Here is a 51,704-nt window from a genome sequence, read left to right on the forward strand (position 1 = left end):
TGATCCTGACCCGCGCCCCGGCGGGCGCCGACGCCGCCGTCTATTCGGTTCGGGCCGCCGGGGGGCTTCCCCTCGTCATGATCTATGTGGGTCCGGCGTCGCAATTCCCCATTTACGACGGCGAGGTGGTGCGGGCCGGAGGGCGCGCCTCGGTCGTGGTCAGCGAAGGCGGGCGACGTCAGGCGCTGGAGCACCTGTTCCAGCGGCCGTCCGCGCCCCAGGAAATCCATATCTGGGTGGCGAGTGTGGACGACGCCGCCCGCGACTTGGCCGAGAGGATTGCGCAGTCGGTGGACGCCCGCTGACGTCCTGGGGTCAGTTTTCCGACCAGACCGCCATCTCCGTCCCGGCAGGATCGGCGAAGTGGAAACGACGACCGCCCGGAAAGGCGTAGATCGGCTTCAGGATCACGCCGCCGGCCGTCTCGACCTTGGCCTGCATGGCCTCCAGGTCGTTCGCGTAGAGAACGGGTAGAGGCGTCCTGGTTCGTTCCTTTTCGTCGGCGTCGAAACCGCCGTCCAGCCCCTGGTCGAAGGCAGCGTAGGTCGGGCCGTAATCGACAAAGGTCCAGCCGAAGGCCTGACTGTAGAAATCCTTGGTCTTGGGCAGGTCTGCGGCGGGCAGTTCGAGGTAGTCCAGCTTTCCGTCTTCACGCACGGTTGATCTCCTAAGGTGCGGCGCCACCGACGAACCCGTCTTGCATACCGCTCAGATGCGCGCAAACCTGCAAACGGTTCGCAGTTGCAGGAGTCGGCGATGATCGTGATGACGACGGGTCTAACCGGCCTGATGGCGCTTATGCGGCAGGACGAGAAACCGAAGGACAGAGCGAACGGCGACGCCGGTCAGCCGTCCAGCCTGCGGCCGAGTACGATCACCTCCTGCCGCTCCAGACCCAGTCGCTGATAAAAGCCCACAGCCGCCTCGTTATCGCTGCGGACCATGAGCTGAAGTTTGGGGGCGCCTCTGACCATCAGCCAGTCTTCCGCCGCCGCCATCAGGCTGCGCCCCAAGCCGCGGCGACGACGCCCGGGGTCAACCGCCAGATAATAGACCCAGCCGCGATGGCCGTCGAAGCCCACCATGATGGTCCCGCCTATTCCCGCGTCGTCCGCCGCGACCAGAACGGCGGAGGTCGCGCCGCCCTTCGCCAGAGTCAGGTCCGCAACCGGGTCGTTCCATGGGCGCGTGAGGCCGCAGGCTGTCCAAAGTGCGATGACCGCCTCGTCTTCCCCTTTGCGGATGGGTCGGATGTCCGTCATCCGACCTGGGCGCGGTGCCGCAGGAGGGCGTCGGCCAGGACGCAAGCGGCCATGGCCTCGACCACCGGCACGGCGCGCAGGGCGACGCACGGGTCGTGCCGGCCCTTGGTGCGCAGGTCGGCCTCCTCGCCGTCACGGGTGATGGTCTGGCGCGGCGTCAGGATCGAGGAGGTGGGTTTGAACGCCACCCGCGCCGTGACCGGCTGTCCTGTGGAGATGCCGCCCAGCACTCCGCCCGCATGGTTCGACAGGAAGACCGGCTGCTTGTTCAGGTCCAGCCTCATCTGGTCGGCGTTGTCCTCTCCCGACAATTCCGCCGCTCCGAAGCCGGCGCCGATCTCCACGCCCTTGGCGGCGTTGATCGACATCAGGGCGGCGGCCAGTTCGGAATCCAGCTTGCCGTAGAGCGGCGCGCCCCAGCCGGCAGGCACGCCGGTCACCTCCAGGGCGACGACGGCGCCGATCGACGAGCCGGCCTTGCGGACCTCGTCCAGATAGGCCTCCCATTCCGCAACGACCGCGCTGGAGGCGGCGAACAGCGGGTTGCCATGCACGGCGTCGAAATCAATGGCTTCCGGTGCGATCCGGTGCGGGCCGATCTGCACCACGCCGGCGCGGATCTTGACGCCGTCGCCCAGCACCTTGCGCGCCACGGCTCCCGCCGCCACCCGGCTGGCCGTCTCGCGCGCCGACGAGCGCCCGCCGCCGCGCGGATCGCGGACGCCGTATTTGGTCTGATAGGTGAAGTCGGCATGGCCGGGACGATAGGCCCGCGCGATCTCGCCATAGTCCTTGGATCTCTGGTCCTCGTTTTGGATCAGGATCGAGATGGGCGTGCCGGTCGTGACCGGGCCCTCGCCGTCGTCGAACACGCCCGACAGAATCTGCGCGGTGTCGCTTTCGCGCCTCTGGGTCACGAAGCGCGAACCGCCGGGCTTTCTCTGGTCAAGCCAAGGCTGAAGATCGGCCTCGGTCAGAGGGATCAGCGGCGGGCAGCCGTCCACGACGCAGCCGATGGCTGGGCCGTGGCTTTCGCCCCAGGTGGTCACGCGGAACAGATGGCCGAAGGTGTTGTGCGACATAGGGCGACGCTTAGAGCATGACGGCGCCCGGCGAAACCATTACGCCGGGTTCGCGAAGCGCTTTGCGGCCTCAGGCCGCCAGCCGTTCCGGCGTCCAGGCCCGGGTGAACTGCGCGAGCAGGTCTTCGGCCGGGGACCGCGTGTCGGACGACGGCGTCAAGGTGACGAACAGATGGCCTGCGGAGCGTGACCCGCGGGCCGGCAGGCCCAGGTTCTTCAGCCGAATGCGGACCGGCGCCGCACGGTCGGGCGTGATCCAGGCGGAGCGTGTCCCGGCGTGGGTGTCGATCTCCACCCGACCGCCTTCCTGCAGCAGGCGCTGAGGCGTCGGCCAACTCATGAACAGATCGTCGCCCAGGACCGACAGGCCGTCCTGGGGGCGGATCAGCACCGCCAGGAGAAGGTCCGCCCCGTCGGCCGCCCCGCCGCGCAGTCGCAGCGTCTCTCCGGTTCGAAGGCCCGGCGGCGCCGCGACCCGGATCGTGCGCGCACCCAGCCGCAGGTCAATCTTGGCGCCCGCCACCGCCTGCAAGGGGCTGAGGCTGAGCACAGGCGGGGCTGCGGGGCGGTCCGGTATCCTCGGCGCGGCGTCGCCGGGCCTGTAGGCCTGGACCAGGCGATAGGCGGCGATGACTCTTCGAAACCGGTCGGCGTCTCCGCCAGGCTGGTCCGGGCGCGCCGCCTTGACCGCCGCGCGGAAAGCCGCCTTCAGCGATTCAGCGTCGGCGGCGTCCTGAAGCCCCAAGGTGGAAAGGGCGTCTCGAACCGCATCGGCGTCTGATCGGAAATGAGAAGGGCTCATTTCGCTACCGTTCGCGCCTTAGGGTCAACGCCGGGTTAACCAGCTTGATCTGGACGGCGAGAAGGCGGGATTTGATCCCGATCATTTTCACCGCCGCCTTCACAGTCTAAATCCAGCGCATGACCGCACCAGTGATCCCGCCCAGTCCGTCGCGAGAGGAATACGCCCGCGACTACGCCGCCGCCCTTGCCGCCAACAGCGACGAGAGCCTGTTCGATCGCACCGAACCGATCGGTCCCTTCATCGAGTGGCTCGCTGAGGCGCGCGCGCATGAGGTCAACGATTCCAACGCCATGACCTTGTCCACCGTTGACGCGGACGGCTTGCCGGATGCCCGGATCGTGCTGTTGAAGGATGTCGATGCGCGCGGCTTCACCTTCTATTCGAACCGCGAAAGCGCCAAGGGCGTCGAATTGGCGACGCGGCCGGTGGCGGCCTTGACCTTTCACTGGAAGTCGCTGCGCCGTCAGGTTCGGGTGCGCGGCGCCGTCGAACCTGTCACGCCCCAGGAGGCGGACGACTATTTCGCCAGCCGGGCCCGCGAGAGCCGCATCGGCGCCTGGGCCTCGGACCAGTCGCGCCCGCTGGACGATCGCCAGAGCCTGGAAGCGGCCGTTGCGCGCGAGACTGCGCGGTTCCAGGACCTGGAGGTGCCGCGTCCTGAGCGGTGGAGCGGCTGGCGGGTGACGCCCCATGTCGTCGAATTCTGGCGCGACCGGCCGTTCCGCCTGCATGACCGGCTGCAGTTCACCCGCGACGGCGGCGCCTGGCTGCGACAGCGCCTTTGGCCCTAGGTCGTCCTGCGGGACTAAATCGGTTCGCACAGGGATATTTGCACGGCCGCGCGCGTTAAGGTCGCTTCGTCACGGCCAAGGTTCTTCATGCGTCTGCTGTCGCTGCTGTTCGCGTCCCTCGTTCTGGCGGCCTGCGCCGTTCATCCGGGCAAGGTCTATCCCATCAGGTTCGCGCCGGACGCCCGTCCGGTTCTGGCCGCCACCGAGGCCGGGACGGTTCGGGGCGTAGAGGGCGCGGGCGCGCGGGCCTTCTTGGGCGTGCCCTTCGCGCGCCCGCCCGTCGGCGAACTGCGCTGGCGGGCGCCTCAGCCCGTCGAAGCCTGGAGCGGGGTGCGCGACGCCACCCGCATAGGGTCCGACTGCACCCAGGCTGTAGGGCGCAAGGCGATATTGGGCGGCGGGGGCGGTCTGGTGGTCGGGTCAGAGGATTGCCTCTACCTCAACATCTACGCCCCGGCCGGCGAACCGCAGCGGAGCCGGCCTGTCATGGTCTATGTTCCGGGCGGCGCCTTCACCGTGGGCTCGGGCGCCAACTACGATCCGTCGCGGTTGGCGGTGGATCAGGAGCGGGTGGTCGTCACTTTGAACTACCGGCTGGGCGCCCTTGGCTGGCTGGCGCATCCTCAGTTTCAGGCCGAGGGTGAGGGGTTCGGCGGCAATTTCGGCCTGATGGATCAGTTGGCGGCGCTGAAATGGGTGAACCGCAACATCGCCGCCTTTGGCGGAGACCCGGCCAATGTCACCCTGTTCACGGAAAGCGCCGGCGCCTGGGCCGCCTGTTATCTGATGACCTCGCCCCAGGCCGAGGGTCTCTATCAGAGGATGATCCTGCAAAGCGGCGGCTGTCTGGAGCCCTCGTCTCTGGTCAGCGCTGAAGAGGCCGCCGCTTCCGGCCCGCTCTTCGCCCGGCGTTTGGGCTGCACCGGCGCCGATCAGATCGCCTGCCTGAAGGCCTTGCCCGCCTGGCGTCTGTCGCGGGCGCCGTCAGTTCGGGCGGGCATCAACGGCCCAGGGTCGTGGGGACCGGTGCACACCGATGCGACCGTGCCTGAAAACCCCGCCCTGGCTATCGACCAAGGGCGGTTCACCCGCGTGCCCGTCATCGTCGGGACCAATCTGGACGAGGGGCGTCTGTTCGCCAATGAAGTCAAGGACATGGACCGCTACCAGAAGGAGACGCTGTGGATGTACGGCGATGTCGGTCCCCGCGTGCTGGACCGCTATCCGGTCGGCCCGGATGGCCCGGCCTATGCCATCGCCGCCAACTTCACCGACCAGAGGTTCGCCTGTCCGTCCCAGGCCCTGCGGCGTCAGCTGTCGCGCTATACGCCGGTCTGGGGATATGAGTTCGGCGATCGCGACGCCCCATTCGTCCTGCCCGACGGGATCGTGGGCCTGGACCTGGGCGCTTATCACGCCAGCGAACTGGCCTATGTCTTCGGGACCAGTTGGATCTTCGCCGACGTCGACCGGTTCACGCCAGAGCAGAAGGCGTTGTCGCTCCGCATGCAGGGCCTGTGGGCCGGATTCGGACAGCAGGATTTCGGCGCTGAATGGCCCCGTGTGGCGGGCGCGGGGCCGGTTCGGGTGTTTACGGCCCAGGGCGATCGACTGGATGACGCCTTCTTCGCTCGTCACAACTGCGACTTCTGGGACGGGACGCCCTTCGGCGCCGTCCACTAGGTCCAGCACCTAGACGAAGCGGACGGTCACGCCCGGCTTGACCTTGTCGGCCAGGGTCCAGGCGTCCCAATTGGTCAGGCGAACGCAGCCGTGCGACGCGGTCTTGCCGACCAGATGTGGATCCGGCGTGCCGTGGATGCCGTAGCTGGGCTTGTTCAGATCGATCCAGACCACGCCCACAGGATTGTTGGGCCCGGGGGCCACGACCACCTTGCGATCCAGATCGCCATAGCTGAGCTTTGACGGGTCATAGACATAGTCGGGATTGCGGGCGACGCCGTTGACCTTGACCGTCCCCGTCGGGGTGGGATTGTCCCGACTGCCGATCGTCGCCGGGAAATAGGCGAGCAGCATCCCGTCCGCGCCATAGGCCCGCACCGCGCCTTGGGCCTTGTCCACCTCAATTCTTTCGACATCCGCAGCCAAGGGCGTCGTATTGATCGCGGGAACCAGCAACTTCTGGCCTGGGCGGTTGAAGTCTGCCGCAGGATTCAGGGCCCTCAGCAGGTCCTCGGTCACATGAAAGCGCTCGGCCAGCGCCTCGACGATATTGGCGTAGCCCATAGACGGCGCCCGGCCCTGGGCCTCCAGCTCGGTCGGGACTATGCCGAGATAGGAAGCCGAAACGTCCTGTTGGGTTATCTCATAGGTAGAGGTCACGGCGCCCTGGCTGGCGGCGCGCAACCGCCCCATGACCTCGGCGTCGAGGCGGCCGTTGACGGGCAGACCCTGGACCTTCTGAAAGGCGGAGACGGCCTGACGCATGTTGGACCCTTCCAAACCGTCGATGGCGCCTGGCGAGAAGCGGGCGCGTTGCAACAGCACTTGGGCGCGGATCAGGGCGGGGTCCGGTTGCGGTCGAGCCGCAGGGCTCGCGCCCTGAGCCTCGGTCGACGGCGGCGAATAGGCGGTGTTCTCGATGGCGTCGCGCGACAAACGGCCCTGCGCACCGACCTGGGCGGTCTGCTCTGCGGGGGCGGCGGACGGACGGTCGTCGTCGGGATTACAGGCGGCGACGCCCAGCCCCGCGACGGTCAGGGCGGCGACGGCTGGCGCCAGGGCGATGAAACGAGGCGGCATGAATGATCCTGGAAGGTCGGGGGACGATGGCTGCGGCGTCAGTTCGCTTCACCTGTCGCCGGGTCCGTCGCCGTCTCTCCTGAATTGCTGGAGCCTTCGGCGCCCTTTGGCTCCGTCGCCGGGCGCGGCGGCTCGCCGTCGGCGTCAGGGCGCAGGTTTTCATTCTCGACTTTGCGGTCATCGGGGCGGGTGTCGGTCATCGGCTTCAGTTCCAAAGGGACGCGGGGCGTCCGAGACAGAGCCAACGCATCCGGAGCGCCACGGCTCCGTGCCATGCGTCAACGGACGTTCACCATGCCGGTGAACCCTAACGAAACAGGAGATTGGTTAGGAGGCGGGATGGAATGGACTTCGCCGGTCGAGGTCGCACGAGGGCGTCATGGCGGAAACGCTGCAGGTCGAGATCATGAAGGCGGAGGCGATGGATCCCGCCGCCGTCGACCTGTGGCGGCGTTGGACCTTAACCAACCCCGCCCTGGCCAGCCCCTATTTCCGGTGGGAATTCACCGAGATCGCCGCCCGCGTCTGCCCGGGCGCCGCCGTCGCCGTGTTTCGGCGGGGCGAGCGGATTGTGGGCTTCTTTCCCCACCAGAAGCGCGGCGGCGCGGTGCAGCCCCTGGGCGCCCCGATGAACGACTACCACGGCGTCATCGCCGCCGAGGACGAGATGCTCAGTCTGGAGGCGGTCGCCGGCGTGCTGAACCCGCGAAGGCTCAATGTGCCGAGCTGGGTGGGCCCCGCCCAAGCGGGGCAGGCGCGAGGAACGGTCCAGGTCGCCATGTCGGAGCCCGGTTACGAGGCCTGGTACGCCGAGCGGCGATCGACCTACGGCAAATATTTCAAGGACAAGGAGCGCGCCCGTCGCAGTCTCGAGGCCGAGCTTGGGCCGATCCGCGTCGAGGCGGGCCTGCGCGACCCGTTTCTCCTGGACCGTCTGATCGCCCTGAAGGCGGCCCAGTACCGCCGATCCGGTCTGCACGACATCTTCGCCTGCGGATGGACACGCGACCTGCTGCACGCCCTGATGCTGGCCCGGCACGAAGACTTCGGCGCCTCGATGGCCGTCATGCACGCCGGCGACAGCCTGGTGGCGCTGGAGTTCTCGCTCCACGCCGGCCGTCATTACCACTTCTGGTTCCCGGCCTATGAGCCGCGGCTGGCGCGGTGTTCGCCCGGCATTCTGTTGAGCATGGACACAATGCGGTTGGCGGCGGCGGACGGCTTCCGCGTCTTCGACTTCGGTTTCGAAGGCGAGGGGTACAAGAAGTATTTCGTCAATGCGCGCCAGACGGTGCGGGAGGCGGTCGTGATCCGGCCCGGCCTGGGCCGGAGCCTAGGCGAGGCGGCCGTGGCCGCCCTGGGCGGAGCCGGAGGACGGGGGCAGGCCCTGCGCAACTCTCTGCGTCGCCGCTGGTCCACCATCGAGGCCTGCGAAGCCTCCTCCCTTGGCCAGTTGCGCGGCGCCGCCTTCGCCCTTGGGTCCGCCGTGAGCAAGGCGGCGGCCAAGCGCAAAGGCCCGGCCCGCGTGGCCCACGTCTAAGCGAAGCCGAGGAAAGCCGATGAACGAACGACGCACCCGCTATCCCGGTCCGATCTCAGAGGCGGCGGACCACCCGCACACCCTGGTCGATCAGGGGTTCGCCGAGGATGCGGTCCTGGCGACGGTGCTGGATCGCTATCCCGCCGAACTGTTCGACATCAACCTGTATGACTATGACGAGGCGGGGCAGGTCAGTCTGCGGACCGGCGCGCGAGGGCGGCTGTCCGGCGAGGCCCTGCTGGAGGCCATCAAACAGGGCCGGCTGTGGGTCAATTTGCGGAGCGTGGAGACCGGCTGGCCAGAGCTTTGGGCCGCCGCCATGGACGAATTTCGCAAGATCCAGGCGACCTACCCCGGTCTTAGAGCCGTTCGGAACGCCGGTCAGCTGATCCTGTCGTCGCCCAAGGCGCGGGTGCCCTATCATTTCGACGCGGCAGGGGTGGTCCTGTTCCACATGCGGGGGCGCAAGCGGATCTACGTCTATCCCGGCGACGAGCGGCGATTGCCGGAACGGAACATGGAACAGGTGGTCGCCCGCCAGACGACCGAGGAACTGCCCTATGACCTGGCCTTCGAGCGAGAGGCGCAGATCATCAACCTGGAGCCGGGCCGGGCGCTGACCTGGCCTCTGTATGCGCCGCACAGGGTGGAGAATCTGGATCGGTTCTGCGTCAGCCTGTCGATGGACTTCCAGACCTGGCCGTCGCGTTTCCGAAACGGAGCCCTGTTCACCAACGCCGTCCTTCGCAGCCGCGGCGGACGCCCGCGGTGCACCGACGCCATGGGGACGCCCGAGCTGGCGGCCCGCTGGGCGGCCTCTCTGGCCCTTAAGCGCGCCGGATTGTTGAAGAGCCGGATCGCCCATTTCGAACGCGACTTCGAACCGCAGATCGGCGCCGCCGACGGAGCGGGAGAGATCCGGGCCTGAGGCGGGGCCAGGTTAATTCGGGTTCATGACCTGAAGTTAAAATGACTTCGGTCGCCCGGGCGATCACCCTTCTCCCATAGTCAGGGAAAGGGAGCTCTCATGAAGACCGTTCTGATCGCCGCCGCCGCATTGACGGCCTGCGCCGCAGCCGCGCCGGCGTCTGCCGCCGAGGTCGAAATCCGCAACGCTGTCGCGCGCGTCGTCGTCATCGTCGAAGACCGCCAGGACGTCGCCGTGGAGGTGACGCAGGGACGCTCCCGGCTGCCCGCGCTCCAGGTGCGTCGTCAGGGACGGGACGTCCGCATCGACGGCGGCCTGCGTCGCACCGGGATGTGGGGCGGCGACATCCGCAACTGCAACGCCGGGCGTGCGGGCGCCGCCCAACCTGGCGAAGGCGCCAGTGTTGAGGTGCGCAACCTGGGCCGCGTCCGTCTGGAAGACGCGCCGCTGATCGTGTTGCGCACCCCGCGTGATGTGGACGTCAGCGCGGAGGGCGCTGTTTTCGGCGCCGTGGGACGCGGCGCACGTTCGGTCGAACTGGACAGCGGCGGGTGCGGCTCTTGGACGGTGGCCAATGTCGACGGCGGCTTGGAACTGAGCGTCGGCGGCTCAGGCTCGATCCGAGCCGGCGCTTCACGCAGCTTGGAAGCCAATGTGGGCGGTTCAGGCTCCGTCGCGGCGGGCGCGACCGGAAATCTGAAGACCAGCGTCGGGGGCGCGGGCCGGGTCGATGTGGCGGCTGTCTCGGGCCAGGGGGATATTTCGATAGGCGGGTCGGGCGGCGTGACCGTGCGCCAGGGCCGTCTGGACAAGCTGTCGGTGTCGATCGGCGGGTCAGGCGAGGTTCACTACGGAGGGACGACCCGCGACCTCAACGTGGCGATAGCGGGGTCCGGCGACGTCTATGTTGCGGCGGCGACCGGCTCGGTCTCCCGGTCAATCGTCGGCTCAGGCTCCGTTCAAATCGGACGCTGACATCCGCTTCTCGCCGCTGGAAGGCTCCGGTCGTGGAACCCCGGATCTTCCGCAATGGGACGGCGGCGATGAAAAAGCCCCGGCGGATCGCTCCGCCGGGGCTTTTTTTAGTCAGCAGGCCGTCAGGCTTAGAAGGCGCCCAGGACGCTGGTGATGGCCGAAACGCCCAGGTTGGCGCCGGCCCGGTCGCGGGCTTGCAGACCGCCGCCGAAGCTGTAGCGCAGGCCGACCGACCAGGTGTCGACGTCGACCGACTCGATGTCGGCGCGGGTGTAGGAAGCGCCGACCGAGAACGGGCTGTTCTCGATTTCGTACTCGGCGCCAACGCCGTAGGTCCAGGCGTCCACGTCGCCGCCGGCGACATCGACGTTGTTGTAGCTGACGCCGGCGTTCAGGCGCAGGTTCGGCATGACGTAGAAGGCGGCGTCGCCGCCGACGGTCCAGATGTCGGCGTCCACGTCGTCGGCCGTGGTGTAGGCGACCAGGCCGGTCAGGGTCGCGTTGGACAGGTACTTCTGGGCCTCGGCGCCGACGGTCCAGACCGGCTCATCGCCCGAGCCGATGCCGTTGGCGGCGACGAAGGCGCCGGCGCGGACGTCCGAGCTCCACATCTTGGTCAGGTGGGCGGCGGCGACGCCGGTGAAGTCTTCTTCACCGAAGGCCTTGGTGTAGTCGACGGCGCCGTTCAGGGTCACGGTCCAGTCAGCGGCCGGCAGGGCGACCGTGCCGTCCACGGTCCAGACGTCGGCGTCGACATCGTTGCCGGCGACTTCGATCGAGGGGTTGGAATAGGTCACGCCGACCGAGCCGACGGCGTCTTGGGCGAAGGCCGGGGCGGCGAACAGGGCGGCGGCGGCCGTGGCGAGGAGGATCGTCTTCATTTTCTTTTGTCCTTAGCAGTCTCGACCCGGATGGGGGTCCGGGGAGGGCGGCTGCTATCAGGCGCGGACGAAGCTGAGCATTAAATCGTCGTTACGTAAGTGTCTTGAAACTGTCGTGTTGCCCATCCGCCACGCCTTGTGGTCGCAATGTGTCAGGGGTGGGCGCATCTGGAGGCAAAGGGTTAAGCTGTGGCAATCGCATAATCGTATAAGCATATCCTTATATGTATTGACGGCCTGCTGATTGTGAGGCCATCCTCAGCCGTCGTGGTCTGCACGTGGTCTTCGGAACACGTGCAGCTAAGAGGGAAGCCGGTGTGAAACCGGCGCTGCCCCCGCAACTGTAAGCGGCGAGTCGAAGGTCCATCTCGTGTCACTGGCGTTCACGCCGGGAAGGCCGGACCCTAGGCGTCGACCCGTGAGCCAGGAGACCTGCCCCGACAGATAACGTCCTCCGGCGGGGTGTCCGGTCAGGCCGCATGCGCGCCGCCGGACCCTGCACGTCCGCGTCGGCGTCCGCGCGACCCTGTCCGAAGCCTGGCCACAACACAGGTTTCGAACGTCATGACCCGCCACACCGTCCAGGTCGCCACCCTCGGCTTTCCCCGCATCGGCCCCAAGAGAGAGCTGAAGACCGCGCTCGAGGCCTATTGGGCCGGCAAGACCGACGCCGAGGCCCTTCTGTCCGCCGCCGCCCAGCTGCGTGGCCTGACCTGGGCGCGCCAGCGTGACCTGGGGGCCGACGTCGTGCCGTCCAACGACTTCTCTCTCTATGACCATGTGCTCGACCTGACCGCCATGGTCGGCGCCGTGCCGCCCGCCTACGGCTGGCGCGGGGATCGTGTCGATCTGGCGACCTACTTCGCCATGGCCCGCGGTTCACGGGGCGACGGCCAGGCGTGCGCACACGGTCACGCCCATGCGAGCGGCGAGGGGACGCCGGCCATGGAGATGACCAAATGGTTCGACACCAACTACCATTATCTCGCGCCTGAATTTACCGCCGACCAGGTGTTCCGTCTCGGCTCGACCAAGGCGCTGGACGAATATCTGGAGGCCAAGGCGCTGGGGATCGAGACCCGGCCGGTGCTGCTGGGGCCTGTCTCTTATCTTCTTCTGGGTAAGACGCGGGGCGAGCCGTTTGACGTTCTCACCCTGCTGCCGCGCCTGCTGCCGATCTATGCCGAGGTGCTGCGGTCCCTGGCGCGCGCCGGCGCCACCTGGGTGCAGATGGACGAGCCCTGCCTGGTCACCGATCTGAGCGATGAGGCGAAGGCGGCGTATGATCACGCCTATCGGGTGCTGGCCGACGTGACGCCGCCGATCAAGCTGATGCTGACCACCTATTTCGGTGGGCTCGGGGATAATCTGGAGGCCGTGCTGCGCCTGCCGGTTCACGGACTGCACATCGACCTGATCCGGGCGCCGGAGCAGTTGGCCCAGGTCGCGTCTGCGGCGCGCGTGGATCAGGTGCTGTCGCTTGGCGTCATCGACGGCCGCAACGTCTGGAAGGCCGACCTCAACGCCGTGCTGGACAAGGTGGAGCCCCTGGTCGCGGCCGGGCGCAGGGTGATGATCGCCCCGTCCTCCTCCTTGCTGCACGCCCCGATCGATCTGGAACGGGAGACCGGGCTCGATCCCGAGATCAAGGACTGGCTGGCCTTCGCCGTGCAGAAGGTGGCCGAGTTGGCCACCCTGGCGCGGGCGTTGAATGAAGGCCGCGGCGCGGTGAAAGCGGCGCTCGACGCCTCGACCTCCTCGGTCGCCTCACGTCGCACTTCACCGCGCATCAACGACCCCAAGGTCCAGGCGCGAGCCGCCGATGCCGACCCCGCCCTGGCGCTCAGAAACTCCTGCTTTGAAATTCGTCGCCAGGTTCAGCGAGGGCGTCTGAATCTGCCCGCCTATCCGACCACCACCATAGGCTCCTTTCCTCAGACGGCTGAGATCCGAAAGGCGCGCGCTGATCACGGGCGAGGCGTCATCGACGATGCGGCCTACGCCCGCTTGCTGCGCGACGAGACCGCGCGAACGGTCAAGTGGCAGGAGGCGCTCGGCCTGGATGTCCTGGTCCACGGCGAGTTCGAGCGCAACGACATGGTCCAGTATTTTGGCGAGCACTTGTCCGGCTTCGTCTTCACAAAGGCCGCCTGGGTGCAGTCCTACGGTTCGCGCTGCGTGCGCCCGCCGATCCTCTACGGCGACGTCGCGCGGCCCAGGCCCATGACAGTCGAATGGTGGCGCTATGCGCAGGGTCTCACCGACAGACCGGTGAAAGGCATGCTGACGGGCCCCGTCACGATTCTGAACTGGTCCTTCGTGCGCGACGACCAGCCGCGCAGCACCACCTGCCGTCAGATCGCCTTCGCCATCCGCGACGAGGTAGTCGATCTCGAAACCGCCGGCGCCGCCGTCATCCAGATCGACGAGGCCGCCCTGCGCGAGGGCCTGCCCCTGCGGCGCGCCGACTGGGACGACTATCTGGAATGGGCGGTCGAAAGCTTCCGCATCACGGCCTCGGGGGTCCGGGACGAAACCCAGATCCACACCCATATGTGCTATTCGGAGTTCAACGACATCATACAGGCCATCGGAGCCATGGACGCCGACGTCATCTCCATCGAGACCTCGCGGTCCAGGATGGAACTGCTCGACGCCTTTTCCGACTACCGCTATCCGGCCGAGATCGGGCCGGGCGTCTATGACATCCACTCGCCGCGCGTCCCCACGGTCGAGGCGATGACCGCCCTGCTGAAGGCGGCGGCGCGCAAACTGCCGCAGGACCGGCTTTGGGTGAATCCGGATTGCGGGTTGAAGACGCGGGCTTGGCCCGAGACTGAGGCGGCGCTCGCCAATATGGTGACGGCGGCGCGGCTCATGAGGGCGGGGGAGACGGCGGCGGCCTGATCATTTGCGGCCAGCGGAGGCGGTGTTCGACCGTCCTCCGACCGGCGCGGAAAATCCTATCGCCGCTCTTGGTTCCGCGCTTGACGAAATCGGAATCGCTAGGCATAAGCCGCCACTCTTGTTGGACCGGCTGTGCATCCCCGGATGCAGACGCGGTTCGCAGGAACGACCTGAGACCCTGTTCTTTGCAGTGACCCAGGACTTTAACGGCCTTCGCAGGCGACTGCGTGGGCCGATCGTTTTTGCGGATTTGCGTACCCTGAGGGCCTAGCGCCCGAAGGCCTTCGGTCTTTGAAATGGTTCACAGGGACGCGGTCCTCCGACCGCATTGGAAGTAAGCACCGATATGGATCAAAGCATCCGCATCAGGCTCAAGGCCTTTGATCACCGCGTCCTCGATTTTTCGACGCGCGAGATCGTCAACACCGCCAAGCGCACCGGCGCCACTGTCCGTGGTCCGATTCCGCTGCCGACCCTGATCGAAAAGTTCACCGTGAACCGCTCTCCGCACGTCGATAAGAAGTCGCGTGAGCAGTTTGAAATCCGCACGCACAAGCGCGTGCTCGACATCGTCGACCCCACCCCGCAGACCGTGGACGCGCTCATGAAGCTCGACCTGTCCGCCGGCGTGGACGTCGAGATCAAGATTTAAGTAGAAAGAGGCGGGATCCGATGCGCACGGGCGTGATCGCCAAGAAGCTGGGCATGACCCGCGTGTTCGCCGATGACGGCGCGCACGTTCCGGTCACTGTGCTGCAGCTCGACGGCTGCCAAGTCGTCGGCCAACGTACCCAGGAGCGTGACGGCTACGTCGCTCTCCAGCTGGGCGCTGGCGCGAAGAAGGCTAAGAACACCAACAAGGCTCAACGCGAGACCTTCGCCAAGGCGGAAGTCGAGCCCAAGGCCTATGTGACCGAGTTCCGCGTCGATGCGGACGGTCTGCTGGACGTGGGCGCCGAACTGTCGGCCGACCACTTTGTGGCGGGCCAGAAGGTCGATATCCAGGGCGAGACCATCGGTAAGGGTTTCGCCGGCGCCATGAAGCGCTGGAATTTCGGCGGTCTGCGCGCCACGCACGGCGTGTCGCTGTCGCACCGTTCGCATGGTTCGACGGGTAACCGTCAGGACCCGGGCCGTACCTTCCCCGGCAAGAAGATGGCCGGCCACTACGGCGCCGAAACCGTCACCACCCAGAACCTGACCGTCGTCCGCGTGGACGCCGAGCGTGGCCTGATCCTGATCAAGGGCGCTGTCCCCGGTCATGACGGCGCCTACGTCAAGGTTCGCGACGCCATCAAGAAGGCCCGTCCGGCCGAGGCTCCGTTCCCCGGCGCCGTGAAGTCGAACAAGGCCGCTCAACCCGCTGAGACGCCCGCTGAAGAAGCGCCGGCCGTCGAAGCGACCGAAGGCGGTGAAGCGTAATGAAACTCTCGGTCATCAAACTCGACGGCAAGGCTGCCGGCGACGTGGAGCTCTCGGACGCCGTCTTCGGCATCTCCGAAATCCGCGGCGACATCCTGGCCCGCACCGTCAGCTGGCAGCTGGCCAAGCGCCGCGCCGGCACGCACAAGGTTCAGACCCGCAACGAGAACTCTCGTACGGGTAAGAAGATGTACAAGCAGAAGGGCACCGGCGGCGCTCGTCACGGTTCGCGCCGTGCGCCGCAGTTCGTCGGCGGCTCGCGCGCCTTCGGTCCGGTCGTTCGCGATCACGGCTTCTCCCTGCCGAAGAAGATCCGCGCCCTGGCCCTGCGTCACGCCCTGTCGTCCAAGGTGAAGTCGGGCGACCTGGTCGTCGTCGACAGCGTCTCGGTCACGGAAGCCAAGACGGCCGCCCTGCGCGAGACGCTGGGCAAGCTGGGCTGGACCAAGGCTCTGATCATCGCGGGTCCGGAAGTCGACGCCAACTTCGGTCTGGCCGCCCGCAACATCCCGCACATCGACGTGCTGCCGAACGCCGGCCTGAACGTCTATGACATCCTGCGGGCCGACAAGCTGGTGCTGACCAAGGCCGCCGTCGAGGCGATCGAAGCCCGCTTCAGCGATAAGGAAGCCGCGTAATGGCCGCTCAACCTACCGCCAAGCACTACGACACCATCCTGGCCCCGGTGATCACCGAAAAGGCCACGATCCTGTCCGAGCAGAACAAGGTCGTCTTCCGCGTCGCCGACACGGCGACCAAGGACGAGATCGCCGCTGCGGTCGAAAGCCTGTTCAAAGTCAACGTCGTCAAGGTCAACACCCTGGTCCAAAAGGGCAAGACCAAGCGCTTCCGGGGCATCCTCGGCCGTCGCGTCGACATCAAAAAAGCGATCGTGACCCTGGCCGACGGCCAGTCGATCGACGTCACCACGGGGCTCTGATCAGATGGCCTTGAAACATTACAATCCGACTTCGCCGGGCCGTCGCGCCCTCGTGCTGGTCGACCGTTCGGAACTCCACAAGGGCCGTCCGGAAAAGTCGCTGACCGAAGGTCTGACCAAGTCGGGCGGTCGCGGGCAGGGCGGTCGCGTCGCGGTCCGCTTCCGCGGCGGCGGCGCCAAGACCCTGTACCGCAAGATCGACTTCAAGCGTCGCAAGTGGGACATGGTCGGCACGGTCGAGCGTCTGGAATACGATCCGAACCGCACGGCCTTCATCGCCCTCGTGACCTATGAGGACGGCGAGAAGACCTACATCATCGCGCCGCAACGCCTGAAGGCGGGCGACACGGTGGTCGCGGGCGAAAAGACCGACGTGAAGCCGGGCAACGCCATGCCGCTTCGTTCGATGCCGGTGGGTACGATCATCCACAACATCGAGATGAAGCCCGGCAAGGGCGCTCAGCTGGCCCGTTCGGCCGGCGCCTATGCCCAGCTGGTGGGTCGCGATCAGGGCTACGCCCAGATCCGTCTCGGCTCGGGCGAGCTGCGCATGGTCCTGGACAGCTGCATGGCCACGGTGGGCGCGGTTTCGAACCCCGACCACATGAACCAGAACCTGGGCAAGGCCGGCCGCAAGCGCCACATGGGCTGGCGTCCGCACGTCCGCGGCGTCGCCATGAACCCGATCGACCACCCGCACGGTGGTGGTGAAGGCCGGACCTCCGGTGGTCGTACCCCCGTAACGCCGTGGGGTAAGGACACCAAGGGCACCCGCACCCGTAAGAACAAGGCTACGGACAAGTTCATCATCCGTACCCGTCACGTGAAGAAGGCTCGCTAAGAATGGCCCGCTCCTCCTGGAAAGGCCCGTTTGTCGACGGGTATCTGCTCAAGAAGGCCGACGCCGTTCAATCGTCGGGCCGCAAGGACGTGATCAAGACCTGGTCGCGCCGCTCCACCATCCTGCCGCAGTTCGTCGGTCTGACGTTCGGCGTCCATAACGGTCAGAAGCACGTTCCCGTGTCGGTCTCGGAAGAGATGGTCGGCATGAAGTTCGGCGAGTTCGCCCCGACTCGGAACTTCCCGGGTCACGCGGCGGACAAGAAGGCCAAAAGGAAGTAACCGATGGCCCAGACCAAGAACATTCGTCGGGTCGGCCCGACCGAGGCCCGCGCCAAGCAGGTCAACATGCGCATCAGCCCTCAGAAGCTGAACCTGGTCGCCGCCTCGATCCGCGGCATGCCGGTTCAGAAGGCGCTGAACGAGCTGGAATTCAGCCGTAAGCGCATCGCCGGCGACGTCCGCAAGGTCCTGTATTCGGCGATCTCGAACGCCGAGAACAACCACAACCTCGACATCGACAACCTGGTCGTCGCCGAGGCCTTTGTGGGCAAGAACCTGGTGATGAAGCGTTTCGCGAGCCGCGCTCGTGGTCGCTCGTCGCGCATCCTGAAACCGTTCAGCGAGATCACCATCGTGGTCCGCGAAGCCGGCGAGGCCGCCTGATGGGACAGAAAATCAATCCGGTCGGTCTGCGCCTCGGCGTGAACCGCACGTGGGACAGCCGTTGGTTCGCCGCCGGCGCCGACTATTCCCGCCTGCTGCACCAGGACCTGAAGCTGCGCGAGTGGCTGCGGGAACGCCTGTCGGCCGCCGGCGTGTCGCGCATCATCATCGAGCGCCCGCACAAGAAGTGCCGCATCACCATCTATGCCGCCCGTCCGGGCGTCGTGATCGGCAAGAAGGGCGCTGACATCGAGAAGCTCCGCAAGGACATCTCGGCGCGCACCGAAGGTGAAGTTCACCTGAACATCATCGAAGTCCGCAAGCCGGAAACCGACGCTCAGCTGATCGCCGAGAACATCGCGCAGCAGCTGGAACGCCGCGTGGCCTTCCGTCGCGCCATGAAGCGCGCCATGCAGTCGGCCATGCGTCTGGGCGCCAAGGGCATTCGGATGAATGTCTCGGGTCGTCTGGGCGGCGCCGAAATCGCGCGGATGGAATGGTATCGCGAAGGCCGCGTGCCGCTTCACACCCTGCGGGCCGACATCGACTACGGCTTCTACGAAGCCAAGACGACCTACGGCATCATCGGCGTGAAGGTCTGGGTGTTTAAGGGAGAAGTGCTTGAGCACGACCCGATGGCCCAGGACAAGCGTTGGGCCCAGGAAGCCTCGGGTCCGTCCTCGAACGAAGGCCGCGAACGCGGCGGCCCCCGTGGCGACCGCGGTCCGCGTCGCGATCGGGGACGTGAGAACTAAGTCATGTTGCAACCGAAGAAGACCAAGTACCGCAAGGCCTTCAAGGGCCGTATCCACGGCTCGGCCAAGGGCGGCTTCTCGCTGAACTTCGGGTCGTACGGCCTGAAGACGCTGGAACCGGAACGCATCACGGCGCGTCAGATCGAAGCGGCCCGCCGCGCGATCACCCGCCAGATGAAGCGTCAGGGCCGCGTCTGGATCCGCGTCTTCCCCGACCTGCCCGTCACGGGCAAGCCGGCCGAAGTCCGGATGGGTAAGGGCAAGGGCGCGGTGGACTACTGGGCCGCGCGCTGCCACCCGGGCCGTATCCTGTTTGAAATCGACGGCGTGTCGGACGAGGTCGCCCGCGAGGCGCTCCGTCTCGGCGCCGCCAAGCTGCCGGTCCGCACCAAGGTCGTGACCCGCATCGACGCCGGCATCGCCCACGTTGAGGAAGCCGCCTAATGACCAAGATCGCCGATCTGCGGTCGCAAACGACCGACCAACTGGCCGACGAGCTGCTGAAGCTCAAGAAGGAACAGTTCAACCTGCGTTTCCAGGCGGCCACCGGCCAGATGGAGAAAACCCACCGCGTGGGTGAAGTGCGCAAAGACATCGCCCGCATCTCGACGCTTCTGCGCGAGAAGCGTGCGGCCTCGTAAGGAAACGAATATGCCCAAGCGAATTCTTGAAGGCGTGGTCGTGTCCGACAAGGGCGACAAGACCGTCGTCGTGAAGGTGGAGCGCACCCTGCTGCACCCGCTGCTGAAGAAGACCGTCCGGTCTTCCAAGAAGTATCACGCCCACGACGAAGCCAACGCGCTCAAAGTCGGCGACATCGCTCGCATCGTCGAGTGCGCCCCCAAGTCCAAGTTGAAGCGCTGGGAAGTCCTTTCCAACGCCTCCGCCTCGTAATCAGAAGGATCTGATCTTATGATCCAGATGCAAACTAACCTGGAAGTGGCCGATAATTCGGGCGCCCGCCGGGTCATGTGCATCAAGGTGTTGGGCGGCTCCAAGCGCCGCTACGCCTCGATCGGCGACACTATCGTCGCCTCCGTGAAGGAAGCCATTCCGCGCGGCCGCGTGAAGAAGGGCGACGTCGTGCGCGCCATCGTCGTGCGCACCGCCAAGGACATCCAACGCAAGGACGGCTCGGTCATTCGTTTTGACAAGTCGGCCGCCGTCATCGTCAACAAGCAGAACGAGCCCGTCGGCACGCGGATCTTCGGCCCGGTTCCCCGCGAACTGCGCGCCAAGAACCACATGAAGATCATCTCGCTGGCTCCGGAGGTCCTGTAACCATGGCCGCCAAGATCAAGAAGGGCGACCGCGTCGTCGTCCTCACCGGCAAGGACAAGGGCCGCACGGGCAATGTGCTGAAGGTCCTGCCCTCCGAAAACCGCGTCGTCGTGGAAGGTGTCAACATGGTTCAGCGCCACACGCGTCCGAGCCAGGCTGACCCGCAGGGCGGCATCAAGAACAAGGAAGCCTCGCTTCACCTGTCGAACGTCGCGATCGCCGACGCCAACGGCAAGGCGACCCGCGTCGGCTTCCGGATCGAAGGGGACAAGAAGGTCCGCTTCGCCAAGACGACGGGAGACGTCATCTGATGGCTACCGAGAAATACACCCCCCGGCTGAAGGCCGAGTATCAGAACCGCATCCGTGCGGAGATGAAGGCCAAGTTCGGCTATACGAACGAAATGCAGGTGCCCAAGCTGGACAAGATCGTCCTGAACATGGGCATCGGCGAAGCCGTCGCCGACTCCAAGAAGGCCAATGCGGCCCTCAAGGATCTGACGGCCATCGCCGGTCAGAAGGCCGTCGCCACCAAGGCCCGTAACTCCATCGCCGGCTTCAAGCTGCGCGAAGGCATGGTCATCGGCGGCAAGGTCACCCTGCGCGGCGACCAGATGTACGAGTTCCTGGACCGGTTCATCACGATCGCGCTGCCGCGCGTGAAGGACTTCCGCGGTCTGAAGGGCACGTCCTTCGACGGTCGCGGCAACTACGCCACCGGTCTGAAGGAGCACATCGTGTTCCCGGAAATCAATTACGACCAGATCGACCAGATGTGGGGCATGGACATTGTCGTCTGCACCACGGCCAAGACCGATGAGGAAGCCAAGGCTCTCCTCACCGAGTTCAAGTTCCCGTTCTTGAAGAACTGAGCGGGAAGGGAAGAGCACAATGGCTAAAAAGAGCGCCGTAAACCGCAACGAAGCCGTCAAGGCCCTGGTTGCGAAGTATGCCGCGAAGCGGGCCGCCCTGAAGGCGACCGCCAACGACGAAAACCTGCCGCTTGAGGAGCGCTTCGCCGCGCGCCTGAAGTTGGCTGAACTGCCGCGCAACTCCGCGCCGAGCCGCATTCGCAACCGTTGCGAAGTGACCGGTCGTCCGCGTGCGTTCTATCGCAAGCTCAAGATGAGCCGGATCGCGCTGCGTGAGCTTGGCAACCTGGGTCAGATCCCGGGCCTGACCAAGTCCAGCTGGTAAGGGGAGCGAAGAGACATGATGATCAACGATCCCCTGAGCGACATGATCGCTCGCATCAAGAACGCGGCGACCCGCAAGCGTTCCAAGGTGCTGACCCCCGCTTCCCGTCTGCGCCAGCGCGTCCTCGACGTGCTGCAGGACGAGGGCTACATCCGCGGCTACAACCTGGTTCAGAACCCGGGTGAGTTTCCGCAGTTCGAGATCGAGCTGAAGTATTTCGACGGTCAGCCCGTCATCGCCGAGATCGCGCGCGTGTCCAAGCCGGGCCGCCGCGTCTACTCCGCGATCGGCGATCTGAAGCCCGTCAAGAACGGCCTCGGCATCTCGATCCTCTCGACTTCGAAGGGCGTCATGTCCGACGCCGCCGCTCGCGACGCCAATGTCGGCGGCGAAGTCCTCTGCAGGGTCTACTGATATGTCCCGTATTGGCAAGAAAACCATCGCAGTGCCGAAGGGCGTGACGGTCACGCTCGACGGCCAAACCGTCTCGGTGAAGGGTCCGAAGGGCGAACGCTCCTGGACCGTCGCCGAAGAGATCGAAGTCAAGCACGAAGGCGACGAGCTGTCGCTGGGCCTGCGGACCGACACCCAGCGCGGTCGCGCCATGTGGGGTCTGTCGCGCACCCTGGTCGACAACATGGTCACCGGCGTCACCACCGGCTTCGAGAAGTCGCTGGAACTGGTCGGCGTGGGTTACCGCGCCGCGATGAAGGGCAACGCCCTGTCGCTGCAGCTCGGCTTCTCGCATGAAGTCGATATCGACCCGCCGGCCGGCGTCAGCTTCGCCGTTCCGAAGCAGACCGAGATCAAGATCCTGGGCGCGGACAAGCAGGCCGTCGGTCAGATCGCCGCGGTCATCCGCAAGCTGCGTCCGCCGGAGCCCTACAAGGGCAAGGGCGTCCGTTACGCCGGCGAGACCGTGCGTCGCAAGGAAGGCAAGAAGAAGTAAGTCATGGCTCTTTCTCTTCGACAACAAGCCAAGCGCCGCGCCGAGCGCACGCGCCGTCGCCTGAAGGCTGTCGCCAACGGTCGCCTGCGTCTGTCGGTCTATCGTTCGGACAAGAACATCTCGGCCCAGATCATCGACGACGCCCAGGGCGTGACGGTCGTGGCCGCCTCGTCGCTGGAAGGCGGCAGGGGGTCCAAGGGGTCGGACATCGCCGCGGCTACGGCCATCGGCAAGCTGATCGCCGAGCGCGCCATCGAAAAGGGCGTCAAGGACGTCGTCTTCGACCGGGGCGAGTACATCTATCACGGACGGGTGAAGGCGCTGGCGGAAGCCGCGCGTGAAGCCGGCCTGAACTTCTAAGGGACGCGACAGATGGCGCAACAACCCCAACGCGGCGGCGGCGATCGTAATCGCCGCGACCGCAACGCTCCCGCCGCCGCCGAGGCCCCGGAAAGCGACATCATCGAGAAGCTGGTGCACATCAACCGCGTCGCCGCCACCGTTAAGGGCGGCCGTCGCTTCAGCTTCGCCGCCCTGATGGTCGTCGGCGACGGCAAGGGTCGCGTCGGCTTCGGTCACGGCAAGGCGCGCGAAGTGCCGGAAGCCATCCGCAAGGCGACCGAAGAAGCCAAGAAGACGATGATCCGCGTGCCTCTGCGCGAGAACCGCACCCTGCACCACGACGGCAACGGCCGTTGGGGCGCCGGCAAGATCATGATGCGCGCGGCCCCTCCCGGCACCGGCGTCATCGCGGGCGGTCCGATGCGTGCGGTCCTCGAAACCCTCGGCGTCCAGGACGTCGTGGGCAAGTCGACCGGTTCGTCGAACCCCTACAACATGATCCGTGCGACGTTCGAAGCCCTGAAGGTTCAGTCGTCGCCCCGTCAGGTCGCGTCCAAGCGCGGCAAGAAGGTCGCGGATCTGATGGGTCGTCGCAACGACGGCGCCTCGGCGCCCGAAGCCGTGGAGTCCTAAGTCATGGCCGAGAAGAAGACCGTCACCATCAAGCAGATCGGCTCGCCGATCCGCCGCAAGAACGACCAGCGCGCCACCCTGGTGGGCCTGGGCCTGAACCGCATGGGTCGTGAAGCGACCCTGGAGGACACCCCTTCGGTTCGCGGCATGATCGCCAAGGTCCACCACCTGGTGGAAGTGGTCGAGAAGTAAGACTGTTCGCTACGCGAAGTGGCGAGTGATGAGTGGCGAGTGACGAGTAGCCCGGGTGTCGGTTCGACCGATTTCTCTTGACTCGCCACTCATCACTCGCCACTCGCCACTTTCTTTTTTCCAAGCCGAGTCCGGACGAATGTCCGGGCGCTAGCACCCGAAAGGATCAGGCACATGAAACTGAACGAAATCCGCGACAACGAAGGCGCGCACAAGAAGCGCATGCGCGTGGGCCGCGGCCCCGGCTCCGGCAAGGGCAAGACCTCGGGCCGCGGCGTCAAGGGTCAGAAGTCGCGGACGGGCGTCAGCCTGCTGGGCTTCGAAGGCGGCCAGATGCCGCTGTACATGCGCATGCCCAAGCGCGGCTTCAACAATCCCAATGCCCTGAAGCTGGCCGAAGTGAACCTGTGGCGTCTGCAAGACGCCATCGACGCCGGCAAGCTGGACGCCTCGGCCGAGATCAAGGGTGAAGCCCTGGTCGCCGCCGGCGTGATCCGCCGCGTCAAGGACGGCGTCCGTCTGCTGGGCACCGGCGAAATCAAGGCCAAGCTGAACCTGGTCGTCTGGTCGGCCACGGCCGGCGCCAAGAAGGCCATTGAAGCCGCGGGCGGTTCGGTTCTCGAACAGCGTATCGAAGCCGAAGCCAAGGCTGCGGCCCGCGTCGAGAAGCGCAACGCCGCCAAGGGCAAGGCTCCGGCCGCCAAGGCGCCCAAGGGCGACGCCAACAAGGTCTCGGCCCGCGCCAAGCGCGTCGCTTCCAAGGCCTGAACAACGCGTCGTCGCGGCGCGTATAGGCCGTGGCCTGAATACACCTGCGACGACGAAACAACGGAAGCGGCCCTCGCATGAGGGCCGCTTTCCGCCTATCTGACGACTCAATCAGTCGTGGGGACGCAGAATGGCTTCGGCCGCAGAACAACTCGCCGCCAATATGAACATGGGCTCGTTCGCCAAAGCGACCGAGCTGCACAAGCGCCTGCTGTTCACGCTGGGCGCCTTGCTGGTTTATCGCATCGGCACCTATGTGCCGATCCCGGGCATCAACTCGCAGGCCTTCCTGCAGTTCTTCCAGGACCCCTCGGGTCAGCGCGGCATCCTGGACATGTTCAACATGTTCTCGGGCGGCGCGGTGGAGCGGATGGCCATCTTCGCGCTGAACGTCGCGCCCTATATCTCGGCGTCGATCATCGTGCAGCTGATGGGCACGGTGTATCCGCCCTGGGAGAAGCTGAAGAAGGAAGGCGGGGAGAGCGGCCGCAAGCAGCTGAACCAGTACACCCGCTATCTGACGGTCTTCCTGGCCCTGGCCCAGTCGCTGGGCATCGCGGCGGGTCTGAACGCCCAGCCGGGTCTGGTCGACAATCCGGGGATCTTCTTCCTGGTCTCGACCGTCGTGACCCTGACGGGCGGCACCATGTTCCTGATGTGGCTGGGCGAGCAGGTGACGGCGCGCGGCGTCGGCAACGGCATTTCGTTGATCATCTTCGCGGGCATCGTGGCGGTTCTGCCCTCGACCATCGCCCGGATGCTGGGCCTGGCCCAGCAGGGTCAGATGTCGGCCTTCGCCCTGTTCTTCATCGCCGTTCTGGCCGTGGCGACCGTGGTCTTCATCGTCTTCATGGAACGGGCTCAGCGCCGTCTGCTGATCCAGTATCCGAAGCGCCAGGAAGGCAACCGGATGGCGGGAGGCGAGCGCTCGTTCCTGCCGCTGAAGGTCAACACCGCCGGCGTCATCCCGCCGATCTTCGCCTCGTCCCTGCTGATGCTGCCGACCACAGTGGCCAGCCTGACCGCCAATGCGGACCTGCCGTCCTATCTGGGCTGGCTGCCGCTGGTCACCTCGCAACTGACCCACGGCCAGCCTCTGTTCATGGCCCTGTACGCCGCCCTGATCATCTTCTTCTGCTTCTTCTACACCTCGATCACCTTCAACCCGGAGGACACGGCCGAGAACCTGCGGAAATACGGCGGCTTCCTGCCGGGGATCCGTCCGGGCAAGCGCACGGCCGAATATCTGGACTATGTCCTGACCCGCCTGACGGTGATCGGCGCGGCCTATATCACCGCCGTCTGCCTGCTGCCGGAGTTCATGGTCGCCCAGATGGGCAACAGCCTCTACTTCGGCGGAACGTCTATCTTGATCGTGGTGTCGGTGACGATGGACACTGTGGCCCAGATCCAGTCCCAACTGCTGGCGCACCAGTACGAGGGGCTGATCAAGAAGGCCAAGCTGCGCGGTCGCGGCGGTCGTGGCGCGCCCACGCCCGTCCGTCGCTGAGTTGACTAGAAGACGCCTGGGGAGGACTTGCGCGTGAACTTGATCCTGTTTGGACCGCCGGCGGCGGGCAAGGGGACCCAGGCCAAGCGGCTGGTGGAAGAGAAGGGCATGATCCAGCTCTCCACCGGCGACATGCTTCGGGCCGCCATCGCCTCGGGCTCGGAGCTGGGCCTCAAGGTCAAGGACGTGCTGGCGCGCGGCGATCTGGTGACGGACGAAATCGTCATCGCCCTGATCGAGGATCGTCTGCCGGAGGCCGAGGCCGCCGGGGGCGCCATCTTCGACGGCTTCCCCCGCACCGTAGCCCAGGCCGAAGCCCTGGACGCCATGCTGGCCAAGCGCGGCGCCCAGATCGACGCCGTGGTCCGGCTGAAGGTCGACGACGCCGCCCTGCTGGAGCGGATCGCCAAACGCTACGCCGAACAGGGCCGCCCGGATGACAATCCGGAGACCTTCGCGGTCCGTCTGGACGCCTACAACCGCAACACCGCCCCGCTGCTTCCCTATTATGAAGCCCAGGGCAAGTTGACCGAGGCGGACGGCATGGGCTCGATCGAGTCCGTCGCCAAGGCGATCGACGAAGCCCTGGCGTGACCCAAGTCGTTTTCGGGCGTTTGGGAACGGATGCCTGAAACCGAGATCCAGTCTGACAGAAGGCGCGCCCGCAGACGCTGGCGCGCCTTCGCCGTCTTCGGCGGGGTCGCCGCCGCCGAAATCGCCCTGATCCTGATGCTGGGACAGGTGAAGGGCCGGCCCCCCCGGACCCCCATGGCGGACGGCCCCCCGCCGTTCGAGGTGGTGCTCTATGATCCGCCGCCGCCGATCCTGGAGCGCCGCACTGCGCCCAAGGCGGGGGGAGGGGCGCCGGCCGCGCCGTCGCGCATTCACACGCCGCCCAAGCCCCAGCCCGATCACCCGCGCGAACTGCCGTCGCCGTCGAAGCCGACGCCCCAGCCCGCCCCAGTCGTGGGCGCCGCGCCTTCCCCCTCGCCGGAACCGGGGTTCGGTCAGGGCGGCCAGGGGGCCGGCGCGGGTTCAGGCGTCGGTGCGGGGTCCGGGCCGGGCAGCGGCTCGACGGGCCCGCGCCTGATCACGGGGCCGTCCATGGCCCAGGTCCGCGCCAACCACCCGCGCCAGGCGCGCAGCCGCTATGGCCGGGTCGAACTGTCGTGCCGCATCCGGCTAGACAGCCGGCTGGAAGCCTGTCGCGTGGTGGAGGAGACCCCCGTCGGCCTGGGCTTCGGGGCGGCGGGGCTGGCTGTGGCCGACTATTTCCGTTTCCAGCCGCCGACCGAGAACGGGCGTCCCCTAGAGGGGCAGCAGGTGACGGTGGGCGTCGACTTCGGCATTCCGCCGCGTCGCTGATCCACCGCTTCGCAGGGTGGCGGCCTAAGCCCCTTGACCGGAACCCGGTTGCGGCGTTCAACCTTGATGCAGAGAGGCTGATCGCCGCCGTTCGAGGCGGGTCTGAGCGACGGTTTAGGCGGCGGACCGAAAAAGTCTGGCCGGCAGGGTTGCGCACAGCCGTTGACGCCCGGTGAATCATCTGTATAAGGGCGCCTTCCCGCGAAGGGCGCCACGCTCCTGGTTTGTTAACCGGAGCGTTTGTTGCGTCTGAATAACGCGTATCTGGAGAATTTCGTGGCCCGTATCGCTGGCGTCAATATCCCGACCAACAAGCGCGTTGAAATCGCGCTTCAGTACATCCACGGCATCGGCCCGGCCGCCGCCAAGGACATCACCGAAAAGGTCGGCATCGAAGCCGCCCGCCGGGTGAACCAGCTGACGGACGCCGAAGTCCTGTCGATCCGCGAGACCATCGACCGCGACTATACGGTCGAGGGCGACCTGCGCCGCGAAACCTCGATGAACATCAAGCGTCTGATGGACCTGGCCTGCTATCGCGGCCTGCGTCACCGCAAGGGCCTGCCGGTCCGCGGTCAGCGCACCCACACCAATGCTCGCACCCGCAAGGGTCCGGCCAAGCCGATCGCCGGCAAGAAGAAGTAAGAGAGAGCTGACCGATGGCCAAGGAACCGGGTCGCGTAAAGCGCCGCGAACGCAAGAACATCACCTCGGGCGTCGCCCACGTGAACGCCAGCTTCAACAACACCATGGTGACCATCACCGACGCGCAAGGGAATGCCATTTCCTGGTCGTCGGCCGGCCACATGGGCTTCAAGGGCTCGCGTAAGTCCACCCCCTACGCCGCCCAGATGGCGGCCGAGGACGCCGGCAAGAAGGCCCAGGAACACGGCTTGAAGACGCTGGAAGTCAACGTCTCGGGTCCGGGCTCCGGCCGTGAGTCGGCTCTGCGCGCCCTGCAGGCCGTGGGTCTGACGATCACCACCATTCGCGACGTCACCCCGATGCCGCACAACGGCTGCCGTCCGCCCAAGCGTCGTCGCGTCTAAGCGACACCGCCCAAAGCACCCCCATCTCCGTCGGCTCCACCATGGCCTCGTCGACAAGGCCGGAGCCGACGAAACCCGTTCGAGGGACAAAATGATCGAAAGAAACTGGCAAGAGCTGATCCGTCCCGAGAAGCCGCAGATCGAGATCGGTTCCGACGCCCAGCGTAAGGCGCGTCTGGTGGCTGAGCCTCTGGAGCGCGGCTTCGGTGTGACGCTCGGCAACGCCCTTCGTCGCGTTCTGCTGTCCTCGCTGCAAGGCGCGGCGGTGACCGCCATTCAGATCGACGGCGTGGTTCACGAATTCTCGTCGCTGGAAGGCGTGCGCGAGGACGTGGTCGACATCGTTCTGAACATCAAGCAACTGGCGCTGCGCATGCACGCCGAAGGCCCCAAGCGCATGACCCTGCGCGCCACGGGCCCCGGCGTGGTGACGGCCGGCCAGATCGACGTGCCGGCGGACATCGAGGTTCTGAACCCCGATCACGTCATCTGCACCCTGGACGACGGCGCCTCGATCCGCATGGAGCTGACCGTCCAGAACGGCAAGGGCTATGTGGCGGCCGAGTTCAACCGTCCGGAAGACGCGCCGATCGGCCTGATCGCCGTCGACGCCCTGTACTCGCCGGTCAAGAAGGTGGCCTATCGCGTCGAGCCGACCCGTCAGGGCCAGTCGCTGGACTACGACAAGCTGCTGCTGGAAGTCGAAACCAACGGCGCGGTCACGCCGGTTGACGCTGTGGCTTACGCCGCGCGCATCCTACAAGACCAGCTCCAGATCTTCATCACCTTCGAAGAGCCCAAGAAGGCTGTCGAGCAGTCGGACGGCAAGCCCGACCTGCCCTTCAACCCGGCCCTGCTGAAGAAGGTGGACGAGCTGGAGCTGTCGGTCCGTTCGGCCAACTGCCTGAAGAACGACAACATCGTCTACATCGGCGACCTGATCCAGAAGACCGAGGGCGAAATGCTTCGCACCCCGAACTTCGGCCGCAAGTCGCTGAACGAGATCAAGGAAGTTCTCGCGACCATGGGGCTCAGCCTCGGCATGGACGTGCCGAACTGGCCGCCCGAAAACATCGAAGATCTGGCCAAGAAGTTCGACGACCAGATCTAAGTTCAACCCTCCGCCCGTCTCCTCTCGGGGAGAATGTCGGGGCGGTTAGAAGATTACGGACCTAGGTCTCCCCAGGAGATACCGGGTTCGGAGTAGGAGAGACCCTGATGCGCCACGGCGCCGCCCATCGTAAACTCGGTCGCACGACCAGCCACCGCACCGCCATGTTCGCCAACATGGCCGCCTCGCTGATCAAGCACGAGCAAATCACCACGACCCTGCCCAAGGCGAAGGAACTGCGTCCCTTCGTCGAGAAGCTGGTCACCCTGGCCAAGAAGGGCGACCTGCACGCGCGTCGTCAGGCCATCAGCCAGGTCCGCGACGTGCCGCAGGTCGGCAAGCTGTTCGAAACGATCGGCCCGCGCTACGCCGAACGCAACGGCGGCTACATCCGGATCATGAAGGCCGGCTTCCGCCACGGCGACAACGCCCCGATGGCCGTGATCGAGTTCGTCGATCGCGACGTCGAAGCCAAGGGCAAGGACTCCGGTCCGGTCCTGGCCTATGAAGGCGATGACGAGGCTTAAGCCTTTCGTCTCTGACGAGACTGAACACCGAAAGGGTGGCCGGAGCGATCCGGCCGCCCTTTTGCTTTACGCGGCGATGGGGCAAGAGGCGGCCATGTCCGTCGCCATCGTCCAATTCCGTCCCGACCACGCCGCCGCCTGGGCCCGGCTGAACGAGGCCTGGCTGGCCGAGGGCGGTTTCGCCGTCGAGGCCAAGGACCGGCGCTCCATCGACGATCCCCATGGGGTCTTCATCGCCGGCGGAGGGCGGATCTTCATCGTCGAGCGGGACGGGGAGGCGGTCGGCTGCTGCGCCCTGATCCGCATTCCGGACGGGTTCGAGGTGTCGAAGATGACGGTGACGCCCGCCGCGCGCGGCTTAGGCTTGGCGCGGCGTCTGCTGGAGGCCTGCGAGGCGGCGGCCCGCGCGGCGAGCGCGACCCTGCTGTATCTGGAGACCAACAGCGCCCTGGAGCCGGCCATCGCCCTGTACGAGAGCTTCGGCTTCGTCCACCTGCCGCCCCGCCCGACCCCCTACGCCCGCGCCGACGTCTTCATGGAGAAGCGGCTCTAACGGCTGTCAGGGGGGCTTCAGCCCGCCTCCGCCTATTCCTTCGACAGATCCTGACGCTGGAACCAGGCGATAGAGGCTGCGACCGGCGCGACGCACCACAGGACCAGGCTGACCACCGCCTTCATGACCACGCCCTCGGGCAAGGGCATGGGGCCGGGAGCGAGGGCGGCTTTCAAAGTGTCATAGGCCAAGCCGGGCAGCAGCAATTGCGCGGCCCAGTCACTCGGCTCCCAGCCGAGAATGGGCAGCAGCGGTCCCCCGAGGATGGTCTGGGCGAAACCCAGGGCCCAGGGGGCGAACAGGGTCGCCAGCAGGGACCGGCTGACGACCGCCGCCAGTAGGGCGATGAGGCCGTATTGAACGATCCGGATGTAGGACAGAAGCCAGGTCAGAAGGAACTGAACCAGGTCGAAGTCGGACAGGTCGAAGCTCATCGGCCGTCCGGCCACCAGGGCCTGTGTGACGAAGAAGATGAAGGCGGCGATCAGCATGGCCAGCATGGCGATCATGGCCAAGACTTTCATCACCCCGATCTTGCCCAGGATCAGCCAGGGTCGGCCGTTGCGAGCGCTGATCAGTCGCCAGGTCTCCCAGCGGTAGTCGCCGGCGTAGACCGCCGCCGCCGCCAGCAACATGAAGACCAACAACACGCCGTTGGCGCCGTTGCCGGCCGCAAAGCCGAAGGCCTCGGCCAGATTGACGGGCTGATTGCCCAAGGTCGCGGGCAGATTGGCCTTGGCAGCCAGTGCGTCGCCCTTGGCCTTGGTCATGATCTGGTAGGCCAGCCCGCCGAAGACGAACAGCAGCGGCGTCAGCAGGATGCTGAAGAAGAGCGTCGTCCGGTTCCGCGAGACGCGATAGGCCTCGGATTTCAGCGCATCAACCAGCATGATCGGTCCCCTTGTCGGGCGCGCCCTGTACGCCGGTCCAGCCGGTTTCGCTCATGAAGACGTCTTCCAGGTCGGCGCCGATCCAGCGGGCCTCTTCGATATCGACCCCGGCCTCGACCAGGGCGCGAATGGCCGCCGGCGTCTCGGCGCGGGTCAGGGCGGCGATCAGGGCGTCGCCGTCCAGCGTCGCCTTGTCGCCCAGCACCCCCATGGCCTTGGCGAGCGGGGTGGCCGAAAGGCGCAGACGTTCGCCTGAGGCCGTCAGGTCCGAAACCCGGCCTTCGGTGATCACCTTGCCCTTGTTGAAGATGGCGACGCGATCGCAGACGCGCTGGACCTCCTGAAGCTGGTGGCTGGCCAGGATGACGGTGACGCCGTCGTCGTCGGCCAGGCTGCGGATCAGGGCGCGCATCTCCTGGATGCCGGGCGGGTCCATGCCGCTGGTCGGTTCGTCCAGAATGACGAGGTCCGGCTTGGTCATCAGGGCGGCGGCGACGCCCAGGCGTTGCAGCATGCCGACCGAGAAGCCGCGCACCCGCCGGTCCGCCGCCTCGGCCAAGCCCACTCGCTTCAACCAGGCCTCGATGTCCGAAGACGCGACGCCGCCGTGGGCGTAGCCCAGCCAGACCAGGACCTGACGCGCGGTCATGAAGGGAGGGAAGCGCGGCGTCTCGATCATCGAGCCCATCCGCCGCGTCGCTGCCGGATCGCCGATCCGGCCGCCCATGACCGTCGCCTCGCCCGCAGTCGGGCGGATCAGGCCGAGCAGGGTGCGAAACAGCGTCGACTTGCCGGCGCCGTTGGGGCCGAGGATGCCGTAGACGCCGCCCCGCGGGATCGACAGGGTCAGGCCGTCCAAGGCCTTCACCGTCCCATAGGTCTTGGTCAGGCCGCGGATCTCGATGACGGTTTGCATAGGATGAGCTTGGCGCGAGAACGGCGTTCCCACAAGGCGTCGTGCGGCTGTCGTCCATTAAGATTAGGCAATGGTTCGGCGGGCGCCGGCGCACGGCTAGGACCAAAGGTCCAAGGGCGGCGGCTTGCATTCTGAGCGGCCTGGGCCGATCTGGGGCGCGTGATGTCATCCCCTGCCATAGTGATCGTGGGCGCCGGCGTGCTGGGCCTGAGCACCGCCTTCAGCCTGACCCGGCGGGGGCATGCGGTGACGGTCATCGACTCGGGCGGTCCGAATGCGTCGATCGTGGCGGCGGGCATGGTGGCGCCGGCGATGGAGTCCGTTTTGGACGACGTCACGCCCGAGACGGCGGCCCTGTTCTGCGCGGGCCGGGATCTGTGGCCCGACTTCGCCGAGGCGGCGGGGATCGCCCTGGCGCGCCGACCGGCCGAATGGCGCGGCGGGGACGTCGCCGGCCTGGCGGCGCGATTTGAAGCCTTGGGTTTTGAGGCGCGCCGGACCGGCGACCGGCTGATCACGGATGAGGATTATCAGATCGACCCCGGTCAGGCCTTGGGCGCCTTGGCCCAGGCGGTGGCGCAGGCTGAAGGCGGCGCTGTGGTGCAGGACCGCGTCTCGGCCCTGGTTCAGACGGCCGACGGCTGGTCGATCGAACTGGGCCGACGCAGCCTGTCCGCCGCCGCGGTCGTGCTGGCGACGGGAGTCGAGGCGGCGATAGAGGGCGCCCCGGAGGCGACGCGGCGGCTGGTCGACGGCGTTCAGCCCATTCGCGGTCAGATCGGCGTGACCGGCGAGACTCTGGCGGATCATGTGGTGCGCGGTCCCGGCGCCTATGTGGCGCCGATGGCCGGCGGAACTGTGATCGGCGCGACGATGGAGCCGGGGCGTCGCGACGCCGCGCCGGACTGGACCGTGGGCGAAAGGCTGAGCCAGGCCGCCTGGCGCGTTCTGGGTCGCACGCCTGCGCCGCTGGACATCGACTGGCGTGTCGGGGTGCGTGGCGCTTCGGCAGACGGCCTGCCCATGGCGGGGCCGGCGCCGGACGGCAGGGCCCTGTTTTTGGCCCTGGCCCCCCGCCGAAACGGCTGGCTGCTGGGGCCGATGGTGGGGGCCGTCGTCGCCGATGCGATCGAGGGGCGAACGCCGCAAGCCTACGCCCACGCCCTCGATCCTCGGCGATTTCAGGCCGAAACCTAGTCCTCCATTGCGAAGCGGACGGTGAAGTTCACCGTCGCCCCATCCACCGGACGGCCGTCGACCGTGCGAGGGTTCATCCGGAAGGCGCGCGTCAGGCTGAGAGCCGCCCGACCGAAGCCTTGGCCGTTCGGAGTCTCGCCGGCGACGCGGCAGGCGGTCAGGCCGCCGTCGATGCGAACCAGGCAGGACAGGGTGGCCGCGCCCGAAACGCCGTCTTCGGCGGCCCGGCTGGGATAGGCCCGCGCCATCTGGGCGGACGAGGGACGGCTGGCCCAACTGGGGTTGTTGATGACGGAGACGGCGCGGACGGGGGTTTCGACCGTCGCGGTTCCGCCCTCGACCCCGCTGGGCGCCGTGCTGATGACAGGCAGGCCCGGTGAAGCCGTGACCGCCGACGGCTCGGGCGGGGTCAAGGCCACGGTCTCGACATCGGCCGGCGCAGGGTTGCGGGGCGGGTGGAGGGGCGTCGGCGGCGCTGCGACCTTCTGGACCGGTTCTGGCTCAGGCTTGCGCTCCGGCGGCGCCAGGCTGACGGTCACATGCGGCAGTTCGTCGATCACCGGCTCCGGCTTCAATTCGAACCGCTGGGTGTAGAGCGCCACGCCTATGCCGACATGGACCAGGATCGAAACCCCGATGGCGGCCGGCATCCAGCGCGGCATCGGTTTCTTGCGTTCCCCATAGTCGATGGGGTTGACGGCGCCGGGGCCTCCGGCGGCGCGGATCATCATATCGACACTCCCTCGTTCACCGCCCCCGCAGCGCCCGTAACCGAAAGTGAGCGCCCAGGTTGTGGCGGGATTGCGGCGGTGTTTCAGCGGTCGACGAAGGTCGAAAGCTTGACCTTACGGTTAAAGCCGGTCTTAACGATTAAGGGTTGGTTAACCATGTTCGACGAGGCTCCGCCTGTTATGGGCATCCGAGCGATTCCATCTTCGGGCGGCGTTGAGGCGGCGATTCAGCGCGCGTCCCAGGCGGTGGGCGTCGATTACGACTTCCTGGTCAAGACCGCCCGACGCGAGAGCGCGCTCAATCCTTCGGCCAAGGCGCCGACCTCATCGGCGGCGGGTCTCTTCCAATTCATCGAACAGACCTGGTTGGCCACCGTCAAACAGCACGGCGCCCAGCATGGGTACGGCCAGTACGCGGATCTGATCCACCGCGGCGCCGACGGGCGCTGGCGGGTCGAGGGTTCGGCCCGCAATGTGGTTCTGGACCTGCGGTTCGATCCGCATGCGGCCTCGACCATGGCGGCGGAGCTGACGGCGTCGAACGCCGCCTATCTGCGGGGCCGCACCGGCAAGGAGCCGGGCGCGGGCGACCTCTATGCGGCCCATTTTCTGGGACCGGCGGGTGCGGCCAGTCTGATGACGGCCATGGACCGCAACCCGGGCGGCAGCGCGGCGGCCCTGTTTCCCGAAGCGGCCCGCGCCAACCGCAGCATCTTCTACAAGGATGGGCGGCCGGCCACCGTGGCCGAAGTCTACGCCAATCTGCAACGCACGGCCGGGACCGGGGCGCCGGCGGCGGGCGTCGGCGATGAGCGGCCCGTGGCGCCGGAACTCAGCGACCGGGACCAGATGCTGGCGGCCCGCCTGGATCGCTTGAAGCAGGATCAGGGGCTCTTGGCCCTGTTGCTGGGGCAGGACGGATCGGCCGGCGGCGGCTTCGGCGGCGCCTTCTCGCCGGACGACGCCCAGGGCGCCTAAACAGGTTTTGCGCGGGCGGAAATTCTGCCGAAACGCCCCGATGGTAAACTGGGCGTTAAGCATGGCAGGATGATCGTATCGGGGACGCCCGATTCCCGAACGAGCCATCCATGACCGCCTATCGCGCCCGACTGACCGAGACGGATATCCAGCGCCTGATCAAGGCGACGGAGGACGACGACCGGGCGGAGGCGGCCTATAAGCTGTGCCGCAGCATGGATCGCGCCGATCTGGACGAACGGGACCGCGAAGCCGCCCAGAAGATTCTGCGCCTCCTGGCCAACGATGCAGCCGAACTGGTCCGGCGGGCCATGGCTGTGACCTTGAAGGCGTCGGATCTGCTTCCGATCGACGTGGCGCGTCGGCTCGCGGCCGATATCGACAGCATCGCCCTGCCGGTGATCAGCGCTTCTCCGGTCTTCAGCGACGAGGATCTTATTGAAATCGTCCGCGCCGGTTCGCCTGTGCGCCAGGTCGCGGTCGCCGGCCGGCCGCGCGTGTCGCGCGACGTCGCGGGCGTGCTGGCGGATGTCGGTTGCGAACAGGCCGTGAGAATGCTGGCGGCCAATGACAACGCCGATCTGTCGGAACAGGCCCTGGGCGTGATCGTGGACCGGTTCGCCGCCTCGCCCGAGGTGGTTACCGCTGTCGCCTATCGCCAGGTTCTGCCGCTGCATGTGACCGAGCGGCTGATCGCCCTGGCCAGCGAGACGGTGCGAGAGCATCTGGTCGCCCGGCATGCGGTGGCGCCCGAGACGGCGATCCGTCTGGCCCAGTATGCGCGCGAACGGGCGACCGTCGATCTGGTCGATCAGGCGGCTTCCAGTGCGGACATCGGCGCCTTCATGGCCCAGTTGAACCTTCGCAAGTCGCTCAACGCCTCCCTGCTGCTGCGCGCCCTGGCGCGCGGCCAGATGACGATGTTCGAACATGGTCTGGCGGAACTGGCCAATACGCCGCATCAGCGCGCCTGGCTGATGATCCATGACGCAGGTCCCCTGGGCTTGAAGGCGATCTATGACCGGGCCGGTCTGCCGCCGCGCCTGTTTCAGGCGTTCCGCGCCGGGGTGGACACCTGGCGGGCCCTGTCCTCCGAGGGGGCGGACACCTCCAGCGACCTGTTCCGCCAGCGCATGCTGGAGCGTTTCCTGACGCAGCGACCGAACGTGCTGCGTGAGGATCTGGCCTATCTCATGGAAAGGTTGGACCAGCCCCAGAGCCGCGGGTCGGCGGCGGCCGCCAGCGCCGCCTGACCGACGGCGCCCGGCTCAGGCCCCACTCGGTTCAGGCCGCGCGGTATTCGGCGACCTTGGCTTCCAGGGTCTCGGCCAGGGTGCGGCCGACAGGATGTTCGTCTGTCTTGATCTGGTCGCGCACCACGGCGCGGATGGCGTCGATATGGGCGTCAAGAAGCGTGGTCGGCGCCTGCATCCGCTTGCCGGCGTCGTCCAGCATCTTGCACAGCGATCCGGCGATGCGCGTGACCAGCGGATATTCATAGGTGGTGCCCAAACCCTTCAGGTCATGGGCGCGGAAATAGAGGTTTTCGGCCGTCTCGGGCGTATAGCCCTCTTCGCGAATCCGGGCCTGGGCGGCGTCCAGCTTGACGATCTCGTCCTTCAGCCACTGATCGAACTGAGCCGCCATGGCCTTCAGGGCTTCTTCGGCCCGCGCAACGGCGTCGGCGTTGATGCCGAAACCGCCGCCGACCTTCATGCGAAGGGCGTTGGGCGGACGAATGACGTGCGAAGGATCGCTCATGACGGGCTCCCGGAAGTTTGCGCGCACCCTAAGCGGCCGCTCTTAAGAAGCCGTGTAGGGGGCGCCCGTCAGTTGGTGAACTGTTCCGTCATCACCCGTTCGTCGAAGGATCGACCGGCGTCGAACAGCATGGTCAGGGCGACGTCGCGCCGCTCGCGCACCTCGACGCTGGCGACGCGCCGAACCTCGAAATTGTCGGCCGTGGCCGAAACGGGCCTCTTGTCCGGTTCAAGCACGTCGAAGCGCACCCGAGCCTCGTGGGACAAAAGAGCGCCCCGCCAACGCCGGGGCCGGAAGGCGCTGATCGGCGTCAGCGCCAGGATGCGTGCGTCCAGCGGAATGATCGGCCCGTGGGCGGACAGATTGTAGGCGGTCGATCCAGCCGGCGTCGCCACCAGACAGCCGTCGCAGGACAGCTCCTCCAACCGAACCTTGCCGTCCACCGTGATCTTCAGCTTGGCGCTCTGTCGCGTCTGACGCAGCAGGGACACCTCATTGATGGCCAGGCCCGTATGCACCTCGCCCGCCTCGGTCCAGGCGTCCATCTGCAGCGGATGGATGACCGTGCGTTCGGCGGCGACGATTCGGGCGATCAGATCGTCCTCGTCATAGTCGTTCATCAGAAAGCCGACCGAGCCCCGGTTCATGCCGTAGACGGGCGTCCGGCGGCGCAGATTGCCGTGCAGGGTCTCCAGCATCTGGCCGTCGCCGCCCAGGGCGACGATGACGTCCGCCTGTTCTTGCGGCACGGCGCCGTAGCGGGCGATCAGAGCCTGACGCGCGGCCTGGGCCTCTGGACGGTCGCTGGCGACGAAGGCCAGGGCGGGAACGGGCGGGATCTGGGTCACGGCCGAACGAGAGCCCTAGCTTGACCGCGAAGTCAAACGATCGCGGTGCGCTCCATTATCTGGCGAAAGGCGCGGGCGGCCGAACGGCTGTTCATCGGCGTCGCGCTCCATGCGCCCCCGCCGGGCCGTCCGTCGGTCAGTTTGCGGACTTCCGACAGCACATTGGCGAAGACCGCTCGATCCAGTCCGACTGCGGTGCAGGCCAGATAAAGCGGCTCCGCAGTAGACGAGTGGATGGCGGAGCGCACCTGAGCCGGCGTGAATCCTCCCAGTTGCACCAGGGCCTGTTCGAACAGGCTCAGACGCTGTTCGCGCAAGGCTCGGATCAATATGCCGGGCCGAAGTTGCCCGGCCGCCTGAAGCTTGTCGACCAGACGTTTTTCCATCTCTTGCCGCTCGCGATCGGCGTTGCGGCCGGTGGGTTGCAACGGCCGCCAAGTGGGGGAATGCACCGCCTTGGCCGCCGCCTCCCGCACCGCCGCGTTCAGGCGGGCGTCGTCGATCTTGAACCGCTCGCCGATGGACTGCCGCAGGGCCTGTCCGACCCATTGGTACAGATCATGGGCGAGATCTGCGTTCAGGCGGGGGTGACGGGTCAGGGGCGCGCGAAGACCGGCGATACGCCGGGAATGTTCGATCAGACGACGCATGGCCGCATCGCTGATGTCGGCGGTCCGGTTCGACGCCAGGGCCGTCATGGTCACGGGATCGGCCTGATCCACGATCGCCTCTACGACCCCATGAGACAGGTGCGGCCGCCGCGCCACGGCGATCTGATGCTCCAGCGTGGTCTCCAGCAGGATCCGGATCAGGTCCGCGTCCTGCAACAGGGGGCTGGCGGCGATGACCGGCGCCGCGATCTCGATCTCGTCCAGCGCCAGCATGTTGATCAGAGCCGGCGGGGCCCAATCCGCTGCGGCGAGGCGTTCGGACAGCAGGCGGCGAATATCCCGCTCGGCCTGGGCGGCCAGGGTCAGGAAGATTTCCGCCAGGGCGGGCGCCAGGGCGGTGTTCGGTGGCGCGGCTTCGCACAGGGCGACCACGCCCAGCAATAGTCGCCGACGGTCGTCCGGCGCCTTGCTGCGCGCCAGGTCGATCAAATCCAAAGCGGGGTCGCGCGCGGGCGACGGCGATCTGAGCTGGGCGACAGCGGACAAGGCGGCGGCTCCGACGCGGGAAGGTACCGCTTGCAACTGTGACGCCTGGTCATGAAGACGCGGTTAATGAAATCTGAAGTGCGGCGGTTAATGCGCGTGTCGTTCGGGCTCGACTTGACGGACGCAGGCTGCGGAGGGACGGTTGGGCAAGGCCCGTCAGAGGCCCGCCCTAGGATAGGAGACCCCCATGGCCGACGACGCCGTCCTCAGTCTGAAATCTCGCGTCTCCGAGGCGGAATGGCGCACCCGGGTGGAGTTGGCCGCCCTCTATCGGCTGGTCGCCCTCCACGGTTGGGACGACATGATCTTCACCCACATTTCGGCGCGCGTTCCGGGGGCGGAGCATCATTTCCTGATCAATCCCTACGGCTACTATTTCGACGAGATCACCGCCTCATCCCTGGTGAAGGTCGATCTGGACGGCAACATCGTTCAGGAGACCGCCGACTTCATCAATCCGGCGGGCTTCACCATCCATTCCGCAGTCCATGCGGCGCGGGAAGACGCAAAGTTCGTGATCCATCTCCATACGGTGAACGGGGTCGGGGTGGCGGCCCAGCAAGGCGGTTTGTTGCCGATCAGCCAAAACGCCTGTTTACTACAGCATCAGGTTGCGTATCATGGATACGAGGGGTTGGCCCTGAACCATGACGAGCGCGAACGTCTGGTCGCCGATCTGGGGGACAAGCCGCTGATGCTGTTGAGAAATCATGGCACGCTCGCGGTCGGGGAAACGGCGGCTCAGGCATGGATCGGCATCTTCTTCCTGGAAAGAGCCTGCGCCCAGCAGGTCGCCGCCCTGTCGGCGGGGCCGGATCAAGTCTTGATCGCGCCCGATCAGGCCCAGGCGGAGACCAAGACGCAGGGCCGGGGGATCGGCTTCGTCGCCGCCCTGGCCTGGCCCGGGGCGCTGCGGCAGCTGGATCGCAAGTCGCCCGGCTACGACGCCTGACCGCAGCGGCGGCGGGTCTGGCGCTCGCCTGGCCTGCCTTGGCGCAGGCGGGAGCCTGGAACCCGCCGAAGGGCCAGGGGCAGGCGATCATCAAGTATGAAAACCAGCGGGGCGATACGGGCTTCGATCCTTCAGGTGAGGAGGTTCCCCTGCCGGCCCAGCGCCGTGATGCGGCCCTGGGCCTGTTCGCCGAATATGGAGTAGGCGACGCCCTGGCGATTCGGTTGAAGGCGGATTGGCAGGACGGAGAAGACGCCTTCGTCGATTATCAGGGGCGCGGCCCGGTGGAAATCGGCGCTTCTTGGCAGGTTTGGCGAGACGACGGCGGCGCCGTCTCCGTCTACGGCGGCTACGCCTGGGCGGGGGAGGGGCGCAATGCGGGCTATGCGGCGCCGGGAATCGGCGAACATGATTGGGAGGCGCGGGTGTCGGCGGCGCGGTCCCTGGGCGAAATGGGCGGGCGATGGGGGATGGACCAGTCCTTCGTCGAACTTCAGGTCGCGCGTCGCCTCCGCGACGATCTGCCCAATGAGACCCGGATCGACGCCACCATCGGGGCGCGGTTCGACGCACGATGGCTGATCCTGGGGCAAGCCTTCGCAGGCGCGGCGGACGGCGGCGCGCGCTGGCTGTCGCTCGAAGGTTCCCTCGTCAGGGATTTCGGCGACTGGAGTCTTCAGGCCGGCTGGCGGCAGACTGTCGCGGGCCGCGAGGCGGCCGTGGTTCATGGACCGGTTGTGGCGATCTGGCGCAGGTTTTGACGAAAACCGCGCGACGGAATTCGCCGTAAGTCACGTTACGGATAGGTAAGGTTGCGCGCCCGAGAGAAGACGCTAAGCGTGCACGTCCTCTGAATTGAAAGTCTGTTGCGTGATCAAACGCCACTTCTTCCTCGTCGCCGCAGCGATCCTGCTGGGGCTGATGGTTCTCGCCGCCGTGCTGAAGCTGGCCTTCGCTGAAGACGAGGGGGCGGGCGGCCCCGGCGGCGGCGGTCGTCGCGGCGGCCAGCAGGTGTCCGAGGCGGTCGTCGCGCAGAAGCCCTTCTCCGACCAGATCCGCGTCCTGGGCGTGGCGCGCGGCCAGAGGTCGGTGAACATCACCTCCTCCACGACCGAACTGATCACGCGGGTCCTGTTCACGGACGGCCAGAGAGTCTCGGCCGGGGCGCCCCTGGTCGAACTTCAGGCCCGCGAAGAGGATGCAGCCATCATCGAGGCGCGCGCCAATGTCGCCCAGGCGCAACGCGAATACGATCGCTACAAGGCCCTGGCGGACCGCGGGGTCGCCCCTCAGGTCTTGCTGGAACAGGCCGAAACCGCCCTGGAGACGGCGCAGGCGTCCCTGCAGGCGGCTCAGGCCCGACGCGGCGACCGGGTGATCCGCGCCCCCTTCGCCGGGACCCTGGGCCTGACCACGGTGACGCCCGGCACCCTGGTCAATCCGGGCGCCGTGATTGCGACCCTGGACGATGTCTCGACCATTCGCGTCGATTTTCCTCTGCCCGAACGGTACCTGAACCTGCTGCGGCCGGGGACGCCGATCACCGCGACCGCTGACGCCTATGGCGACGCGCCGTTCCAGGGCCGGATCGCCCTGATCGACACCCGCGTCAATGAGACGACCCGCGCGGCCACTGCCCGGGCCGAATTCCCCAATCCCGGCGGCCGCATTCGCCCAGGCATGCTGCTGAGGGTCTCGGTCCAACAGGGACAGCGGCAGTCCGCCGCAGTTCCCGAGGCCGCCGTTCAATATGAGGGCTCGGGCGCCTTCGTCTATCGGATTGCCCCCGGCGCCGAAGGTTCGACCGCCCAGAGGGTCGAGGTCGAGACTGGGGCCGTCGAGAACGGTTTTGTCGAAATCCTGTCCGGCCTGGAGGTCGGCGATCGGATCATCGGTTCGGGTCTGAACCGCATTCAGCCGGGCGCCGCCGTCAGCGTCGCCGGCGCGCGTCGTCAGGCCGCCGCCAAATGATGCTCTCTGATGTCTCGGTGCGGCGGCCCGTATTCGCGGCCGTCGCAGCCATCGTCCTGTGCGTGATCGGCCTTGCGGCCTTCTTCTTCCTGCCGGTTCGCGAACTGCCGGACGTGGATCCCCCGATCGTCTCGATCAACACCAGCTACGCCGGGGCTTCGGCCGAGGTGATCGAGAGCCGGATCACCGAGCCGATCGAACAGCAGATCGCCGGGATCCAGGGTGTCGAACGGATCAACTCGACCAGTCGGGACGGCCGGTCGAACGTCAACATCGAGTTCTCCCTGGACCGCAATATCGACGATGCGGCCAATGACGTGCGCGACCGGGTCAGCCGGGTGGTCGGCGCCCTGCCGGATCAGGCGGATCCGCCGGAGGTGGCCAAGGCCGATTCCGACAGCCAGCCGATCATCATCGTCTTCCTGCGCTCGACCACGATGAATCGGCTGCAGCTGACCGACTACGCCGACCGCTATCTGGTGGACCGGATGGCGACCGTGCCCGGCGTGGCCCAGGTCAACATCTATGGCGAGCAGCGCTATTCGATGCGGATATGGCTGGACCCCGCCGCCCTGGCCGCGCGCGGTCTCACCGTCACCGACGTCGAGACCGCCCTGACCAGCCAGAACGTCGAACTGCCCGCCGGGTCGCTGGAGTCGACCGCCAAGAACTACACCGTGCGCGTGGCCCGCAACTACGCCCTGCCGGAAGACTTCCGCCAGCTGCCGATCGGAACGCGCGGCTCGGCCTCCACCTCCGCCTCGGTCGCCACGGGAACCGGCAGCGGCTCGTCGGCCATCATTCAGGGCCAGCCGACCTATGTCACCCGTCTGGGCGACGTCGCGCGTGTGGAAGAGGCGCCGGAAGAGGACCGGCGCCTTTTCCGCGGCAACAGCATGGATCAGATCGGCCTGGCCGTGACCCGTCAGGCCCAGTCGAACGACCTGGCCATTTCCGACGGCGTGCGCAAGATGATCGACGAGATCCGACCCAGCCTGCCGCCCGGCGTAACGCTGGAGATCGGTTCGGACAATTCGGTCTTCACCTCTCACGCCATCGACGAGGTCTGGATCACCATCGGCATCTCCATGGCCCTGGTGGCCCTGGTCAACTTCATCTTCCTGGGCAGTCTGCGTGCGGCCCTGATCCCGTCCATCGTGGCCCCCATCTGTCTGCTGGCGACCTTCATCGTCCTGGCGCCCCTGGGCTTCTCGCTGAACCTTCTGACCCTGCTGGCCCTGGTGCTGGCGATCGGCCTGGTCGTGGACGACGCCATTGTGGTGGTCGAGAACATCCAGCGGCGGCTGGACCACGGCGAGCCGCCGCTGGTCGCGGCCGAACGCGGCGCGCGCCAGGTCTTCTTCGCCGTTGTGGCGACGACGGTGGTGCTGCTGTCCGTCTTCGCCCCCCTGCTGTTCCTGCCCGGCTATGTCGGGCGGCTGTTCGTCGAACTGGCGGCGGCGATTGCGGCCGCCGTGGCCTTCTCGGCCTTCCTGGCCTTGAGCCTGTCGCCGATGCTGGCCTCCAAGATCCTCAAGCCGGCCGAAGGCGGCGGCTGGCTGGCGCGCCGGGTCGACTGGGGCATGGACCGGCTGAAGACCTCATACGGCCGTTCGCTGGAGATGCTGCTGGGGCGGCGCGCGGCGGTGATCGGCGTCGGCGTCCTGATCGCCCTGGTCGCGGCCGGGGCGGCCGGCATCTTTCTGGCCCTGCCCAACGAGCTGGTGCCGGATGAAGACCGGGGCCGCGTCTCGGTCCGCGTCGCCGGGCCGGAAGGGGCGGGCTTCGACTACACGCGAAAGATCATGATGGGTCTGGAGCCCCTGCTGGCCGACTATAAGGCCAGCGGCGAGGCCGATTCCTATCTGATCTCGGCGCCGGGGTTCGGCGGCGGCAGTTTCAACTCCGGCAATGGGGTGCTGGTCCTGTCGGACTGGTCCAAGCGCGAGCGGTCGGCGGCCGAGATCGCCCAGGAGTTGAACCGCAAGCTGCGCGGCCAGACGGACGCTCAGGTCAACGCCTCGACGCCGGGCGCCTTCCAGCGCGGCGGCGGCAATTCCAACTCCATCGAATTGATCGCCACCGGCACCGACTATCAGCAGATCTACAACTGGCTTCAGCCCCTGTTGGCCGCGGCCCAGAACAATCCGGGCTTCTCGCGGCCGCGCCTGAACTATGAGCCCAACTCGCCGCGCCTGCTGGTGGACGTCGATCCGCAGAAGGCGGCGGCCCTGGGCGTGTCCTCGCAATCGATCGGCCGCACCCTGGAGACCATGTTCGGCTCACGCCGGGCCACCACCTATATCAAGGGCGGCCAGGAGTATGACGTCATCCTGCAAACGGAACGTCAGAACCGGCGTGAAGTCTCTGACCTGGAAGCGCTTTATGTGCCGACCGGTTCTGGGCAGCTGGTGCCGCTGGCGGCGGTGGTGACGACCCAGACCTCGGGCGACACGCCCGATCGCCGCCGGCTGGATCGCCAGCGGGCCATCACCCTCCAGGCCGATCTGAACCCCGGCACGACGATCGACGATGCGGTTCAGTTCCTGCGGGCCGAAGCCGCCAAACAGCCCCAGGGCGGGGTGGTGGTCCAGTGGGGCGGGGCCGCGCGCGATCAGCAAGAGGCGGGCGGCGCCGTCCTGGCCGCCTTCGGCCTGGCGCTTCTGCTGGTCTTCCTGGTTCTGGCGGCCCAGTTCGAAAGCTGGATCACCCCGGCGGTGATCATGCTGACCGTGCCCCTGGCGGCGGCGGGCGGTCTGTTCGGCCTGTTGATGGCCGGGTCCAGTCTGAACATCTACAGCCAGATCGGCCTGATCATCCTGATCGGGGTGGCGGCCAAGAACGGCATTCTGATCGTGGAATTCGCCAATCAGCTGCGCGATCAGGGCCGGTCGATCCGGGAGGCGATCATCGAATCCTCCTCCCTGCGCCTGCGCCCCATCATCATGACCTCCATCGCCACCGCCTTCGGCGCCCTGCCCTTGGTGCTGTGGCAGGGGGCGGGAGCCGGCAGCCGTCAGACGATCGGCGTCGTCATCTTCACCGGCGCCATCTTCGCCACCGTCCTGACCCTGTTCGTCGTGCCGGTGATCTACGGCCTACTGGCTCGCTTCACCAAGTCGCCCGAATGGACCGCTCGCAAGATCGAGGAGTGGGAGGCTCAGGAACTGCGTGAGGGCGGACCCAAGCCGATCGCCGAAGGCTGACGCCTCAGGAGGCGGGCGGCGTCGAGGCCGCAGGGCGGTAGCCCGTCTCCACCTTCAGGAAGGCGATGACGTCGCGCCGGTCCTTGGCGTCGGGCAGGCCGGCGAAGGTCATCTTGTTGCCGGGCAGGAAGCCGCGCGGATTCTGCAGCCAGCGGTCCAGCGCCTGGGCGTCCCAGACGAAATCGGCCGTCCGCAGGGTGTTGGAATAGTTGTAGCGCGGCCGCTCCCCCGCCTTGCGCCCGAACACGCCGTACAGATTCGGCCCCGCCATGTCCGGCCCGTCCCGGCCGATGGTGTGGCAGGCGCGGCAACGCGCGAAGACGCGACGTCCATTGTCCAGGTCTCCCGTATTGTAAGGGGCGGGAAGGGCGGCGAGCAGATCGGCCTTCTCCGTCTCCGTCAGGGCGGGCGGGGCCTTGGATTGAGGCGCACCGCCCTGATCTCCGTTCGGACCGCAGGCCGTGAGCGTCAAAACAAGGGGGACGGCGGCGAGGGTGAGGTGACGCATCGCAGGCTCCGATTTTGCAGCAGGTTAGGCCGCCGGATAGGGCAAATGTCCAGCGCGGCAATTGGTCAAGGTGTCCCGCTGGACGGACGGGGGGCGCACCTGATAATCACTGTCAAAGAAGATGCGCGACCCCTGGTGCGGTCGCCCGCCCGTGTGAGCCTAGATTTGACCGATACGATAAAGCTGAGCCAAGCCCGACGCGGCGACCGCGGCGTCATTGTCCAGGTGGGCGGCCATTGTCACCATAAGGAGCATGAGGTCGAGTTGGAGCGCCGCCTGCTCGAACTGGGCTTCGTCGAGGGCGCCGAGGTCGAGCTGCTGCACGAAGGCCTGTTCGGGCGCGACCCGATCGCGCTGAAGGTGGACGACATGCGCGTGGCCCTACGTCGGCGTGAGGCCGCCAGCCTGATCATCCGCCGGGTCGCCGCCTGATGGACATGGCCCTTAAGACCGCCCGCGTCGCCTTGGTCGGCAATCCGAACAGCGGCAAGACCGCCTTGTTCAACGCCCTCACCGGCGCGCACCAGAAGGTCGCCAACTACGCCGGCGTCACGGTTGAGCGGAAGGAGGGGCTGATCCGAGCCGCCTCCGGCCGGACGATGTCGGTGCTGGACCTGCCGGGCACCTACTCGCTGCGGGCCCGCAGCCCCGATGAGGAAGTGACCCGCGACGCCGTCCTTGGCCGTCTTGCCGGAGAGACCCCGCCGGATGTGGTGGTCTGCGTCGCCGACGCCACCAATCTGCGTCTGGTTCTGCGCCTGATCCTGGAGTTGAGGGCCGTCGGCCGGCCCATGGTCCTGGCGCTGAACATGTACGACATCGCCCAGCGCCAGGGGCTGCGCATCGACCTGGAGGCCCTGTCCGCCGAGCTGGGCGTGCCGATCATCACCACGGTGGCCACCCGCAAGCGCGGGATCGAAGACCTGATCGCGGCTGTCGAGGCGAAGGTCGAGGCGGCGGCGGTCGAGGATGAAAACCGGTGGAGCAGCCCGGATTCCGCCGCCCTGCGCCATGCGGCCCGCGAGGCCGAGCGGATCATGAAGGCTTGCGTGCGCCCGCCCGAGCGGCCCGACACCCTGACCGGGAAGATCGACTCGGTTCTGCTGCACCCGGTCGCGGGGATGGCGATCCTGTTCGTCCTCCTCTTTGTGATGTTCCAGGCCGTCTTCAGCTGGGCGGCGCCCCTGATGGACGGCATCGAGGGCGGAATCGGCTGGATCGGCGGCCTGGTCGCGGCCCTCATCCCTGACCAGGGCGCGGGCGGACTGATCCAGAGCCTGATCGTCGATGGGATCATATCCGGCGTCGGCAGCGTGCTGGTCTTCCTGCCGCAGATCCTGATCCTGTTCCTGTTCATCATCGCCCTGGAAGACTTCGGCTATATGGCCCGCGCGGCCTTTTTGATGGACAAGATCATGGGCGGCGCCGGCCTGCACGGGCGGGCCTTCATCCCCCTCTTGAGCAGTTTCGCCTGCGCCATACCCGGCATCATGGCCGCGCGGGTGATCGACTCGCGCCGCGACCGGCTGACCACCATACTGGTCGCGCCCCTGATGACCTGCTCGGCCCGGATTCCCGTCTATACGCTGATCATCGCGGCCTTCATTCCCAGCCGGACCGTCTGGGGCGTCGTCAATCTGCAGGGACTGGTGATGTTCGGCCTCTACGCCGCAGGGATCGTCAGCGCCCTGATCGTGTCGCTTCTGATCCGCAAGGTGTTCTGGCGCGGCGCGGTCGAGCCCTTCATGATGGAGCTGCCCACCTATCGGTTGCCGGACCCCAAGAGCGTCGCCTTCAACCTTTGGCTACGCGCAAAGATCTTCATCAATCGCGCAGGCCGGATCATCTTGCCGCTGGTCATTCTGCTGTGGGTTCTGGCGACCTTCCCCTATCCGCCCGAGAACGCGACCCTGCCGGCCATCGACTATTCGTTCGCCGGCATGATCGGCCGGGCGCTGGAGCCGATCTTCGCCCCCATCGGCTTCAACTGGCAGATGGTCATCGCCCTGATCCCCGGCATGGCGGCGCGTGAAGTGGCGGTCGCGGCGCTCGGCACCACCTACGCCATCGCCGATGCGGAGAATGCGACCGGCCTTCTGGCCTCGACCCTGTCGGCCCAGTGGTCCCTGGCGACGGCCCTGTCCTTCCTGGCCTGGTACATCTTCGCGCCCCAGTGCGTCGCCACCCTGGGTGTGGTCAAGCGCGAAACCAACTCGACCAAATGGACCTGGATCATGATCGGCTACATGTTCGGACTGGCCTATCTGGCCTCCTTCGTGACCTATCATGTGGCGGTGGCCCTCGGAGGCGGCTAAGCGGGGGTGGTTCTTCACCGTCCGGACCCAGAGATGAGCCCTGTCCTCGCCGCCGTCGTCCTGGGCCTTCTAGGTCTGATCATCGGCAGTTTCCTGGCGGCCGTCAGCGTCCGCCTGCCGCGTGACGAGGACATCGTGCTCGCCCGGTCGCGGTGCATGGGGTGCGACCGGGTTCTGCGGCCGTGGGAACTCGTCCCCCTGTTCAGTTGGGCCGTGTTGCGCGCCCGCTGCGCCCGGTGCGCCGCGCCCATTTCCCCACGCTATCCTTTGATCGAGCTGGCGGCGGCCGCAATCGGCGTATGGACGGGTCTCTGGGCCGGCCTCGACGGCGGATCGATCCTGATGACGGCGGCGACCGCGATCCTGGGATGGCAGCTGCTGCTGATCGCGATCGTCGACGGCGAGAACTTCTGGCTTCCCGACATCCTGACCTGGCCGCTGGCGGCGACGGGACTGATCGCGGCGGCGCTGTCGGGATGGGACCAGGCGATCGCCCATCTGATCGGCGCGATCGTCGGGTTCGGGGGGCTGTGGCTGGTCGCCTGGCTGTACAAGCGGGTCCGGGGTCGAGACGGGCTGGGGGGCGGCGATCCCTTCCTCTTTGCGGGCGCCGGGGCCTGGGTCGGATGGATCGGCCTGCCCAGCGTTCTTCTCTGGGCCTCGGCGGCGGGCCTCAGCCTGGTGTTCGGCCTGCTGGTGGTGCGCCGCTCGGTCCGCGCGACGGACAAGCTGCCCTTCGGCGTCTTTCTGGCCGTCGGCATCTGGCTGACCTGGCTTTATGGGCCTCTAGGCCTCTAAACTATGGACGCGGGCTGGATTCCCCGACCTTCCAACCACGAGGCGTTGGCTCGAATTTATAGGGGTGACAATGGCCGATTTCCTGCGGCTTCAATCCGCAGGCGGATGTCAAAGCAATGAAGACGGCAGAGTGGGCGATCAGAAGAACCGATTCGGCCTGGCCCGTCGCGAGACAGCAGTTTGCGGCATCAACCACCCTGTCGCGAAAATCGGTAAAGGTTTCGGCCTTGGGGATCGGATAGCCTCTTAGCCATGCCGTTACGAAGTCGTCGGCCGGATCATGCTCAAACATTCCCTCCTTGATGCCTAGGCAAGCCTCGCGAAGGTTCGGTACCGGCACTAGGCGGATGGACGTCTTCGCGGCGACGATTTCCGCTGTGCGCGCAGCGCGTGACAGAGGTGAATGATAGATTGTGTCGATCCCCAAGGAGGACACTCGTTCTGCCGCTACCTCGGCTTGCCGTATTCCCAGCGCGTTTAGGGGTTGATCCTTTTGGCCGACGCAAATGCCGTCGCGGTTCCAGTCCGTCTGGCCATGGCGCATGTAGTGGAAGGCGATGTGATGGAGCGCCAAGATTGACTCCGAGGCCGTAGTTAGGAGCGGGCACCTAGATTAGCGGCCGGTGGTCAGTTTGACGATGATGATCGCCGCCGTGTCCAGAATGGCCTCGGGCGTGTCGGCGCGGCGCAGCAGGTCGAAGCTGGCGGCGGTGGATTCGGCGATGGAGGCGATCTGGTAGGAGGCCAGTCGGGGATTGTAATCCTTGGGATGGAGGCCCGCCGCATGGGCCTGGGCCACCCGCCGTTCGATCGCCAGATGCAGGCGGCGCAGGCGGCGCACGCGGCTTTCGACAAAGGCCGCCTCGCCGTTGTCGGCCAACATATGCTCGACCCTCAAAACCTGCCCATGATCGCGCCAGACCGCCATCACGTCCAGAATGAAGGCGCGGCCGATGGCGAAGGCCCTGTCGCCGGGCCAGTCCGTCTGGAAATGCGCGGCCAAACCCTGGAAATCGGCCGCCGCCGCTTCACACAGGGCTAGAACCGGTTCCTCGACCGACTTGAAATAGGTGTAGAAGTTCGAGGGCGAGACGCCGGCGGCTGAAGCCACGTCCGCCACGCGAATCTCGCCGTAGTGACGGGCGTTAAGCAGCGTCCGCGTGGCGTCCAACAGGGCCTGACGGGTCCGGCCGCCCCGCGCACCGATCTTGTGCCCCAGCTTGTTGGTCGTGTCGCCCATATCCCCGATGGTCGAAAAGAGGTGCTATGCGGCGGCGGCCCCGAAGGCGGCGCCGACCGTGACGACACGGCCCGCATAATCGATACGGCGCAGCCTAGCCGACCGACTCGCAAAAGGCCAATGCCGGGAAGGTTTCGACCTCAGTCAAACGGCAGGATGAAGACGCCGTCGTATCCGGCGCCGGCGTCCTGGCGGGGCAGGGCCACGAATTCCCGCCCGGCGCTGGACAGGACCTCCCGCACCAGTTGATCGAAGGCGGCGGCGTCATCCCGTTCAGACTTCAAGATGGCGAAGCCCTCTTCAGTCGGTTCGACCCGGTACCCCGCGCCCTGCTTCAACTCTGTGAGCGAAAAACCCATCGAACGCGCGGCTCCTCTATCCAGGATGCCTTCGCACAACCCTGATGCGTCGTAAACAACATGGGTTGGTTCGATACGGAAGAAGGGCCGTCCGACGGACGGCCCTTCGATGATCCCGAACAGAGATCCTTGAAAGGTGGATCAGCTGCGGACGGGCGCGCGCACGCCGGCTTCCGCTCGCGCCTCATCGGTCTTCAAGGCGGCGAGGAAGGGCATGATCTGCCAAAGGGCGGACAGGCCGACCAGCACATAGACGATGCGGGACAGGGCCGAGCCGTCGCCGAAGAGGGCGGCGACCAGATCGAAGTCGAAGGCGCCGACCAGACCCCAGTTGAGGCCGCCGACGATGACGAGGAGGAGGGTGACGAGGTTGAGGATTTTCATGAGCTTTCTCCGTGATTGTAAGGAAAGAAGCTTCGACCGGTCAGGCCGTTCCATCCTCGCCCTGTCCGCGTCGCCTCTGGCGGAAACCGGACAGACCGCAACCCTTGCGGTCGTCATTGTCCATTTGCCGACACGGGGCAACGCGGCCGCGCGGCGCCCATTGAGGCGGGGACGCCGACTTTGAGGCGGTCCGGGATTTTTGCGCTTGCCGCCCTTCGACCCCACACCCCTCGTTCAGAACATAGAGAGCCTGTTTCGCCGGCTCCGCCTCGTGGCCGTTCTCGGCGGAGCGGCCGTTCTGGCGACCCTGTCCGCCCTGGCGATCCTGCGTTAATCGAGCGGCGGCAGAGGATCGTCCGACGGGCCGGCCGCCACCCGGACTTCATAGATCGGCGGTCCCGTGTCTTGGAACAGGACGAGCGTGAACACCGTCTGGTGCACGCCTTTCAGCGCATGGTCGCGGATCAGATCGCCCACAGCCAGCAACGCTTCGCATCGGGCCGCGTTGTCATCCCCAGCCATAAGCTGAAGACGCTCCTCCATGCCGGCGACGCCGATTTCCAGGCGGTAATTCGTCATGGAGCCTATACGCGAGAGGCGGGGCTTGGATGTCGTTTAGCTCCATTTGTTCAATGCTGGACGTTCTCGTCCAGAAGTTCGAACGTCGTGACGATCTGTCGCCGGCTCAGAGGCGGGCCATTCTTCGACTGCCCGTCGAGCGTCTCCAGGCGAGCGCCGGGGAAACGATCGTGCGCGAGGAGCGGCGTCAAACCTCGAGCCTGCTGCTGCTGTCCGGTTACGCCGGACGGGTCGCCTTTGTTGGGGATGGCGGGCGGCAGTTCACCCAGATCGGCCTGCCCGGCGACTTTCTGGACCTGCACAGCCTGGTCATGAAGCGGATGGAAAACGGCGTCATGGCCATTTCCGACTGCGAATTAGCGGCCATCCCCCATTCCGCTCTTCGCCGACTGACCGCGCGCGATCCCCATCTGGCGCGAATGTTCTGGCTGGAAACGGTGGTGGATGCGGCCATCCACAGGGTCTGGCTGGTCGGTATGGGACGTCAGGACGCCCAGGCGCGCATGGCCCACTTCTTCTGCGAGATATTCACCCGGCTGGAGCCGGTGGGGCGAACCGCCGAAGGGAGCTTCGACTTTCCCCTTAACCAGAATGATCTGGCCGATGTTCTGGGCCTGTCGTCCGTTCATGTGAACCGAACCCTGATGGCGCTGAGGGCGGCCGATCTCCTCGACGTGCGCGACGGCCGCGCCGTCATCAAGGATTGGGACGGCCTGAGCCGCGTCGCAGAGTTCGACCCCCAATATCTGCGTCTCTGGAAGGAGGCGGTTTGAGCCTCAGGCGCCCGAGCCCGGCTCCGCCATCTTGCGATGCCTTTCGGCCAGGACGGTCTGGGGGGTGATCGCCGCCATCGCCGCCTGGACCTTGTTGCCGAGACCCGC

At 66.6% G+C, this 51,704-nt stretch carries 67 protein-coding genes and 1 riboswitch (2 of these 68 running past the window's edge); of the genes, 47 read left to right on the forward strand and 20 right to left on the reverse strand.

Annotation, left to right across the window (positions count from 1 at the left end; genetic code table 11):
- Positions 1–305, forward strand: partial view of a hypothetical protein gene (locus AC1RKE_RS10605; protein WP_152949937.1) — the 3' portion only. Its footprint begins 31 nt before the window's first position; 305 of the gene's 336 nt are visible here — the last part of the coding sequence; its start codon lies beyond the left edge, outside the window; its stop codon occupies positions 303–305.
- A 10-nt stretch (positions 306–315) separates the two neighbouring features.
- On the opposite strand, the gene AC1RKE_RS10610 is transcribed toward AC1RKE_RS10605, so the two are convergent.
- The 4 genes from AC1RKE_RS10610 to AC1RKE_RS10625 all read right to left on the reverse strand — a co-directional run bounded on the left by AC1RKE_RS10610 (position 316) and on the right by AC1RKE_RS10625 (position 3,146).
- Positions 316–657, reverse strand: a complete 342-nt coding sequence (locus AC1RKE_RS10610; RefSeq protein ID WP_228184716.1) for a VOC family protein — start codon at positions 655–657, stop codon at positions 316–318.
- Positions 658–845: 188 nt separating this feature from the next.
- The gene (locus tag AC1RKE_RS10615) at positions 846–1,262 is read right to left on the reverse strand and encodes a GNAT family acetyltransferase (protein WP_191555492.1); all 417 of its coding nucleotides are present in this window, start codon (positions 1,260–1,262) and stop codon (positions 846–848) included.
- Positions 1,259–2,344: a chorismate synthase gene (aroC, locus tag AC1RKE_RS10620; RefSeq protein WP_348684125.1), complete on the reverse strand. Its 1,086-nt coding sequence runs from the start codon at positions 2,342–2,344 to the stop codon at positions 1,259–1,261. Before aroC ends, AC1RKE_RS10615 begins: the two co-directional genes overlap by 4 nt.
- Positions 2,345–2,414: 70 nt before the next feature.
- Entirely contained in the window at positions 2,415–3,146 is a 732-nt protein-coding gene (locus AC1RKE_RS10625; protein ID WP_348684124.1) for a DnaJ C-terminal domain-containing protein, read from the reverse strand.
- A gap of 119 nt (positions 3,147–3,265) precedes the next feature.
- Here AC1RKE_RS10625 and pdxH point away from each other — a divergent pair, with 119 nt between their 5' ends.
- Positions 3,266–3,940: a pyridoxamine 5'-phosphate oxidase gene (gene pdxH / locus AC1RKE_RS10630; RefSeq protein WP_348684123.1), complete on the forward strand. Its 675-nt coding sequence runs from the start codon at positions 3,266–3,268 to the stop codon at positions 3,938–3,940.
- 87 nt (positions 3,941–4,027) lie between these two features.
- Positions 4,028–5,623, forward strand: a complete 1,596-nt coding sequence (locus AC1RKE_RS10635) for a carboxylesterase/lipase family protein (protein WP_348684122.1) — start codon at positions 4,028–4,030, stop codon at positions 5,621–5,623.
- 9 nt (positions 5,624–5,632) lie between these two features.
- Here AC1RKE_RS10635 and AC1RKE_RS10640 read toward each other — a convergent pair whose 3' ends face one another.
- Both AC1RKE_RS10640 and AC1RKE_RS10645 read right to left on the reverse strand, forming a co-directional pair.
- Positions 5,633–6,703 (reverse strand): L,D-transpeptidase family protein, encoded by a 1,071-nt coding sequence (locus AC1RKE_RS10640; protein ID WP_348684121.1) that lies wholly within the window; start codon positions 6,701–6,703, stop codon positions 5,633–5,635.
- A 38-nt stretch (positions 6,704–6,741) separates the two neighbouring features.
- Entirely contained in the window at positions 6,742–6,903 is a 162-nt protein-coding gene (locus AC1RKE_RS10645) for a hypothetical protein (RefSeq protein ID WP_336966712.1), read from the reverse strand.
- 179 nt (positions 6,904–7,082) lie between these two features.
- Between AC1RKE_RS10645 and AC1RKE_RS10650 the strand changes: the two genes are divergently transcribed.
- The 3 genes from AC1RKE_RS10650 (at position 7,083) to AC1RKE_RS10660 (ending at position 10,146) form a co-directional block, all read left to right on the forward strand.
- A complete protein-coding gene (locus tag AC1RKE_RS10650) occupies positions 7,083–8,243 on the forward strand; it encodes a GNAT family N-acetyltransferase (protein WP_395942152.1) in 1,161 nt (386 codons plus the stop codon).
- A gap of 19 nt (positions 8,244–8,262) precedes the next feature.
- A complete protein-coding gene (locus AC1RKE_RS10655) occupies positions 8,263–9,171 on the forward strand; it encodes a transcriptional regulator (RefSeq protein WP_348684119.1) in 909 nt (302 codons plus the stop codon).
- Positions 9,172–9,270: 99 nt separating this feature from the next.
- Complete coding sequence (locus AC1RKE_RS10660) at positions 9,271–10,146, forward strand: GIN domain-containing protein (protein ID WP_395942151.1); 876 nt, start codon at positions 9,271–9,273, stop codon at positions 10,144–10,146.
- 128 nt (positions 10,147–10,274) lie between these two features.
- Here the strand turns inward: AC1RKE_RS10660 and AC1RKE_RS10665 are convergent, their stop codons facing one another.
- Positions 10,275–11,027, reverse strand: coding sequence for a porin (locus tag AC1RKE_RS10665; protein ID WP_348684952.1), 753 nt, complete (start codon positions 11,025–11,027; stop codon positions 10,275–10,277).
- Positions 11,028–11,279: 252 nt separating this feature from the next.
- Positions 11,280–11,481: riboswitch (cobalamin riboswitch) on the forward strand.
- A 110-nt stretch (positions 11,482–11,591) separates the two neighbouring features.
- Here AC1RKE_RS10665 and metE point away from each other — a divergent pair.
- From metE to AC1RKE_RS10815, 30 genes are all read left to right on the forward strand, one after another.
- Positions 11,592–13,934: a 5-methyltetrahydropteroyltriglutamate--homocysteine S-methyltransferase gene (gene metE, locus AC1RKE_RS10670; protein ID WP_348684950.1), complete on the forward strand. Its 2,343-nt coding sequence runs from the start codon at positions 11,592–11,594 to the stop codon at positions 13,932–13,934.
- Between the two features lie 346 nt (positions 13,935–14,280).
- Positions 14,281–14,586: a 30S ribosomal protein S10 gene (gene rpsJ / locus AC1RKE_RS10675; RefSeq protein ID WP_003164367.1), complete on the forward strand. Its 306-nt coding sequence runs from the start codon at positions 14,281–14,283 to the stop codon at positions 14,584–14,586.
- A 20-nt stretch (positions 14,587–14,606) separates the two neighbouring features.
- Positions 14,607–15,356 (forward strand): 50S ribosomal protein L3, encoded by a 750-nt coding sequence (gene rplC, locus AC1RKE_RS10680; RefSeq protein WP_152949956.1) that lies wholly within the window; start codon positions 14,607–14,609, stop codon positions 15,354–15,356.
- Complete coding sequence (rplD, locus tag AC1RKE_RS10685; protein WP_152949958.1) at positions 15,356–15,994, forward strand: 50S ribosomal protein L4; 639 nt, start codon at positions 15,356–15,358, stop codon at positions 15,992–15,994. Before rplC ends, rplD begins: the two co-directional genes overlap by 1 nt.
- Positions 15,994–16,296: a 50S ribosomal protein L23 gene (locus AC1RKE_RS10690; RefSeq protein WP_054765458.1), complete on the forward strand. Its 303-nt coding sequence runs from the start codon at positions 15,994–15,996 to the stop codon at positions 16,294–16,296. Before rplD ends, AC1RKE_RS10690 begins: the two co-directional genes overlap by 1 nt.
- 4 nt (positions 16,297–16,300) lie before the next feature.
- The gene (rplB, locus tag AC1RKE_RS10695; protein ID WP_054765459.1) at positions 16,301–17,137 is read left to right on the forward strand and encodes a 50S ribosomal protein L2; all 837 of its coding nucleotides are present in this window, start codon (positions 16,301–16,303) and stop codon (positions 17,135–17,137) included.
- Between the two features lie 2 nt (positions 17,138–17,139).
- Complete coding sequence (gene rpsS / locus AC1RKE_RS10700) at positions 17,140–17,418, forward strand: 30S ribosomal protein S19 (protein ID WP_007442184.1); 279 nt, start codon at positions 17,140–17,142, stop codon at positions 17,416–17,418.
- Between the two features lie 3 nt (positions 17,419–17,421).
- Positions 17,422–17,802, forward strand: coding sequence for a 50S ribosomal protein L22 (gene rplV, locus AC1RKE_RS10705; protein WP_054765460.1), 381 nt, complete (start codon positions 17,422–17,424; stop codon positions 17,800–17,802).
- Positions 17,802–18,557, forward strand: coding sequence for a 30S ribosomal protein S3 (gene rpsC, locus AC1RKE_RS10710; RefSeq protein ID WP_054765461.1), 756 nt, complete (start codon positions 17,802–17,804; stop codon positions 18,555–18,557). The genes rplV and rpsC overlap by 1 nt, the downstream gene beginning before the upstream one ends.
- Positions 18,558–18,560: 3 nt before the next feature.
- A complete protein-coding gene (gene rplP, locus AC1RKE_RS10715; protein WP_166621472.1) occupies positions 18,561–19,001 on the forward strand; it encodes a 50S ribosomal protein L16 in 441 nt (146 codons plus the stop codon).
- On the forward strand, positions 19,001–19,198 hold the full coding sequence (rpmC, locus tag AC1RKE_RS10720) for a 50S ribosomal protein L29 (RefSeq protein WP_054765463.1): 198 nt from the start codon (positions 19,001–19,003) through the stop codon (positions 19,196–19,198). Before rplP ends, rpmC begins: the two co-directional genes overlap by 1 nt.
- Positions 19,199–19,208: 10 nt before the next feature.
- Positions 19,209–19,451 (forward strand): 30S ribosomal protein S17, encoded by a 243-nt coding sequence (rpsQ, locus tag AC1RKE_RS10725; protein WP_201462487.1) that lies wholly within the window; start codon positions 19,209–19,211, stop codon positions 19,449–19,451.
- Between the two features lie 18 nt (positions 19,452–19,469).
- Complete coding sequence (gene rplN, locus AC1RKE_RS10730) at positions 19,470–19,838, forward strand: 50S ribosomal protein L14 (RefSeq protein ID WP_003164378.1); 369 nt, start codon at positions 19,470–19,472, stop codon at positions 19,836–19,838.
- Between the two features lie 2 nt (positions 19,839–19,840).
- On the forward strand, positions 19,841–20,149 hold the full coding sequence (gene rplX / locus AC1RKE_RS10735; RefSeq protein ID WP_054765465.1) for a 50S ribosomal protein L24: 309 nt from the start codon (positions 19,841–19,843) through the stop codon (positions 20,147–20,149).
- Complete coding sequence (rplE, locus tag AC1RKE_RS10740) at positions 20,149–20,709, forward strand: 50S ribosomal protein L5 (RefSeq protein ID WP_054765466.1); 561 nt, start codon at positions 20,149–20,151, stop codon at positions 20,707–20,709. Before rplX ends, rplE begins: the two co-directional genes overlap by 1 nt.
- Before the next feature lie 19 nt (positions 20,710–20,728).
- Positions 20,729–21,034 (forward strand): 30S ribosomal protein S14, encoded by a 306-nt coding sequence (gene rpsN, locus AC1RKE_RS10745; protein ID WP_054765467.1) that lies wholly within the window; start codon positions 20,729–20,731, stop codon positions 21,032–21,034.
- A 15-nt stretch (positions 21,035–21,049) separates the two neighbouring features.
- The gene (gene rpsH / locus AC1RKE_RS10750) at positions 21,050–21,448 is read left to right on the forward strand and encodes a 30S ribosomal protein S8 (protein WP_054765468.1); all 399 of its coding nucleotides are present in this window, start codon (positions 21,050–21,052) and stop codon (positions 21,446–21,448) included.
- Position 21,449: 1 nt separating this feature from the next.
- Positions 21,450–21,983: a 50S ribosomal protein L6 gene (gene rplF / locus AC1RKE_RS10755; protein WP_054765469.1), complete on the forward strand. Its 534-nt coding sequence runs from the start codon at positions 21,450–21,452 to the stop codon at positions 21,981–21,983.
- Between the two features lie 3 nt (positions 21,984–21,986).
- A complete protein-coding gene (gene rplR, locus AC1RKE_RS10760) occupies positions 21,987–22,343 on the forward strand; it encodes a 50S ribosomal protein L18 (RefSeq protein WP_183215851.1) in 357 nt (118 codons plus the stop codon).
- A gap of 12 nt (positions 22,344–22,355) precedes the next feature.
- Positions 22,356–22,958 (forward strand): 30S ribosomal protein S5, encoded by a 603-nt coding sequence (gene rpsE, locus AC1RKE_RS10765; protein ID WP_183215849.1) that lies wholly within the window; start codon positions 22,356–22,358, stop codon positions 22,956–22,958.
- Positions 22,959–22,961: 3 nt separating this feature from the next.
- Positions 22,962–23,150, forward strand: a complete 189-nt coding sequence (gene rpmD, locus AC1RKE_RS10770; protein ID WP_054765472.1) for a 50S ribosomal protein L30 — start codon at positions 22,962–22,964, stop codon at positions 23,148–23,150.
- Positions 23,151–23,324: 174 nt separating this feature from the next.
- The gene (gene rplO, locus AC1RKE_RS10775) at positions 23,325–23,918 is read left to right on the forward strand and encodes a 50S ribosomal protein L15 (RefSeq protein ID WP_305489828.1); all 594 of its coding nucleotides are present in this window, start codon (positions 23,325–23,327) and stop codon (positions 23,916–23,918) included.
- Between the two features lie 130 nt (positions 23,919–24,048).
- The gene (secY, locus tag AC1RKE_RS10780; protein ID WP_182713952.1) at positions 24,049–25,428 is read left to right on the forward strand and encodes a preprotein translocase subunit SecY; all 1,380 of its coding nucleotides are present in this window, start codon (positions 24,049–24,051) and stop codon (positions 25,426–25,428) included.
- A gap of 33 nt (positions 25,429–25,461) precedes the next feature.
- Positions 25,462–26,022, forward strand: a complete 561-nt coding sequence (locus tag AC1RKE_RS10785) for an adenylate kinase (protein WP_054766908.1) — start codon at positions 25,462–25,464, stop codon at positions 26,020–26,022.
- A gap of 30 nt (positions 26,023–26,052) precedes the next feature.
- Complete coding sequence (locus tag AC1RKE_RS10790; protein WP_348683639.1) at positions 26,053–26,793, forward strand: energy transducer TonB; 741 nt, start codon at positions 26,053–26,055, stop codon at positions 26,791–26,793.
- A gap of 276 nt (positions 26,794–27,069) precedes the next feature.
- Positions 27,070–27,438, forward strand: coding sequence for a 30S ribosomal protein S13 (gene rpsM, locus AC1RKE_RS10795; protein ID WP_054766909.1), 369 nt, complete (start codon positions 27,070–27,072; stop codon positions 27,436–27,438).
- A 14-nt stretch (positions 27,439–27,452) separates the two neighbouring features.
- Positions 27,453–27,842, forward strand: a complete 390-nt coding sequence (gene rpsK / locus AC1RKE_RS10800) for a 30S ribosomal protein S11 (RefSeq protein WP_054765476.1) — start codon at positions 27,453–27,455, stop codon at positions 27,840–27,842.
- A gap of 91 nt (positions 27,843–27,933) precedes the next feature.
- Positions 27,934–28,953: a DNA-directed RNA polymerase subunit alpha gene (locus AC1RKE_RS10805; protein WP_054765477.1), complete on the forward strand. Its 1,020-nt coding sequence runs from the start codon at positions 27,934–27,936 to the stop codon at positions 28,951–28,953.
- A 107-nt stretch (positions 28,954–29,060) separates the two neighbouring features.
- Positions 29,061–29,480, forward strand: a complete 420-nt coding sequence (gene rplQ / locus AC1RKE_RS10810; protein WP_054765478.1) for a 50S ribosomal protein L17 — start codon at positions 29,061–29,063, stop codon at positions 29,478–29,480.
- 94 nt (positions 29,481–29,574) lie between these two features.
- Positions 29,575–30,033 (forward strand): GNAT family N-acetyltransferase, encoded by a 459-nt coding sequence (locus AC1RKE_RS10815; protein ID WP_191555507.1) that lies wholly within the window; start codon positions 29,575–29,577, stop codon positions 30,031–30,033.
- Between the two features lie 32 nt (positions 30,034–30,065).
- Here the strand turns inward: AC1RKE_RS10815 and AC1RKE_RS10820 are convergent, their stop codons facing one another.
- Both AC1RKE_RS10820 and AC1RKE_RS10825 read right to left on the reverse strand, forming a co-directional pair.
- A complete protein-coding gene (locus AC1RKE_RS10820; protein ID WP_191555508.1) occupies positions 30,066–30,923 on the reverse strand; it encodes a DUF2705 family protein in 858 nt (285 codons plus the stop codon).
- Complete coding sequence (locus tag AC1RKE_RS10825; RefSeq protein WP_228184731.1) at positions 30,913–31,839, reverse strand: ABC transporter ATP-binding protein; 927 nt, start codon at positions 31,837–31,839, stop codon at positions 30,913–30,915. The genes AC1RKE_RS10820 and AC1RKE_RS10825 overlap by 11 nt, the downstream gene beginning before the upstream one ends.
- Before the next feature lie 162 nt (positions 31,840–32,001).
- On the opposite strand from AC1RKE_RS10825, the gene AC1RKE_RS10830 reads away from it, so the two are divergent.
- Complete coding sequence (locus tag AC1RKE_RS10830; protein WP_348683638.1) at positions 32,002–33,036, forward strand: NAD(P)/FAD-dependent oxidoreductase; 1,035 nt, start codon at positions 32,002–32,004, stop codon at positions 33,034–33,036.
- Here AC1RKE_RS10830 and AC1RKE_RS10835 read toward each other — a convergent pair.
- On the reverse strand, positions 33,033–33,767 hold the full coding sequence (locus AC1RKE_RS10835) for a TonB family protein (RefSeq protein ID WP_054765483.1): 735 nt from the start codon (positions 33,765–33,767) through the stop codon (positions 33,033–33,035). The genes AC1RKE_RS10830 and AC1RKE_RS10835 overlap by 4 nt on opposite strands.
- A gap of 180 nt (positions 33,768–33,947) precedes the next feature.
- Between AC1RKE_RS10835 and AC1RKE_RS10840 the strand changes: the two genes are divergently transcribed.
- Positions 33,948–34,745 carry a transglycosylase SLT domain-containing protein gene (locus AC1RKE_RS10840; protein WP_054766910.1) on the forward strand — a complete coding sequence of 266 codons (798 nt, stop codon included), beginning with the start codon at positions 33,948–33,950 and terminating at the stop codon, positions 34,743–34,745.
- Between the two features lie 110 nt (positions 34,746–34,855).
- On the forward strand, positions 34,856–35,998 hold the full coding sequence (gene spbR / locus AC1RKE_RS10845) for a SpbR family protein (RefSeq protein ID WP_152949970.1): 1,143 nt from the start codon (positions 34,856–34,858) through the stop codon (positions 35,996–35,998).
- A 31-nt stretch (positions 35,999–36,029) separates the two neighbouring features.
- Here spbR and AC1RKE_RS10850 read toward each other — a convergent pair whose 3' ends face one another.
- The 3 genes from AC1RKE_RS10850 to AC1RKE_RS10860 all read right to left on the reverse strand — a co-directional run bounded on the left by AC1RKE_RS10850 (position 36,030) and on the right by AC1RKE_RS10860 (position 38,511).
- A complete protein-coding gene (locus tag AC1RKE_RS10850; RefSeq protein ID WP_348685327.1) occupies positions 36,030–36,506 on the reverse strand; it encodes an Hpt domain-containing protein in 477 nt (158 codons plus the stop codon).
- A gap of 68 nt (positions 36,507–36,574) precedes the next feature.
- Positions 36,575–37,354, reverse strand: coding sequence for an NAD kinase (locus AC1RKE_RS10855; RefSeq protein WP_348685329.1), 780 nt, complete (start codon positions 37,352–37,354; stop codon positions 36,575–36,577).
- Positions 37,355–37,386: 32 nt separating this feature from the next.
- Positions 37,387–38,511, reverse strand: coding sequence for a DUF2336 domain-containing protein (locus tag AC1RKE_RS10860; RefSeq protein ID WP_333895886.1), 1,125 nt, complete (start codon positions 38,509–38,511; stop codon positions 37,387–37,389).
- A gap of 187 nt (positions 38,512–38,698) precedes the next feature.
- Between AC1RKE_RS10860 and AC1RKE_RS10865 the strand changes: the two genes are divergently transcribed.
- From AC1RKE_RS10865 to AC1RKE_RS10880, 4 genes are all read left to right on the forward strand, one after another.
- Positions 38,699–39,463: a class II aldolase/adducin family protein gene (locus AC1RKE_RS10865; protein ID WP_191558357.1), complete on the forward strand. Its 765-nt coding sequence runs from the start codon at positions 38,699–38,701 to the stop codon at positions 39,461–39,463.
- 38 nt (positions 39,464–39,501) lie between these two features.
- On the forward strand, positions 39,502–40,224 hold the full coding sequence (locus tag AC1RKE_RS10870) for a hypothetical protein (RefSeq protein ID WP_224761402.1): 723 nt from the start codon (positions 39,502–39,504) through the stop codon (positions 40,222–40,224).
- 109 nt (positions 40,225–40,333) lie between these two features.
- Positions 40,334–41,434: an efflux RND transporter periplasmic adaptor subunit gene (locus AC1RKE_RS10875; RefSeq protein WP_054766912.1), complete on the forward strand. Its 1,101-nt coding sequence runs from the start codon at positions 40,334–40,336 to the stop codon at positions 41,432–41,434.
- Positions 41,434–44,640, forward strand: coding sequence for an efflux RND transporter permease subunit (locus tag AC1RKE_RS10880; protein WP_221233607.1), 3,207 nt, complete (start codon positions 41,434–41,436; stop codon positions 44,638–44,640). The genes AC1RKE_RS10875 and AC1RKE_RS10880 overlap by 1 nt, the downstream gene beginning before the upstream one ends.
- 4 nt (positions 44,641–44,644) lie before the next feature.
- Here the strand turns inward: AC1RKE_RS10880 and AC1RKE_RS10885 are convergent, their stop codons facing one another.
- Positions 44,645–45,148 (reverse strand): c-type cytochrome, encoded by a 504-nt coding sequence (locus tag AC1RKE_RS10885; RefSeq protein ID WP_191555514.1) that lies wholly within the window; start codon positions 45,146–45,148, stop codon positions 44,645–44,647.
- 165 nt (positions 45,149–45,313) lie between these two features.
- Here AC1RKE_RS10885 and AC1RKE_RS10890 point away from each other — a divergent pair, with 165 nt between their 5' ends.
- The 3 genes from AC1RKE_RS10890 to AC1RKE_RS10900 are packed head-to-tail and all read left to right on the forward strand — an operon-like array spanning position 45,314 to position 48,261.
- Positions 45,314–45,580, forward strand: a complete 267-nt coding sequence (locus tag AC1RKE_RS10890; RefSeq protein ID WP_054766914.1) for a FeoA family protein — start codon at positions 45,314–45,316, stop codon at positions 45,578–45,580.
- Entirely contained in the window at positions 45,580–47,463 is a 1,884-nt protein-coding gene (gene feoB / locus AC1RKE_RS10895) for a ferrous iron transporter B (RefSeq protein WP_348683155.1), read from the forward strand. The genes AC1RKE_RS10890 and feoB overlap by 1 nt, the downstream gene beginning before the upstream one ends.
- A 33-nt stretch (positions 47,464–47,496) precedes the next feature.
- Entirely contained in the window at positions 47,497–48,261 is a 765-nt protein-coding gene (locus AC1RKE_RS10900; RefSeq protein WP_348683153.1) for a prepilin peptidase, read from the forward strand.
- Position 48,262: 1 nt separating this feature from the next.
- Here AC1RKE_RS10900 and AC1RKE_RS10905 read toward each other — a convergent pair whose 3' ends face one another.
- The 5 genes from AC1RKE_RS10905 to AC1RKE_RS10925 form a co-directional block, all read right to left on the reverse strand.
- Positions 48,263–48,835, reverse strand: coding sequence for a histidine phosphatase family protein (locus AC1RKE_RS10905; protein WP_348683151.1), 573 nt, complete (start codon positions 48,833–48,835; stop codon positions 48,263–48,265).
- A 39-nt stretch (positions 48,836–48,874) separates the two neighbouring features.
- Entirely contained in the window at positions 48,875–49,501 is a 627-nt protein-coding gene (locus AC1RKE_RS10910; RefSeq protein ID WP_054765492.1) for a TetR/AcrR family transcriptional regulator, read from the reverse strand.
- A 140-nt stretch (positions 49,502–49,641) separates the two neighbouring features.
- Positions 49,642–49,860 carry a hypothetical protein gene (locus AC1RKE_RS10915; RefSeq protein ID WP_191555517.1) on the reverse strand — a complete coding sequence of 73 codons (219 nt, stop codon included), beginning with the start codon at positions 49,858–49,860 and terminating at the stop codon, positions 49,642–49,644.
- Positions 49,861–50,001: 141 nt separating this feature from the next.
- The gene (locus tag AC1RKE_RS10920; RefSeq protein WP_054765494.1) at positions 50,002–50,244 is read right to left on the reverse strand and encodes a DUF378 domain-containing protein; all 243 of its coding nucleotides are present in this window, start codon (positions 50,242–50,244) and stop codon (positions 50,002–50,004) included.
- 330 nt (positions 50,245–50,574) lie between these two features.
- Positions 50,575–50,823 carry a DUF6894 family protein gene (locus tag AC1RKE_RS10925; RefSeq protein ID WP_348683150.1) on the reverse strand — a complete coding sequence of 83 codons (249 nt, stop codon included), beginning with the start codon at positions 50,821–50,823 and terminating at the stop codon, positions 50,575–50,577.
- A 53-nt stretch (positions 50,824–50,876) separates the two neighbouring features.
- Between AC1RKE_RS10925 and AC1RKE_RS10930 the strand changes: the two genes are divergently transcribed.
- The gene (locus tag AC1RKE_RS10930; RefSeq protein WP_182713830.1) at positions 50,877–51,596 is read left to right on the forward strand and encodes a helix-turn-helix domain-containing protein; all 720 of its coding nucleotides are present in this window, start codon (positions 50,877–50,879) and stop codon (positions 51,594–51,596) included.
- Between the two features lie 3 nt (positions 51,597–51,599).
- Here AC1RKE_RS10930 and AC1RKE_RS10935 read toward each other — a convergent pair whose 3' ends face one another.
- Positions 51,600–51,704 carry the final stretch of an SDR family NAD(P)-dependent oxidoreductase gene (locus tag AC1RKE_RS10935; RefSeq protein WP_054765497.1) on the reverse strand. 702 nt of this gene lie beyond the right edge of the window, so the window shows 105 of its 807 coding nt (coding positions 703–807); its start codon lies beyond the right edge, outside the window; the stop codon is at positions 51,600–51,602.

This window comes from Brevundimonas sp. GW822-FHT03E11, from assembly GCF_058801445.1.

Bases quoted from the DNA above. Each gene is read 5' to 3' on its own strand.
- AC1RKE_RS10835 (WP_054765483.1), bottom strand. From the start codon at position 33,767: ATGATGATCCGCGCCGCCGGAGGCCCCGGCGCCGTCAACCCCATCGAC.
- rpmC (WP_054765463.1), top strand. From the start codon at position 19,001: ATGACCAAGATCGCCGATCTGCGGTCGCAAACGACCGACCAACTGGCC.
- AC1RKE_RS10925 (WP_348683150.1), bottom strand. From the start codon at position 50,823: ATGACGAATTACCGCCTGGAAATCGGCGTCGCCGGCATGGAGGAGCGT.
- rpsN (WP_054765467.1), top strand. From the start codon at position 20,729: ATGGCTAAAAAGAGCGCCGTAAACCGCAACGAAGCCGTCAAGGCCCTG.
- secY (WP_182713952.1), top strand. From the start codon at position 24,049: ATGGCTTCGGCCGCAGAACAACTCGCCGCCAATATGAACATGGGCTCG.
- metE (WP_348684950.1), top strand. From the start codon at position 11,592: ATGACCCGCCACACCGTCCAGGTCGCCACCCTCGGCTTTCCCCGCATC.
- rpsS (WP_007442184.1), top strand. From the start codon at position 17,140: ATGGCCCGCTCCTCCTGGAAAGGCCCGTTTGTCGACGGGTATCTGCTC.
- AC1RKE_RS10865 (WP_191558357.1), top strand. From the start codon at position 38,699: ATGGCCGACGACGCCGTCCTCAGTCTGAAATCTCGCGTCTCCGAGGCG.
- AC1RKE_RS10820 (WP_191555508.1), bottom strand. From the start codon at position 30,923: ATGCTGGTTGATGCGCTGAAATCCGAGGCCTATCGCGTCTCGCGGAAC.
- AC1RKE_RS10930 (WP_182713830.1), top strand. From the start codon at position 50,877: ATGCTGGACGTTCTCGTCCAGAAGTTCGAACGTCGTGACGATCTGTCG.
- rpsK (WP_054765476.1), top strand. From the start codon at position 27,453: ATGGCCAAGGAACCGGGTCGCGTAAAGCGCCGCGAACGCAAGAACATC.
- rplX (WP_054765465.1), top strand. From the start codon at position 19,841: ATGGCCGCCAAGATCAAGAAGGGCGACCGCGTCGTCGTCCTCACCGGC.
- AC1RKE_RS10615 (WP_191555492.1), bottom strand. From the start codon at position 1,262: ATGACGGACATCCGACCCATCCGCAAAGGGGAAGACGAGGCGGTCATC.
- AC1RKE_RS10825 (WP_228184731.1), bottom strand. From the start codon at position 31,839: ATGCAAACCGTCATCGAGATCCGCGGCCTGACCAAGACCTATGGGACG.
- AC1RKE_RS10900 (WP_348683153.1), top strand. From the start codon at position 47,497: ATGAGCCCTGTCCTCGCCGCCGTCGTCCTGGGCCTTCTAGGTCTGATC.
- spbR (WP_152949970.1), top strand. From the start codon at position 34,856: ATGACCGCCTATCGCGCCCGACTGACCGAGACGGATATCCAGCGCCTG.
- AC1RKE_RS10815 (WP_191555507.1), top strand. From the start codon at position 29,575: ATGTCCGTCGCCATCGTCCAATTCCGTCCCGACCACGCCGCCGCCTGG.
- aroC (WP_348684125.1), bottom strand. From the start codon at position 2,344: ATGTCGCACAACACCTTCGGCCATCTGTTCCGCGTGACCACCTGGGGC.
- AC1RKE_RS10625 (WP_348684124.1), bottom strand. From the start codon at position 3,146: ATGAGCCCTTCTCATTTCCGATCAGACGCCGATGCGGTTCGAGACGCC.
- rplR (WP_183215851.1), top strand. From the start codon at position 21,987: ATGGCTCTTTCTCTTCGACAACAAGCCAAGCGCCGCGCCGAGCGCACG.
- AC1RKE_RS10690 (WP_054765458.1), top strand. From the start codon at position 15,994: ATGGCCGCTCAACCTACCGCCAAGCACTACGACACCATCCTGGCCCCG.
- rpsH (WP_054765468.1), top strand. From the start codon at position 21,050: ATGATGATCAACGATCCCCTGAGCGACATGATCGCTCGCATCAAGAAC.
- rplB (WP_054765459.1), top strand. From the start codon at position 16,301: ATGGCCTTGAAACATTACAATCCGACTTCGCCGGGCCGTCGCGCCCTC.
- AC1RKE_RS10910 (WP_054765492.1), bottom strand. From the start codon at position 49,501: ATGGGCGACACGACCAACAAGCTGGGGCACAAGATCGGTGCGCGGGGC.
- rplF (WP_054765469.1), top strand. From the start codon at position 21,450: ATGTCCCGTATTGGCAAGAAAACCATCGCAGTGCCGAAGGGCGTGACG.
- AC1RKE_RS10915 (WP_191555517.1), bottom strand. From the start codon at position 49,860: ATGGGTTTTTCGCTCACAGAGTTGAAGCAGGGCGCGGGGTACCGGGTC.
- rpsC (WP_054765461.1), top strand. From the start codon at position 17,802: ATGGGACAGAAAATCAATCCGGTCGGTCTGCGCCTCGGCGTGAACCGC.
- rplD (WP_152949958.1), top strand. From the start codon at position 15,356: ATGAAACTCTCGGTCATCAAACTCGACGGCAAGGCTGCCGGCGACGTG.
- AC1RKE_RS10885 (WP_191555514.1), bottom strand. From the start codon at position 45,148: ATGCGTCACCTCACCCTCGCCGCCGTCCCCCTTGTTTTGACGCTCACG.
- AC1RKE_RS10640 (WP_348684121.1), bottom strand. From the start codon at position 6,703: ATGCCGCCTCGTTTCATCGCCCTGGCGCCAGCCGTCGCCGCCCTGACC.
- rpmD (WP_054765472.1), top strand. From the start codon at position 22,962: ATGGCCGAGAAGAAGACCGTCACCATCAAGCAGATCGGCTCGCCGATC.
- rplO (WP_305489828.1), top strand. From the start codon at position 23,325: ATGAAACTGAACGAAATCCGCGACAACGAAGGCGCGCACAAGAAGCGC.
- AC1RKE_RS10665 (WP_348684952.1), bottom strand. From the start codon at position 11,027: ATGAAGACGATCCTCCTCGCCACGGCCGCCGCCGCCCTGTTCGCCGCC.
- AC1RKE_RS10790 (WP_348683639.1), top strand. From the start codon at position 26,053: ATGCCTGAAACCGAGATCCAGTCTGACAGAAGGCGCGCCCGCAGACGC.
- AC1RKE_RS10920 (WP_054765494.1), bottom strand. From the start codon at position 50,244: ATGAAAATCCTCAACCTCGTCACCCTCCTCCTCGTCATCGTCGGCGGC.
- AC1RKE_RS10830 (WP_348683638.1), top strand. From the start codon at position 32,002: ATGTCATCCCCTGCCATAGTGATCGTGGGCGCCGGCGTGCTGGGCCTG.
- AC1RKE_RS10880 (WP_221233607.1), top strand. From the start codon at position 41,434: ATGCTCTCTGATGTCTCGGTGCGGCGGCCCGTATTCGCGGCCGTCGCA.
- AC1RKE_RS10650 (WP_395942152.1), top strand. From the start codon at position 7,083: ATGGCGGAAACGCTGCAGGTCGAGATCATGAAGGCGGAGGCGATGGAT.
- feoB (WP_348683155.1), top strand. From the start codon at position 45,580: ATGGACATGGCCCTTAAGACCGCCCGCGTCGCCTTGGTCGGCAATCCG.
- AC1RKE_RS10660 (WP_395942151.1), top strand. From the start codon at position 9,271: ATGAAGACCGTTCTGATCGCCGCCGCCGCATTGACGGCCTGCGCCGCA.
- AC1RKE_RS10635 (WP_348684122.1), top strand. From the start codon at position 4,028: ATGCGTCTGCTGTCGCTGCTGTTCGCGTCCCTCGTTCTGGCGGCCTGC.
- pdxH (WP_348684123.1), top strand. From the start codon at position 3,266: ATGACCGCACCAGTGATCCCGCCCAGTCCGTCGCGAGAGGAATACGCC.
- AC1RKE_RS10850 (WP_348685327.1), bottom strand. From the start codon at position 36,506: ATGAGCGATCCTTCGCACGTCATTCGTCCGCCCAACGCCCTTCGCATG.
- rplP (WP_166621472.1), top strand. From the start codon at position 18,561: ATGTTGCAACCGAAGAAGACCAAGTACCGCAAGGCCTTCAAGGGCCGT.
- rpsJ (WP_003164367.1), top strand. From the start codon at position 14,281: ATGGATCAAAGCATCCGCATCAGGCTCAAGGCCTTTGATCACCGCGTC.
- AC1RKE_RS10805 (WP_054765477.1), top strand. From the start codon at position 27,934: ATGATCGAAAGAAACTGGCAAGAGCTGATCCGTCCCGAGAAGCCGCAG.
- AC1RKE_RS10655 (WP_348684119.1), top strand. From the start codon at position 8,263: ATGAACGAACGACGCACCCGCTATCCCGGTCCGATCTCAGAGGCGGCG.
- rplV (WP_054765460.1), top strand. From the start codon at position 17,422: ATGGCCCAGACCAAGAACATTCGTCGGGTCGGCCCGACCGAGGCCCGC.
- rplN (WP_003164378.1), top strand. From the start codon at position 19,470: ATGATCCAGATGCAAACTAACCTGGAAGTGGCCGATAATTCGGGCGCC.
- rpsE (WP_183215849.1), top strand. From the start codon at position 22,356: ATGGCGCAACAACCCCAACGCGGCGGCGGCGATCGTAATCGCCGCGAC.
- AC1RKE_RS10840 (WP_054766910.1), top strand. From the start codon at position 33,948: ATGGGCATCCGAGCGATTCCATCTTCGGGCGGCGTTGAGGCGGCGATT.
- rplQ (WP_054765478.1), top strand. From the start codon at position 29,061: ATGCGCCACGGCGCCGCCCATCGTAAACTCGGTCGCACGACCAGCCAC.
- rpsQ (WP_201462487.1), top strand. From the start codon at position 19,209: ATGCCCAAGCGAATTCTTGAAGGCGTGGTCGTGTCCGACAAGGGCGAC.
- rplC (WP_152949956.1), top strand. From the start codon at position 14,607: ATGCGCACGGGCGTGATCGCCAAGAAGCTGGGCATGACCCGCGTGTTC.
- AC1RKE_RS10645 (WP_336966712.1), bottom strand. From the start codon at position 6,903: ATGACCGACACCCGCCCCGATGACCGCAAAGTCGAGAATGAAAACCTG.
- rplE (WP_054765466.1), top strand. From the start codon at position 20,149: ATGGCTACCGAGAAATACACCCCCCGGCTGAAGGCCGAGTATCAGAAC.